The 57,671-nt window shown below is 65.4% G+C and carries 41 protein-coding genes (1 of these 41 only partly in view); 11 read left to right on the forward strand and 30 right to left on the reverse strand.

The features are described 5' to 3' along the window. Window positions 1-2,023: the 3' portion of an HlyD family efflux transporter periplasmic adaptor subunit gene (locus G559_RS0108985; RefSeq protein ID WP_028627903.1), read on the forward strand. 74 nt of this gene lie to the left of the window's left edge; only the last 2,023 of its 2,097 coding nucleotides appear in the window; its start codon lies beyond the left edge, outside the window; it ends in the stop codon at window positions 2,021-2,023. A 1-nt stretch (window position 2,024) separates the two neighbouring features. Here G559_RS0108985 and G559_RS0108990 read toward each other — a convergent pair whose 3' ends face one another. Then, window positions 2,025-3,044, reverse strand: coding sequence for an AraC family transcriptional regulator (locus tag G559_RS0108990; protein WP_028627904.1), 1,020 nt, complete (start codon window positions 3,042-3,044; stop codon window positions 2,025-2,027). A gap of 198 nt (window positions 3,045-3,242) precedes the next feature. On the opposite strand from G559_RS0108990, the gene G559_RS28735 reads away from it, so the two are divergent. From G559_RS28735 to G559_RS0109005, 3 genes are all read left to right on the forward strand, one after another. Continuing rightward, a complete protein-coding gene (locus G559_RS28735; RefSeq protein ID WP_051246515.1) occupies window positions 3,243-3,932 on the forward strand; it encodes a TetR/AcrR family transcriptional regulator in 690 nt (229 codons plus the stop codon). After that, window positions 3,904-5,676 (forward strand): acyl-CoA dehydrogenase C-terminal domain-containing protein, encoded by a 1,773-nt coding sequence (locus G559_RS0109000; protein WP_028627905.1) that lies wholly within the window; start codon window positions 3,904-3,906, stop codon window positions 5,674-5,676. Before G559_RS28735 ends, G559_RS0109000 begins: the two co-directional genes overlap by 29 nt. 87 nt (window positions 5,677-5,763) lie before the next feature. Then, window positions 5,764-6,942 carry an acetyl-CoA C-acetyltransferase gene (locus tag G559_RS0109005; protein ID WP_028627906.1) on the forward strand — a complete coding sequence of 393 codons (1,179 nt, stop codon included), beginning with the start codon at window positions 5,764-5,766 and terminating at the stop codon, window positions 6,940-6,942. 945 nt (window positions 6,943-7,887) lie between these two features. On the opposite strand, the gene G559_RS0109010 is transcribed toward G559_RS0109005, so the two are convergent. The 3 genes from G559_RS0109010 to G559_RS28740 all read right to left on the reverse strand — a co-directional run bounded on the left by G559_RS0109010 (window position 7,888) and on the right by G559_RS28740 (window position 11,137). Beyond that, a complete protein-coding gene (locus G559_RS0109010) occupies window positions 7,888-9,264 on the reverse strand; it encodes an NHL repeat-containing protein (protein WP_155945692.1) in 1,377 nt (458 codons plus the stop codon). A 317-nt stretch (window positions 9,265-9,581) separates the two neighbouring features. Then, window positions 9,582-10,340, reverse strand: a complete 759-nt coding sequence (locus G559_RS0109015) for an SDR family NAD(P)-dependent oxidoreductase (protein WP_028627908.1) — start codon at window positions 10,338-10,340, stop codon at window positions 9,582-9,584. Window positions 10,341-10,357: 17 nt separating this feature from the next. Continuing rightward, on the reverse strand, window positions 10,358-11,137 hold the full coding sequence (locus G559_RS28740) for an SDR family NAD(P)-dependent oxidoreductase (RefSeq protein WP_036997243.1): 780 nt from the start codon (window positions 11,135-11,137) through the stop codon (window positions 10,358-10,360). A 95-nt stretch (window positions 11,138-11,232) separates the two neighbouring features. Here G559_RS28740 and G559_RS0109030 point away from each other — a divergent pair, with 95 nt between their 5' ends. Then, window positions 11,233-12,135, forward strand: a complete 903-nt coding sequence (locus G559_RS0109030; protein WP_028627909.1) for a LysR family transcriptional regulator — start codon at window positions 11,233-11,235, stop codon at window positions 12,133-12,135. Between the two features lie 19 nt (window positions 12,136-12,154). Here G559_RS0109030 and G559_RS28745 read toward each other — a convergent pair whose 3' ends face one another. The 3 genes from G559_RS28745 to G559_RS0109045 form a co-directional block, all read right to left on the reverse strand. After that, the gene (locus G559_RS28745) at window positions 12,155-13,684 is read right to left on the reverse strand and encodes a flavin-containing monooxygenase (protein ID WP_051246518.1); all 1,530 of its coding nucleotides are present in this window, start codon (window positions 13,682-13,684) and stop codon (window positions 12,155-12,157) included. A 150-nt stretch (window positions 13,685-13,834) separates the two neighbouring features. Then, the gene (locus tag G559_RS0109040; protein ID WP_028627910.1) at window positions 13,835-14,077 is read right to left on the reverse strand and encodes a hypothetical protein; all 243 of its coding nucleotides are present in this window, start codon (window positions 14,075-14,077) and stop codon (window positions 13,835-13,837) included. An 86-nt stretch (window positions 14,078-14,163) separates the two neighbouring features. Next, window positions 14,164-15,366 carry an NAD(P)/FAD-dependent oxidoreductase gene (locus G559_RS0109045; protein ID WP_028627911.1) on the reverse strand — a complete coding sequence of 401 codons (1,203 nt, stop codon included), beginning with the start codon at window positions 15,364-15,366 and terminating at the stop codon, window positions 14,164-14,166. Between the two features lie 329 nt (window positions 15,367-15,695). On the opposite strand from G559_RS0109045, the gene G559_RS0109050 reads away from it, so the two are divergent. Further along, window positions 15,696-16,229, forward strand: coding sequence for an RrF2 family transcriptional regulator (locus tag G559_RS0109050; RefSeq protein WP_028627912.1), 534 nt, complete (start codon window positions 15,696-15,698; stop codon window positions 16,227-16,229). A 231-nt stretch (window positions 16,230-16,460) separates the two neighbouring features. Here the strand turns inward: G559_RS0109050 and phnX are convergent, their stop codons facing one another. From phnX to phnD, 5 genes are all read right to left on the reverse strand, one after another. After that, a complete protein-coding gene (phnX, locus tag G559_RS0109055) occupies window positions 16,461-17,288 on the reverse strand; it encodes a phosphonoacetaldehyde hydrolase (RefSeq protein WP_028627913.1) in 828 nt (275 codons plus the stop codon). Between the two features lie 29 nt (window positions 17,289-17,317). Continuing rightward, a complete protein-coding gene (gene psrA, locus G559_RS0109060) occupies window positions 17,318-18,409 on the reverse strand; it encodes an iron-containing alcohol dehydrogenase PsrA (RefSeq protein ID WP_028627914.1) in 1,092 nt (363 codons plus the stop codon). Window positions 18,410-18,576: 167 nt separating this feature from the next. After that, entirely contained in the window at window positions 18,577-19,395 is an 819-nt protein-coding gene (phnE, locus tag G559_RS0109065) for a phosphonate ABC transporter, permease protein PhnE (RefSeq protein ID WP_028627915.1), read from the reverse strand. Between the two features lie 2 nt (window positions 19,396-19,397). Beyond that, a complete protein-coding gene (gene phnC / locus G559_RS0109070; protein ID WP_028627916.1) occupies window positions 19,398-20,195 on the reverse strand; it encodes a phosphonate ABC transporter ATP-binding protein in 798 nt (265 codons plus the stop codon). Then, complete coding sequence (gene phnD / locus G559_RS0109075) at window positions 20,192-21,061, reverse strand: phosphonate ABC transporter substrate-binding protein (protein ID WP_028627917.1); 870 nt, start codon at window positions 21,059-21,061, stop codon at window positions 20,192-20,194. The genes phnC and phnD overlap by 4 nt, the downstream gene beginning before the upstream one ends. 111 nt (window positions 21,062-21,172) lie before the next feature. Between phnD and G559_RS0109080 the strand changes: the two genes are divergently transcribed. Further along, window positions 21,173-22,051, forward strand: a complete 879-nt coding sequence (locus G559_RS0109080) for a LysR substrate-binding domain-containing protein (protein WP_028627918.1) — start codon at window positions 21,173-21,175, stop codon at window positions 22,049-22,051. A 311-nt stretch (window positions 22,052-22,362) separates the two neighbouring features. Here G559_RS0109080 and G559_RS0109085 read toward each other — a convergent pair whose 3' ends face one another. From G559_RS0109085 to G559_RS0109100, 4 genes are all read right to left on the reverse strand, one after another. Beyond that, window positions 22,363-23,751: an aspartate aminotransferase family protein gene (locus G559_RS0109085; protein WP_028627919.1), complete on the reverse strand. Its 1,389-nt coding sequence runs from the start codon at window positions 23,749-23,751 to the stop codon at window positions 22,363-22,365. 107 nt (window positions 23,752-23,858) lie between these two features. Beyond that, on the reverse strand, window positions 23,859-36,830 hold the full coding sequence (locus G559_RS0109090; RefSeq protein ID WP_028627920.1) for a non-ribosomal peptide synthase/polyketide synthase: 12,972 nt from the start codon (window positions 36,828-36,830) through the stop codon (window positions 23,859-23,861). Between the two features lie 57 nt (window positions 36,831-36,887). Next, entirely contained in the window at window positions 36,888-37,658 is a 771-nt protein-coding gene (locus G559_RS0109095; RefSeq protein WP_028627921.1) for a thioesterase II family protein, read from the reverse strand. A 10-nt stretch (window positions 37,659-37,668) separates the two neighbouring features. Continuing rightward, window positions 37,669-37,878, reverse strand: a complete 210-nt coding sequence (locus G559_RS0109100) for an MbtH family protein (RefSeq protein ID WP_028627922.1) — start codon at window positions 37,876-37,878, stop codon at window positions 37,669-37,671. Between the two features lie 334 nt (window positions 37,879-38,212). Here G559_RS0109100 and G559_RS0109105 point away from each other — a divergent pair, with 334 nt between their 5' ends. Continuing rightward, window positions 38,213-38,779, forward strand: coding sequence for an RNA polymerase factor sigma-70 (locus G559_RS0109105; protein WP_028627923.1), 567 nt, complete (start codon window positions 38,213-38,215; stop codon window positions 38,777-38,779). A 264-nt stretch (window positions 38,780-39,043) separates the two neighbouring features. On the opposite strand, the gene G559_RS0109110 is transcribed toward G559_RS0109105, so the two are convergent. Both G559_RS0109110 and G559_RS0109115 read right to left on the reverse strand, forming a co-directional pair. Beyond that, window positions 39,044-40,060 (reverse strand): GNAT family N-acetyltransferase, encoded by a 1,017-nt coding sequence (locus tag G559_RS0109110; RefSeq protein WP_028627924.1) that lies wholly within the window; start codon window positions 40,058-40,060, stop codon window positions 39,044-39,046. A 122-nt stretch (window positions 40,061-40,182) separates the two neighbouring features. Next, window positions 40,183-40,761, reverse strand: a complete 579-nt coding sequence (locus G559_RS0109115; RefSeq protein ID WP_028627925.1) for a CGNR zinc finger domain-containing protein — start codon at window positions 40,759-40,761, stop codon at window positions 40,183-40,185. Between the two features lie 176 nt (window positions 40,762-40,937). On the opposite strand from G559_RS0109115, the gene G559_RS0109120 reads away from it, so the two are divergent. From G559_RS0109120 to acuI, 3 genes are all read left to right on the forward strand, one after another. After that, the gene (locus G559_RS0109120) at window positions 40,938-41,825 is read left to right on the forward strand and encodes an alpha/beta fold hydrolase (protein WP_028627926.1); all 888 of its coding nucleotides are present in this window, start codon (window positions 40,938-40,940) and stop codon (window positions 41,823-41,825) included. Window positions 41,826-42,029: 204 nt separating this feature from the next. Further along, a complete protein-coding gene (acuR, locus tag G559_RS0109125; protein ID WP_028627927.1) occupies window positions 42,030-42,662 on the forward strand; it encodes an acrylate utilization transcriptional regulator AcuR in 633 nt (210 codons plus the stop codon). Between the two features lie 64 nt (window positions 42,663-42,726). Continuing rightward, complete coding sequence (gene acuI, locus G559_RS0109130; RefSeq protein WP_028627928.1) at window positions 42,727-43,710, forward strand: acrylyl-CoA reductase (NADPH); 984 nt, start codon at window positions 42,727-42,729, stop codon at window positions 43,708-43,710. A gap of 16 nt (window positions 43,711-43,726) precedes the next feature. Here acuI and G559_RS0109135 read toward each other — a convergent pair whose 3' ends face one another. From G559_RS0109135 to G559_RS0109190, 12 genes are all read right to left on the reverse strand, one after another. Continuing rightward, on the reverse strand, window positions 43,727-44,593 hold the full coding sequence (locus tag G559_RS0109135) for a methyl-accepting chemotaxis protein (RefSeq protein WP_028627929.1): 867 nt from the start codon (window positions 44,591-44,593) through the stop codon (window positions 43,727-43,729). 67 nt (window positions 44,594-44,660) lie between these two features. Next, window positions 44,661-45,920, reverse strand: coding sequence for an OprD family porin (locus G559_RS0109140; protein ID WP_028627930.1), 1,260 nt, complete (start codon window positions 45,918-45,920; stop codon window positions 44,661-44,663). A 129-nt stretch (window positions 45,921-46,049) separates the two neighbouring features. After that, window positions 46,050-47,264 (reverse strand): benzoate/H(+) symporter BenE family transporter, encoded by a 1,215-nt coding sequence (locus G559_RS0109145; protein WP_028627931.1) that lies wholly within the window; start codon window positions 47,262-47,264, stop codon window positions 46,050-46,052. Between the two features lie 37 nt (window positions 47,265-47,301). Further along, window positions 47,302-48,633 carry an MFS transporter gene (locus G559_RS0109150; protein WP_028627932.1) on the reverse strand — a complete coding sequence of 444 codons (1,332 nt, stop codon included), beginning with the start codon at window positions 48,631-48,633 and terminating at the stop codon, window positions 47,302-47,304. A gap of 103 nt (window positions 48,634-48,736) precedes the next feature. Next, window positions 48,737-49,513 carry a 1,6-dihydroxycyclohexa-2,4-diene-1-carboxylate dehydrogenase gene (locus tag G559_RS0109155; protein WP_028627933.1) on the reverse strand — a complete coding sequence of 259 codons (777 nt, stop codon included), beginning with the start codon at window positions 49,511-49,513 and terminating at the stop codon, window positions 48,737-48,739. Window positions 49,514-49,638: 125 nt separating this feature from the next. Continuing rightward, on the reverse strand, window positions 49,639-50,652 hold the full coding sequence (benC, locus tag G559_RS0109160; protein ID WP_028627934.1) for a benzoate 1,2-dioxygenase electron transfer component BenC: 1,014 nt from the start codon (window positions 50,650-50,652) through the stop codon (window positions 49,639-49,641). A gap of 10 nt (window positions 50,653-50,662) precedes the next feature. Next, on the reverse strand, window positions 50,663-51,151 hold the full coding sequence (benB, locus tag G559_RS0109165) for a benzoate 1,2-dioxygenase small subunit (protein WP_028627935.1): 489 nt from the start codon (window positions 51,149-51,151) through the stop codon (window positions 50,663-50,665). After that, the gene (gene benA, locus G559_RS0109170; protein WP_028627936.1) at window positions 51,148-52,506 is read right to left on the reverse strand and encodes a benzoate 1,2-dioxygenase large subunit; all 1,359 of its coding nucleotides are present in this window, start codon (window positions 52,504-52,506) and stop codon (window positions 51,148-51,150) included. Before benA ends, benB begins: the two co-directional genes overlap by 4 nt. 191 nt (window positions 52,507-52,697) lie before the next feature. Beyond that, window positions 52,698-53,657, reverse strand: a complete 960-nt coding sequence (locus G559_RS0109175; protein WP_028627937.1) for an AraC family transcriptional regulator — start codon at window positions 53,655-53,657, stop codon at window positions 52,698-52,700. 142 nt (window positions 53,658-53,799) lie between these two features. Next, complete coding sequence (locus G559_RS0109180; RefSeq protein ID WP_028627938.1) at window positions 53,800-55,149, reverse strand: MFS transporter; 1,350 nt, start codon at window positions 55,147-55,149, stop codon at window positions 53,800-53,802. A 367-nt stretch (window positions 55,150-55,516) separates the two neighbouring features. Next, window positions 55,517-56,359 carry an IclR family transcriptional regulator domain-containing protein gene (locus G559_RS0109185; protein WP_028627939.1) on the reverse strand — a complete coding sequence of 281 codons (843 nt, stop codon included), beginning with the start codon at window positions 56,357-56,359 and terminating at the stop codon, window positions 55,517-55,519. 339 nt (window positions 56,360-56,698) lie between these two features. Further along, a complete protein-coding gene (locus G559_RS0109190) occupies window positions 56,699-57,331 on the reverse strand; it encodes a malonic semialdehyde reductase (RefSeq protein ID WP_028627940.1) in 633 nt (210 codons plus the stop codon). Window positions 57,332-57,671 lie beyond the last annotated feature (340 nt).

Raw genomic sequence — 57,671 nt, forward strand, 5'->3', positions numbered from 1 at the left:
TGACGGCGAACCGGCCTGGGTGATCCAGGACACGGTGGTCAACCGCTTCTACCGAATCGGCTGGCTGGAGTTCGAATGCCTGCTGCGCTGGGAGCGCACGCCGGCGAGGATCTGCCGGGACATCGAGGCGCACACGCCGCTGCGTCCGGATGTGGAGCAGGTGCTGGAGTTCCGCCAGTTCCTCGAACAGCACCAGTTGCTGCGCCCGACGCCCGACGCCGCCGCACGCATGGCCCGGCGCAGCGAAGGCAATGCCTGGCTGGACTGGCGCTGGTGGCTGCACCACTACCTGTTCTTCCGCGTACCGCTGCTGCGCCCGCAGAACGCTCTGCAACGCCTGGCCAGACACCTGGACTGGCTCTTCCAGCCGCTGACCGGCACGCTGGTGGTGGTGCTCGGCGTGCTCGGCGTCTTGCTGGTGCTGCAGCAGTGGGACAGCTTCACCGCCGCGGTGGTGGAGTCCTTCTCCGCGTCCGGGCTGGTGAGCTTCGCCCTGGCGCTGATCCTGGCCAAGACGCTCCACGAGCTGGGTCACGCCCTGGTGGCAACGCGTCTGGGGCTGCGGGTGGGACACATGGGGATAGCCTTCGTGGTGCTCTGGCCGATGCTCTACACCGACACCGGCGAGAGCTGGAAACTGCGCAGCTCGAAGCAGCGCCTGGCGATCGCGTCCGCCGGCATCCTCACCGAGCTGGGCCTGGCGGGCCTGGCCACCCTGGGCTGGGCGCTGTCGGACCCGGGGGCGTTGCGCAATGCCCTGCTCTATCTGGCGACCACCAGTTGGGTACTGTCCCTGGCCCTGAACGCCAGCCCGTTCATGCGCTTCGATGGCTACTTCATCCTGTCGGACCTGCTGGACTTCCCGAACCTCCACGAACGTTCCTCGGCCCTGGCGCGGGTGACGCTGCGACGGGTTCTCCTGGGCCTGGACGAGGAATGGCCGGAAGCCTTCAGCCCCGGCAAGCGGCGTGCCCTCGTCGCCTTCGCCATGGTCACCTGGGTCTACCGCCTGGTGCTGTTCCTCGGCATCGCGGTGGCGGTCTACCTGCTCTTTTTCAAACTGCTCGGGATCGTGCTGTTCGTGGTGGAAATCTGCTGGTTCATCCTCATGCCGGTCTTTCGCGAACTGAAGCACTGGTGGGCCCATCGCGCGGGCATCCCTGCCAGCCGCCGACGCTTCTGGTGGGGGCTGCTGGCGGTGTTCCTGCTCCTGCTCGCGGTGCCCTGGCGCAGCCAGATCCACGCCGTTGGTGTGGCGCGTGCCGAACACCAGTTGCGCGTCTTCGCGCCCTACCCGGCTCGCCTGCAAACCATCCACCCGGCTGGCGACGTGCAGGCCGGTGCCACCCTGGTGACGCTCGACGAACCCAATATCGCCTCGCGGGTGTCCAGCAGCGAGGCCAGCGTGAAGAGCTACGAAGCGCGGCTTGGCGGCCTGATCGCCGACCCCAGCGGGGCCGACCAGGCCCTGGCCACACGCCAGCGCCTGAGTGTGCAGTTCGAGGAAGCCCGCGCCGCTCGTTCGGAAATCGCCCGGCTCCAGCTCCAGGCCCCCTTCGCCGGCCGCTGGCTGGACCTCGACCCCGACTGGCAGCCGGGGCAGTGGGTGCATAGCCGCGAAGCCATCGGCATGCTGGTGGACCCACGCAGCTGGCAGGTGGATGCCTACGTCGACCAGGACGACGTGCAACGGTTGATGCAGGGCGGTGCGGTACGCTTCTACCCCGAAGGCCGCGCGGAGCCGATCGCCGGCAAGGTGGTGGCCATCGGCAGCACCCGCGTCAGCCAGCTCGAACACCCCATGCTCGCCTCCCGCTTCGGCGGCCCGCTTACGGTAGCCAGCCAGGGCCAGGAATTGGTGCCGAACCCGCCGCTGTTCCACGTGCTGGTGCAACTGGCCGACGCCCCGCCGACCCTGCGCGAAACCCGTGGCCACCTGCAGATCGAAGGCGGCCGCCGCAGCCTGCTGGTCGAGGGGCTGACCCATGTGGCTGCAGTCGCCCTCAGGGAAAGTGGTTTTTGAATCAGGGCTCGACTTTCTGTCGGGCACGCTTCCTGAACTGCCCGGGGCTCTCGCCGGTCCAGCTACGAAAGGCCCGATGGAACGCGCTGGGCTCCTGGAACCCGCTCATGATGGCGATTTCGCTGATGCTGAAGCGGTCGCCCTTGAGCAGCTCGAAGGCCACCGAGCGGCGCACCTCGTGCTTGATCTCCTGATAGCTGAATCCCTCACGCTCCAGTTGGCGGCGGAAGCTGGTGGCATTCATTCCCAGTTCCTCGGCCAGGGCGACCAGGGTCGGCGGGATGAAATCCTCCTGCTGCCGCAGGCGCCGGAACACCCGCGCAGCCAGGCTCTCGTCGTTGCGTATGCGCACCACCAGCCATTGCGGCGAGGTGCGCAGGAAGTGCTTCAGCGCGGGCAGGTCCTGCACCACGGGAAGCGCCAGGTAGCCGGCATCGAACACCACTTCGGTGCGATCGGCGTCGAACTCCAGCAACGGCCCCCACAGCAGCGGATCGGAACCGTGGGAAGGACGCGGATGGCCGAATCGGGTCCGGTCCAGGGGAATGCGCCGGCCAACGAGCCAGCAAAGCACCCCCAGAACGATATTGAGGAAGATCTCTTCCGCGCTGCCCCTGATGGCCTGATTGGCCATCGATGTCTGCAGGCTGATCACTGCCTGGCCGTTGCGCACCTCAAGGCTGGCGCGGATGTCATGAATGAACAGCCCGAGGTACCTCAGGTATTGCGACAGCGCCTTGCCCAGGGTCGGCTCCTGGATGAGGCCCCGACAGATCAGGGCGAAGCTGCCGCGCGGCAAGCCATGGGAATCGAACCCGAAGAACTCGTCGTTCAACTCCCGGACCATGGCCAGCCAGAAACTGTGGACGGCCGTGGCAGGCAGGCGGGCGTCCGGCAGCTCCAGCGATTGGGCGTCGATGCCCGCCTCTTCGAGTATCGCCCGCTTGCGCTCAGGCGCGTCCTCCAGCTTGTGCAGTGCTGCCTGGACGAGATACGCCGCCACCGAATCCTGTTCCCGCATGCTGCCTCTCAATGCTCCGCATAGTTCCGGCGGAAAGTCCGCCCATGATAGTTGAGCCTGACGTCCGCCAGACAGCACGCCTGTGGCAAAAACTACCACGCCGAGCTGCGCAGTTTGGGCATAGGCCAGCGCCCTCCCCGCGCCTAGACTCGAAACCCTGATTGGAAGGTGGGCATCAGCGCCCATGCAGGAGGTAAGGTGGGTTTCACACAGTCCGCGAGTCACGATGCCATGCCGGATGTCCGTCGCGACAACTCGTCAGCGTCGCGTTTCGAGCGAAATCGTGAAAAAGCCCTGGAGCTCTTCGCCTGCAAGGGTTTTGGCCAGGTCAGCCTGCGTGAACTGGCAACCCACCTCGGGCTCGCCGCCGGCTCCCTGTATCACCACTGCAGCAGCAAGGAAGAACTCCTGTTCGAGTTCATCGAGGAGTACTACGAAGGGCTGCTCGCGGTTTCGTCCCGGTCGAACCCGCGCAAGCCTTGCATCGAGCGGCTGCATGAACTGGTCACCGCACTGATCGAACTGCACAGGGCCCGTCCGCTGCACTTTCGCCTCGCCATGCAGGAGCGGCATTGCCTGACGCCTGCCCACCAGCTGCGCATCGACGAGCTGGAACTGCGCTGCCAGGAATACTGGCTGCGCGACGTCGGCCTGGCCGCCGAGCCGTCCTCGGCTCGGCGCAAGGCGGCCGGCGATGCGCTCTCGGGTATCTTCCAGCAAATACCCAACTGGCTGGAGCACTCCGGACTTCCCGATGCCGAGCGCTCAGCATTCCTGGAAAGCCTGATCCTCGGCGCCGTGTCCCAGTTGATCAGTTTCCTCAAATCCTCTTCACCCGTGCCAAAGCAAGGTAACTCCCATGCCCCAGTATTGCGCTCCGCTTCGTGATCTGCGCTTCGTCCTGCACGAAGTCTTCGATGCCCCGTCCATCTGGGCTCGCCTGCCCGCCCTGGCCGAGCGGGTCGACGCCGATACCGCCGACGCCATCCTGGAAGAAGCCGCCAAGGTCACCGGGCAGCTCATCGCCCCGCTAAACCGCAGCGGCGACGAGGAAGGCGCGCAATGGCAGGACGGCGTGGTCACCACCCCGGCCGGCTTCAAACAGGCCTACGCCACCTACATCGAAGGTGGCTGGGTAGGCCTCTCCGGCAACCCGGACTATGCCGGCATGGGCATGCCCAAGATGCTCGCCGTGCAGTTCGAAGAGATGCTCTACGCCGCCAATGCCAGCTTCGCCCTGTACTCCGCCCTCTCCTCGGGCGCCTGCCTGGCCATCGACGCCCACGCCAGCGAAGAGCTGAAATCCACCTACCTGCCACCCCTGTACGAGGGCCGCTGGGCCGGTTCCATGTGCCTGACCGAGCCCCACGCCGGCACCGACCTGGGGATCATCCGTACCAAGGCCGAACCCCAGGCCGATGGCAGCTACAGCATTTCCGGCACCAAGATCTTCATCACCGGCGGCGAGCAGGACCTGACCGAGAACATCATCCACCTGGTGCTGGCGAAACTGCCGGACGCCCCGGCCGGGCCCAAGGGTATCTCCCTGTTCCTGGTGCCCAAGGTCATGGTCAATGCCGACGGTTCCCTCGGCGCGCAGAACGCGGTTTCCTGCGGCTCCATCGAACACAAGATGGGCATCAAGGCCTCGGCCACCTGCGTGATGAACTTCGACGGCGCCACCGGCTACCTGATTGGCGAGGCCAATAAAGGTCTGGCGGCCATGTTCACGATGATGAACTACGAGCGCCTGTCCATCGGTATCCAGGGCATCGGTTGCGCCGACGCCTCCTACCAGAACGCCGTCGCCTACGCCCGCGAGCGCATCCAGAGCCGCGCACCTACTGGCGCAGTGGCCAAGGACAAGGCGGCTGACCCGATCATCGTGCACCCCGACGTGCGCCGCATGCTGCTGACCATGAAAGCCATGACCGAGGGTGGTCGCGCCTTCGCCTGCTACGTCGGCCAGCAACTGGACCTGGCCAAGTACGCCGACGACGCGGACGAACGCCAGCGCGCCGAAGCCCTGGTGGCATTGCTTACGCCCGTCGCCAAGGCCTTCTTCACCGACACCGGACTGGACAGCTGCGTGCTCGGCCAGCAGGTCTTCGGTGGCCATGGCTACATCCGCGAATGGGGCCAGGAGCAACTGGTGCGCGACGTGCGCATCGCGCAGATCTACGAAGGCACCAACGGCATCCAGGCCCTGGACCTGCTGGGCCGCAAGGTCGTCGCCAATGGCGGCGCCGCGGTGCGCCTGTTCTGTGCCGAGGTGCGCAGCTTTGCCGGCCAGCCCGGCGCGCCCTATTCCGGCGAACTGCTGGAAGCCCTGCAGCGCCTGGAGGGCACCAGTGAGTGGCTGCTCGACCAGGCCGCCCGCAACCCCAATGAAGTCGGCGCTGCCTCGGTCGAATACCTGCAGCTTTTCGGCCATGTGGCCTACGCCTGGCTCTGGGCGCGGATGGCCCAGGTAGCCCAGGCGCGCCGCGAGGAAGACGAAGGCTTCTACGCCGCCAAACTGGCCACCGCCGAGTTCTACTTCCGCCGCCTGCTGCCACGCACCCTGGGCCTGGAAGCCAGCATTCGCGGCGGCAGCGAGCCACTCTTCGGCCTCACCGCCGAGCAGTTCTGACCCTTTAGCGTGTCGCGCGGCCCAGCCGTACTCGGGCCGCGCCTTTTTAATTTCGTCGTTCCGGCGCCTTTCTCAGGAGATTCAAGCATGCAAGACGTCGTTATCGTCGCCGCTACCCGCACCGCCATCGGCAGCTTCCAGGGTGCCCTGGCGAACATTCCCGCCCATGAACTGGGCGCTGCCGTGATCCGCCAGCTGCTGACCCAGACGGGCCTCAAGGGCGATCAGGTGGATGAAGTGATCCTCGGCCAGGTCCTCACCGCAGGCAGCGGCCAGAACCCGGCGCGCCAGGCCGCCATCCTCGCCGGCCTGCCCCATGAAGTGCCGGCCATGACCCTGAACAAGCTGTGCGGCTCCGGCCTCAAGGCCCTGCACCTGGGGGTGCAGGCCATCCGCTGCGGCGACGCCGAGGTGATCATCGCCGGTGGCCAGGAGAACATGAGCCTGGCGCCCTACATCCTCCCGGCAGCCCGCACCGGCATGCGCATGGGCCATGCCAAGGCGCTGGACACCATGATCCACGACGGCCTGACCGACGCCTTCAACGTTTACCACATGGGCGTGACTGCCGAGAACCTGGTGGAAAAATACGGCCTCACCCGCGACCAGCAGGACGCCTTTGCCGCCGCCTCCCAGCAAAAGGCTGTCGCCGCCATCGAAGCCGGGCGCTTCACCGACGAGATCACCCCGATCCTGATCCCGCAGCGCAAGGGCGACCCCATCGCCTTCGCCACCGATGAAGGCCCGCGCGCCGGTACCACTGCCGAGTCCCTCGCCAAGCTCAAGCCGGCCTTCAAGAAAGACGGCAGCGTCACCGCGGGCAATGCCTCCACCATCAACGACGGCGCTGCCGCCGTGGTCCTGATGAGCGCGGCCAAGGCCCAAGCCCTGGGCCTGCCGGTGCTGGCACGCATCACGGGCTACGCCAATGCCGGCGTCGACCCGGCGATCATGGGCATCGGCCCGGTTTCTGCCACCCGCCGCTGCCTGGAAAAGGCCGGCTGGAGCCTCGAAGACCTCGACCTGATCGAAGCCAACGAAGCCTTCGCCGCCCAGGCCCTGTCGGTCAGCCAGGAACTGGGCTGGGACATGGCCAAGGTCAACGTCAACGGCGGCGCCATCGCCCTGGGCCACCCCATCGGCGCTTCCGGCTGCCGCGTACTGGTGAGCCTGCTGCACGAAATGATCAAGCGCGATGCGAAGAAGGGCCTGGCGACCCTGTGCATCGGCGGCGGCATGGGTGTGGCGCTGGCTGTCGAGCGCTAAGGCACCCGGTAAGGGGCAGCGCTTTGCTGGCCCTCGGCGTCGATATCCAGAAGCGATGACTCCTTCATCCACGTTCGTAGAACGTGGACTTACTTTTGGCTCCTTATAAGGGGACGTCTCGGGGGCGGCTGGCCAATCGTAGCTCAGGTGAAATCCAAGAGCGGCGGAGTTGGACTTTCCCTGGTGCTCATCCGGGCTACTGACGTGTAGGAGCGAGCTTGCTCGCGAAACGGTCGCGGTAGGGATGGCAGTTACCCGCCACCCCCCGCACAGATCCGTACGTGCGGAACTACCGCATACGGCTCCTGCCTTGGGTATGTGACGCGAAGCGATCATCAGGGTACGGGTGTGCATTCTTTGGGCTGGGTATGTAGTGATCTGTGCGCAGCCCGAAACGAGACCATTACAGCCGATTTCGCTGGCTGCGTCGTCCGAGAGCCTGGCGCCAGTACCGGCAGATAGCCTTCCTGAATCCACTAGGTTTTGTACGAAAAGTCGTCGAGCGAAGGTCAGGCAAAGCGAAATCGGCCGAAGAAGCGCAGTTTACGTGCTGTAAATGAGCATTCTGAGGTCGATTTCAACGCAGCATCACGGTGCAGCATGCATGACTCGGGGTCGGGTTGATTCGCCATTTCTTACCAGTATCGAACTTTCATCGACTATCCTCCGCCAGCTTTAACTGGCGCACTAAGCGTCCAACCAAGTCACCTTCCGAACTCCAGCATTAAGGGCGATGGTGTCCGCGTACTTTTAAGCGGACGCGATAGCCCTTATCGCCGGGACGGGCAGCAAGGTGGCCGGCTCTGATCCCGTCAGCCTCGACGAGTTGACCACGCGCATCGAATCGGCCATCAAACCGGTGCCGGGCGTCTCGTCGGCATTGGGCCGAGCGATTGACCGGTGGGCGCTACGTCCGCGCGCACCGTTCTGGCGAGGCTGACTGCGTTACGGCAGCGTGAGCGATATGAGTGCCGACTCGAAGTTTCCGCTGTAGGTCGTGCTGCCGGCCGGTACGGACGCCCCGTGTGGCGGAATCGAAACCGTGCCTGCCGGATCCACGAGCGCTCCCGCAGGGGTCGCGACGGTGAATTTCGGCGCGGACAGTTTCAGCGACGCCGCCAGCAGCGAATACGGCGGGCCCTGGCTCGTCGTCGCCGCAAGCCGCACCGTGTTGTCGGCCGCAGCCGCGACCCCACCGCCGGTCTCGAAGCCGGTGCCACCCCAGGTTGCTGCATCCGTCACCTTCTTGCCCGTCGATTCCAGGCGCGCGACGAATGCATCCTGGAAGCCGACGCCCAACACCGTCGTCGTGCCGGCGAGAAGAACCGAGCCGTCGGGCGCCACCGCGATGCCTTCACCGGTGTCGCCGCCCTTGGTGCAGCATTCCTTGCCGAACAACAAGCTGCCATCGGACCCGATCTTCAGGACCAACGCGGCGATGCCGACGATGCCGCCCTTCGCCGCCTGGATGGCGCCAGCGGTGTATATGGACCCATCCGCGGCGGCGGCCATTCCGCCGCGCGCATCCACGACCTCGCCTGCCCCGTACGTCCGTGCCCAGACCAGGTCGCCAGCTGGCGTCAGCTTCAGCACCATGACATCGAACTGGGAGAGATCGTTTCCCCGCAGTTTCGAACTGGCCGCGTAGATGCTGCCGTCTGGCGAGACAGCCATCGCCTCGAAGCCAGCGGCATTGTCCCAGAGCCGTTGCCAGACAAGAGTGCCCGTCGGATCGAACTTCAGGACGAACACCCCGGCGGAGCTCGGGCCGAAGCTGGTTGTCCGGCCCGCGACGTAGACGGAGCCGTCGCTGTGCGTCGCCACCGCGCCGGCACTATCGGACTGGGTACCGCCCCAGGCCCGCACCCAGAGCAGGTTGCCGTTCGGATCGAATTTCAGCAGCACGGCGTCTCCGCCACCGTCTGCGGTGATGCCGGCCACATAAACTGATCCGTCGGCAGCGACCGCCACTGACGCATCCGTCACCCCGACGATGGTCGGGCCGTTCCAGATCCGCTGCCAGACAACCGCTCCATTCGAGAGCTTGACGATGAACATTCGCGTCGCGGGCTGGCCGAACTGGTCGAAGGCAAAGCTATCCGTCGAGCCGACGAGGTACGCGCTGCCGTCGGCGGCCGTGGCGACAGCAGTTGCGACTTCGGCTCCAGTCCCACCCCATGTTGTCTCGGTGAGCAAGACCTGCCCGTGTGCCGGCCTTTCTGCAAGTACCAGCAGGACCAAAACCAAGCTTGCAAACAGCGCCTTCCCGACCGCGATTCCATTCCGTCGTGCTGGCGAGGGACGAACGCAGATATGCGTCATGGCGTTTCTCCTGTCAGGAGCGAAAAGGACCTGGACGGCGCTGATGGGATATAGCCGAACCGCTCGAAGCGTGTCGTCGGCCACCAGCTGCACGCCACGACAGCGCAGTACGAGCAGCACGAAGGTTTCCAGGTTGCCAACTCTCAATTATAAAACAGCGCGCAAAACCTTCCAGAAATCCGGGGTAATAAGCGTCCAATAGTTTCCCACCTGGGTGTGCAACCATCCCGTCTTTTGGCCGGAGAATCTGGGGGGGGTATCGATGGGCATAGTTGGCGAAATCCGGCGGCCACGTCAGTGCATTGACCCGCAACCCATCAATTGCCTGCCGAAACGCCCCGATCGATGGCCATATCCGCTCCGGTGATCGAGCGTGCCGCGGGCTGGCAGAGGAAATACGTCAGCTCAGCGACCTCCTGGGGCTGGATGAAACAGGCTCGATCACCCTGCGGATACTTCGCCAGCAACTCGCGGTAGTACCCCTCGGGATCGCCCTGGCCGTAGTGCTCGGCCTGGAACTTCAGCATCGGCGTTTCGATATCGCCCGGCGACACTGCATTACAGCGCACACCGAATGGCGCCAGGTCCAGTGCCAGGGTCTTGGTCAGCAAGGTCACCCCGCCCTTGCTGGCGCAGTAGGCTGCCGCGTTGCGGTTGCCCTGGCGGCCGGCGTCGCTGGAGATGTTGACGATGGAACCTTGGCTTTCCTTGAGTGACGGGATGGCCGCCGCGCACATGAAGAAGGTGGCCTTCAGGTTCACGTCGAGGACCAGATCGAAATCCTCCTCGCTGAAACGATCCACTGGCCCTTCGCGCCAGACACCGGCCGCGTTGACCAGGGCATCCAGCCGACCGAAGGCCGACAGCGTTGCGGCAACGGCGTCCGTACAGGTCGACGGTCGGCGGATATCGCCGGCGAAGGTGCCGCAGGCAGGGAACTGTGCCTGCAATCGGGCCAGGCCCTGTGCATCCAGGTCGGTGGCGAAAACCTGCCAGCCGCCTTCGATGAATCGCTGTACCAGTGCCCGGCCGACTCCGCCAGCGGCGCCCGTGATCAGTACGACTTGAGTGCTCATGCTGGTTTTTCTCCCGCTCACGGCGCCTTGTTTTCGATCAGGCAGTTGCCACCATCCACCACCAGCAGCTCTCCGGTGATGTAGCTGGCTTCCGGTGATGCGAGAAAGGCCACCGCCGCCGCCACTTCATCCGGGCGCCCCGCCCTGCCGATGGGCACATAGCTCGCGGCGTGCGTTTCTGCTTCCGTGCTGGAGCCAGTGCCGATCCAGCCCGGTGCCACGCTGTTGACCGTGATGCCCTGGCGGGCCACTTCCAGCGCCAGGCCCATGTTCAGGCCCACCATCCCGGCCTTGGCCGCGCTGTAGGCCGCTTCGCCGGGATTGCTGCCACGGGTGCCGGTGGTCGAACTGATGTTCACGATGCGTCCGTAACCCCGCGCCTGCATGCCCGGCAGCACGGCGCGGGTCAGCAGGAACGCCGTGGTCAGGTTGCGGGTGATAGAGAGGTTCCAGGTGTCGAGGTCCATGCTGGCGACCTCGGCGAAGGGTTCGGGGCTGCCCTGCATGGCCATGCCGGCGTTGTTCACCAGGATGTCGACGCGCCCCCAGAGGGACTCGGCCCAGGTCGCGAGGTCGCGCACCTGCTGCTCGTCGGTCAGGTCGGCCGCCCTCCCCTCGGCCTCGAAGCCCTCCGCGCGCAGTTCCGCCACCCGCTGGGCGATTCGGGCGCTGCTCGCGGTGACGATCAATTTCGCCCCGGCGGCCCCAAGCCGGCGGGCTATCGCCATGCCGATGCCCAGTTCGCTGCCCGCGCCGCTGACCAGCGCCACCTGCCCCTGCCAACCTGTGTTGTTCATTTCACGCTCCTGACCGTTGATGTCGATGGAGTAGAAATTAGGTGTTCAGACCTGATAGAAAAAGACAACAGTTATCAGGAAAACTGACAACCACCATGGCTTTCACCAGCGAATCGCTCAAAGTATTCCTCGCCGTCCTCGAAGCAGGCTCTTTCTCCGCCGCGGCCCGCAAGCTTGGCCGCGTGCCCTCCGCCGTCAGCATGGCGGTATCCCAGCTGGAGGCCGAACTGGATCTGGAACTGTTCGACCGTTCCACCCGCAAGGCCCTTCCCACAGCGGCCGCTCGCGCGCTCGAGCCCCAGGCCCGGCAGGTGGCCAGCCAGTTGAACCTGCTGGATGCCCACGCGCTGCAATTGCATCAAGGTCTGGAAACGCGCCTGGTAGTGGCCATGGCACCGGAACTGCAAACCGGAGCCTGGAGCCGCCCCCTGACAGCCCTGTCCCGTGAGTTTCCGACGCTGCAGATCGAGGTGCGCTCCGCCTCGCAATCGGAGGCCGTGCGCATGCTGCATGAGGGCAGCGTGCAACTGGCGCTGGTCTTCGAGCGTCCGGGGATCGATGAACGCGAGGCCTTTCTCGAAGCCGGCAGCCAGTTACTGGTCGCGGTTGCCGCTCCCGGGTATCCAACCGCCACTGAGGGCATGCCGCTGGGCGAAGCGGAGATGGCCACTATCCGCCAGATCATCGTCGCCTCCGGCGAGCCCACGGCCTCCGACCCGCAGATCGTGCTGTCGCACCGGGTCTGGCTCACCGACAGTTACCTGGCCACCCTCGACCTGGTGCAGGCGGGCCTGGGCTGGGCCTACCTGCCACAGCCCCTGATCCAGCCGCTGGTTGCCTCCGGTGCACTGGCCGAAGTCCGCTTCGACAACATGGCCAGCCAGATGCGCCTGTGGGTCGACATCGTCTGGATCAAGAACCGCCCCTTGGGCCTAGGCGCCACGCGCTACCTGGAACTGATGCGCGAGCAACTCAAGCGCGAGCCCGGAAGGGCCTAGCGACGACGCAAGCACCCTGCTATTTCGAGGCCGCGCTTTCACCGCTCGACGCGACCCCGGCAACGGCCTGCTCGGCCGGCGCGGCGGAGAACGTCAGGCAGGCATCGGCCACCGGCCCCTTGCGCAGCAGCTTCACGTCCTTGAAGTAGTCCATGGACATCACCCAGGGCATGCCCGGCCCCTGCCGTGGCAGGTTGGCCAGCACGCGCTGCACATAGCCGGCGCCAAAATCCAGTAGCGGCCGGGTCGGCATGCCCGCTGGCGCCTTGGGTTCGCACACGGTATGGCCGTGGTCATCCATGTAACCCAGCAGACGGCAGAAGTGCTCGCACAGGAGGCTCACCTTGAGCGTCCAGGAGGCGTTGGTGTAGCCCACCGCGAAAGCGAAGTTGGGGATGCCGGACAGCATCATGCCCTTGTAGGCCACCGTCTCGTTCCAGGCGATTGGCTGGCCATCGCGGGACAGCTGCACACCACCGAACACCTGCACGTTGAGCCCGGTGGCGGTGATCACGATGTCCGCCTCCAGCACCACGCCGGACTTCAGGCGCACGCCCTGCTCGGTGAAGCGGTCGATCTGGTCGGTGACGATGGACGCCTTGCCGCTGCCCAGCGCCCGGAACAGGTCGCTGTCCGGCACCACGCACAGACGCTGGTCCCAGGGGTTGTAGGGTGGGTTGAAATGCACGTCTACCGGATAGTCCTTGGGCAGCGCGCGCGCGTTGACGAAGCGAATGATGCGCCGTGCCGCGTTGGGAAAGCGCTGGCAGAACCGCCACAAGGCCAGCGCGACCCTGGCGTTCTTGTAGCGCACGATGGAATAGGCGGTCTGCTCCGGCAGCAGCTTGCGCAGCAGCAGCGCAATCGGGTCCTTCGCCGGCAGCGGGATCACATAGCTCGGGGTGCGCTGCAGCATGGTCACGTGGGCGGCCTTGTCGGCCATGGCCGGTACCAGGGTCACGGCTGTGGCGCCACTGCCGATCACCAGCACCCGTTTGCCGGCGTAATCCAGGCTTTCCGGCCACCGCTGCGGATGAATCACCTGCCCCTGGAAGCGCTCGATACCGTCGAAGGCCGGGGAGAACCCCTGGTCATAGCGGTAGTAGCCGCCAGCCGAGAACAGCCAGCGGCAGCGCTGGATGCTGCGCTGACCGGTGGCGGCGTCTTCCACCTGCACTTCCCACCACCCGCATTCGCTGCGCCAGTCCGCCGCAATCACGCGCTGGCCGTAACGGATATGCCGGTCGATCTGGTGCTCGGTCACGGTTTCGCGCAGGTAACTCATGATCGCGCTGGCGTCGGCTATCGCCTTCTCGTCCTTCCAGGGCTTGAACTCGAAGCCGAAGGTGTAGAGGTCGGAGTCGGAGCGGATGCCCGGATAGCGGAACAGGTCCCAGGTGCCACCCAGGTCGTTGCGGGCCTCGAGCACCTGGAAGCGCTTGGACGGCTGGTACCGCTTCAGGTAACAGGCGGCGCCGATGCCGGACAGACCGGCACCGACGATCAACACGTCGAGGATGTCCTGCGAGGGGGTCGATTGCGCGGTCACGGCGATTCCTTGTGCTTGTTGTCAGGACCATGCGTGGCAAAGCCATGCTAGAGGCTAGAGCTGGACTATGGTTCCAACAAGCTCCGCTTCGCACTATCCAAAAGCATGGAATCGCGGTGATGGTCGCCCTCCTGGTATTGCGGTATCCGGTCAGGCGACGATGTCAGGCGCGTCGAAATCCAGTGCCACCAACCAATCGCTCATCATTATTGCGTCGAACATTCGCTCCGCCGACGCGGTGCATGCCCCCGCCACCAGTTGCAGTTGCCAGCAGCGCCCGTCTGGCGAACGGGCTTTCAGGGTCCAGCAATCCTGCGATAACCAGCGTGCGAGCAGCTGTTCGATTGATGCTGCGGCCAGCGGTCGGGTGGTGATCATCACCGTCAGGCCCATGGCAACCTCCGGAAGAAAAAGGAGAATCTGATGCCGCGCCGTCGGGAGACGGCGCGGCACAGGCAGTTGGATCGGACTTGCGGGTATCAGGCCACAACCGGGATCAGCGGGTCGGCGGCGGCCAGTGCGGTGGCGCGATCAGCCGCCGGCGGATAGATCCACACGCTGTTGATCTGCTGCTTGAGGGACTTGCCTTCGGCCTTCTCTAACTTGATCTGGCGGTCCCAGCCTTCGGTGAACACCGCACCCCAGGCGCCCAGGTCCAGGCAGGTGACGTACTTGGGCTGGCTGTAGGGGATCGGCGCCACCCCCAGCAGGCTTGCTGCCGCGTTGTTGCCTGCCGAGCGGCCCAGGGCGATGGCGTGCTGGCAGGACATGAGTGCGTAGTTGCCCTGGTCATCGCAAGCGGCCCGGGCCACGTCACCGGTGGCGAACAGACCGTCCTGCCCTGGCACCTGCAGGTTCGCGTCGACGTGCAGACGGCCCTGGCCATCGCGCTCGGCGGCAACCTGCTCGGTCAGCGAGCTGGCGCGTACGCCCACGGTCCACACCACGGTAGCCGCCTCGATGCGCTCACCACTGGCCAGCGTTACGCCACCGGCGTCCACCGACGCCACTGCGCTGTTCAGACGCCACTCCACACCGAGTTGCTCGGAGGCTTCGATGATCGCGCCACGAGGGCCATCACCCAGCGCAGCACCGATCTCGCTGCCACGGTCGACGACGATCACTCGTACATCGGCGTTCTCACCCAGTGCAGCACGCAGGCGGGCTGGCATTTCGGCTGCAGTCTCGATCCCCGTGAAGCCACCACCGGCCACGACCACGGTATTGCGACTGACCGAAGCCGGACGCTCCGCCAGGGACTGGATGTGTTGCTCCAGACGCACGGCTTCTTCGAGCTGGTCGACGTCGAAAGCGTGTTCGACACCGGCCAGCGCCGGGCGTACCACCTGGCTGCCGGTAGCCAGGACCAGACGGTCATAGTCCAGCTCAGCGAACTGACCAGCAGTGGTGCGATAACCGACGCGCTTGCCCTCGGTGTCGATGCGCTCGGCAAAGCCCTGGACGAAGGTCACACCCACCGCGTCGAACAGCTCGCCCAGCGGCGCCACCATCTTGTGTACCTCAGGCTCGTAGAAGCGCGGACGGACGCGCAGTTCGGCCTGGGGCGCGAGCACTACCACTTCGACGTCATCGCGGCCGTGCTGGTCCAGCAGGCGAGTTGCGCTCAGAGCGCTCCACATACCGCCGAAGCCGGCGCCGACGATCAGAATGCGTTGTTTCATGTGTATCTCCAGAAGGCGAAAAGTGAGGTTTCTCCGGGCAGATGCGCCCGACATCTTCATGCCGGGCTGTGAGGTCATCGCCCCGAACCACACCGGCTAACTGCGACTCTATTTGTCGCAGTTAATTTCGGCAAGCGTTTTTTCTTGCTCGCTGCGCCGCTCGTCGCCATCATCACCTTCAAGTCGCAACAAATCTGGGTAATGCGCCCTGCATAGCTTAGTATTCGAGGCGTCGGCGTAATCCTGGAGCCTCTATGCAGGGCGCCAATCATTGCGGTACGTGCGAAAAACCGCCCCATTAAAGGCGATAAAACGAGTCGGAGTTAAAGATGGCGTTGTATAGCGCGGGCGTGGAGTACGGCATTCACTGCCTCCTCTACCTGGCAGACGAGAAAGGCAACGGCCGCGAAGCGAGCGTGCGTGCCCTTGCCGAACTTCAGGGCGTGCCCCCGGAATTGCTGGCCAAGGTATTCACCCGCCTGGCCAAGGCCGGCCTGGTGGCTGCTACCGAAGGCGTGCGCGGCGGCTTCCGCCTGGCGCGGCCGGCCGACGAGATCACCGTGCTGGACATCGTCCGCGCCATCGATGGCGACAAGCAGATTTTCGAGTGCCGTGGCGTGCGCGAGCGTTGCGCGATCTTCGGGAGTGGATGCCCGGCACCGAACTGGGCGGTTGCCGACCCCTGCTCCATCCACGCCGTGATGCTGCAGGCACAGAAGCGCATGGAAGAAGCCCTGGCCCAGCAGACCGTACTGGACCTGGTGCGCCGCGTCGCTCGCAAGGCCCCGCCCGAGTTCGGCGAGCAAGTACTGCGCTGGATGAACGAGCGCCACGACGGCAAGGTGGAAGTCGGCCCGCTCTGAGTCCGCCCGACGGCGGTGATCCCCGTGCGCAGGACCAGATCGTAGGATGGGTAGAGGAACGAAACCCATCGCTTGGGTACGGACACCGCTGCACTGGGCTTCAACCAACGTGGCCCGCCCTCTACGGGAGGCCTGCGGCCTCCTTGGCGAATGAATTCGCCCCCACAGGTCGGCGCCCATTTTTCATTGCGGGTGCGGGCATCCTTGCCCGCCGGCTGGCGCCGCTTCCGATCAGCAGGACTGGGGCATCTCGCCGCGGGCCAGGCGCTGGTTGATGTCGTCGATCACTGCCGGCAGGTCGGCGATGGTGTCGATCAGGTAGTGCGGACGGGAGCCTTCGAACAGTTGGCCAATGCGGGCGCGTTCCTGGTCCAGCTTGTCCGCTGGCAAGGCCTTGAATTGCTCATAGGTCAGGCCGAGGGCGTTGCCCGAACAGGTCAGGGCCACGGTCCACATGCCGGCGCTGCGGCCTTCGAGGATACCCGGCCAGGTGTCGTCGATCTTCACGCAGGCGGCGACGTCGTCGACGCCCAGGGCGATCACGTTGGCCAGGGCCTGGGCCGGGTGCGGGCGGCCGTTGGGCACTTCGTCGGTGGCGACCACATGGTCGGCGACGTAGCCGTTCTGGCGCGCCAGCTCCACCACCTTGCTCATGACCACGGCCGGGTAGCCGGAGCAGGAGCCGATCTTCAGGCCCTTCTCACGCAGGGTGGCGATGGCGTCGAGGGCACCGGGGATCAGTGCCGAGTGCAGGGCGATTTTCTCGATCTGCAGCGGCATGAAGCGCTCGTAGATAGCGGTGACGTCGTCGTCCGTGGGCAGGCGGCCGAAGGCGGCACGGTAGCGCTCGCCGATCGCCGGGATGTCGCAGAGGGTGCGGATGTGGTCCCACTTGCCCATGCCCATCGGGCCGCGGGCTTCTTCCAGGGAAACAGCGACGCCGAACTCGGCGAAGGCCTCGACGAAGATCTGGGTCGGCGCGAAGGAACCGAAGTCGACGACGGTACCGGCCCAGTCGAGGATCGCGGCTTTGAGTTGGGTGGGTTGCTGGTAGTGCATGGTCAGTCTCCGGGTAGTGAACGACAGGATCAGTCGGCGCTGGATCCAATGAAGTTGCGGCCACGGGCACCTCGCGCAGCGGTTTCGAGAATGCTCCGGGATTGCTCAGGCGAAAGGCCGTAATCGCCAAACTCGGTCTTCACGTCGAGACTGTGGAGAAACGCCCGCAGGCGCGCCTGAGCCTTGTGCAGATCAGGGCCGAACATCCCTTGCAGGGTGCGATCACGCGCTTCGTCGCGCCCCCACGCCAGTCCCAGCACCAATGGCAGGGTGAAGGAGCAGGCAATGCCATGGGGCAGCCCGTAGCGCAGGGTCATCTCGTAGGAAATGGAATGCGCCAGCGCCGTCTTGGTGTTGGAGAACGCCATGCCGGCCTTGAGCGCAGCCAGCGCCATGCGCGAGCGCAGTTCCTTGTTGCCGGGATCGAGGCGCAACTGTGGCAGGCAATCGAGAATGCCCTCGATGGCGGAGACAGCGTAGGTGTCGGAGATCGGATTGGCGTTGTGGTTCCAGATCGATTCCAGGGCGTGGGACAGCGCATCCAGGCCGGTGGAAACGGTGACGCCGGCCGGCACTGTCATCATCAGCTCCGGGTCGACGATGGCCACCTTGGGCCAAGTGCAGTCCAGGTGCAGGGAGTATTTCTTCTGGTTGGCGACATCCCAGAGGGTCGCCCAAGGCGTCACTTCGCTGCCGGTGCCGGCGGTGGTGGGCACCGCGATCAGCGCCTTGGCCCGAGCCGGCACAAAGGCCTGGCCCGTCGCGAGCAGGGTCAGCAGTTCATCGAAGCTGCCGGATGCGGTGCCGACAATCAGTGCCTTGGCGGTGTCGATGGCACTACCGCCGCCGACGGCGATCACGGTCTGGCAGTCACCCGCCTCGCGCCAGAATCGCTCGTAGGTGTCGCGCAACTGTGCGACGTCCGGGTTGGGCTGGACGTCTTCAACCACATGTACCAGGCGTTCGCCCAGCAGCACGTTCAGGCGATCCAGCAAGCCAAGTGCGCGGGCCTCGGGGAAGATCACCAGGGCGACCTTCTGGTTTTCGGTGAGGGACGCAAGCTGGCGAAGGCTGCCACAGCCGAAGCGTGTATCGACTGGATTGTGAAAACGGGCAGTCATGACGGCTCCTCTGTTCTTGTTGTCGGAAGGTGGGCACCTAGTCAGTGGCCATCGACAACGGCTCAAGTCGATTGTTTGCAGGTCTGCATCGGTACAACCGATACAGGCGCGCAGGCCGCGGCCCGCCGCGCCGGCGTCGAGCCGGGCAGCGGCCTGCGAGGATCAGATCAGTGGGAGGCGCCGCGCTGGATGGCGTTGCGCAGGCGGCTGGAAGCCGTGTCGGCGATGATCACCATCAGGGTGATGACGATGATGCAGGTGGCGGTTTCGGGGTACTTGAACAGCTTCAGGCTGCTGACCAGCTCAAAGCCCAGCCCGCCAGCGCCGACCATGCCGAGCACGGTGGCCGAACGCAGGTTGACCTCGAAGCGGTAGAGCACCACCGCGATCCAGGCGGTAATCACCTGCGGCAGCACACCGAAGACGATCACCTGCAAGGGCCTTGCGCCAGTCGCCTGAAGCGCTTCGATGGGCCCCTGGTCGATCTCCTCGATGCTCTCGGCGAAGAACTTGCCCAGCATGCCCACGCCGTGCAGCGCCAGGGCCAGCACGCCGGGGAACGGCCCCAGCCCCACCGCGGAAACGAACACCAGAGCGAGAATCAGCTCGTTGATGCTGCGGGTCAGGTTCAGGAACTGACGGGTAGCGCCGTAGAGCAGCCGGTTGCGAGTCAGGTTGCGGGCCGCCAGGAACGACAGCGGAACGGCCGCCAAGACGCCGAGCAGCGTGCCCCAGATGGCGATCTGCACGGTTTCCAGTGCGGGCGCGACGAGCCTGGGCAGGATGCTGAAGTCCGGCGGTACGGTGCGGCTGAGGAAGTCGCCGATCTGCGGCAGGCCTGCCGCCAGTTCGCCCAGGCTGAGCTGCGCGCCCTGGGCGCTCCAGTGCAGGATCAGCACCACAGCGAGCACCATGGCACCCGTGCCCAGCCAGCCGCGCTGGCCTTGCGGCAGGTCTACCGTCCAGATGAAATTGCGCGGTTGCATGGTCAGCCCTCCAGTCCCGTGGCGAAGTGCATCGGCACCCGACCGGCCGGACGCAAGTCCTCTGGCTCAGGCGCCTGGCCCGGGTAGATGCGTTGCAGGTCGGCGTCGGTCAGATCCCCACCCGCGCCGTCGAACACCATCCGGCCGTGGGCCAGACCGACGATGCGGTCGCCGAACTCGCGGGCGTAGTCCACCTGGTGCAGGTTGCAGACCACGGTGATACCCAGCTCGCGGGTGGCGTCGCGCAGGTACTGCAGCACCAGGCGCGCAGTCTTGGGATCGAGGCTGGCCACTGGCTCGTCGGCCAGGATCACCTTCGGCCGTTGCGCCAGGGCGCGGGCGATTCCCACCCGCTGCATCTGTCCGCCCGACAGCGAATCGGTCCGTTCATGGGCCTTGTGCGCCAGTTCCACGCGTTCCAGGCACGCCATGGCGAGGGCCACGTCTTCGCGGCGAAACAACTGCAGCACCGAGGTCAGGGTAGAGACCGCGCCAAGGCGACCGGTCAGTACGTTCTTCAGCACCGACAGGCGCGGCACCACATTGTGGTGCTGGAAGATCATCGCCACCTGACGACGCAGCTCGCGGGTGTCGCGGCAGGCCATCGCGTCGATGCCGGCCACTTCGAGACTGCCGGAATCGGCCTGCGCCAAGCGGTTCATGCAACGGAGCAAGGTCGACTTGCCGGCGCCCGACTGCCCGAGCACCACCACGAACTCGCCCGCCCCTATGTCGAGGTCGATGCCACGCAGCACGGCATTGCTGCCGTACTGCTTGGCCAGTTGGCGGACGCTGATCATTTCATGCTCCGCAGATCGAGATCGAGCACCTTGGCGGTGTCGCGGACCACGTCGTAGGCCGAGTCATTGGTGGGCTGGAAGCCGTCCAGCAGGCCCTGGTCGCCCCAGGGTACGTCCTTGATCGCCGCCAGGGCGCTGGCGACCTTCTGCTTCAGCGCCGGATCCATGTCCTTGCGCCAGACCATGGGCGACTCGGGAATCGGACGGGAGGTCCAGACCACCTGGAAGTCCTCCTGCTTCACCAGCCCCTTGGATACGGCATTGGCGAGAATGCGGTCGGCCACGGCGGCGGCGTCCACTTTGCGATTCTCCACCGCGAGGATGCTGGCGTCGTGGGAGCCAGAGAAAATCACCCGCGAGAACAGCTTGTCCGGCTGGTAACCGGCTTGCTCCAGGCCCGCTTTGGGGAACAGGTGGCCAGAAGCCGAGCTGGGATCGACGAAGGCGAAGGTATGGTCCTTGAGGTCGGATAGCTGGCGGATGCCGCTGTCCTTGCGCGCCAGGATCAGGCTCTTGTAAGCGCTCTGGCCGGTCTTCTTGGTCACTGCCACCGAGAAGGCTTCGACATCGGCGACCGTGGTCGCCAGCACGTAGGAGAACGGGCCGAGGTAGGCCACGTCCAGCTTGCCGGCGCGCAGTGCTTCGATGATGCCGTTGTAGTCAGTGGCGACGAAGGGCTCCACCGGCATGCCGAGCTGTTTCTCCAGGCTGTCGAGCACCTGTTTGCTGGTTTCGATCATGGCCTGGGAATCCTCGGAGGGAATCAGGCCAATGGTCAGTTTGTCAGCGGCTTGTGCCTGGCCAGCGGCGATCAGGGGAAGGATGGCGATACCGGCGACGCGGAGGAACTTGGCGAACGTGTGCATGGTATTCCCAGCGGTTGTGGTTGGAATGTGCACAGGCTAGGAACGTCACGTGACAGTCATACGATCAATTCAATATGGGTTCTGCCAACCAAGTATTGATGGAGTCTATGGATGTCCAGCGCCAAGTTGCGGGCCTTCCTGGCCGTCGCCCGGCACGGAAGCTTCAGCGCCGGAGCGCGTGCCCTGGGGCTCAGCCAGCCCACCCTCACGACCCAGGTGCAGAGCCTGGAGCGCCAGCACAATGTCGAGTTGTTCTATCGCCGCGGCCGTCGGATAGAGCTGTCCGAGGTGGGGCAGCAACTACTGCCCATCGCCCAGCGCCTGGCCGCCCTGGAGCTGGAGGCGCACAACCTGCTGCGGGACTCCGGAAGGCTCGACAGCGGCCAGCTCAAGCTGGGCGCCGTGGGGCCCTTCCATGTGATCGAGATGGTGGACAGCTACCGCCAGCGTCACCCTCGCATCGATGTCTCGATCCGCGTGGGCAACTCGGCCCAGGTGCTGGCGGACCTGGAGCAATACGTCACCGACATCGCCGTGCTGGCCGGCCTGCACGACGACCCGAGCCTGTGCGCCGTGCGCTACGCGCGCCACGCGATCATCCTCTTCGCCCGCAATGACCATCCCCTCGCCCGGCGCGGCACCATTGCCCTGGAAGAACTGGAAGGTCAGCGCCTCCTGCAACGCGAGCCCGGCTCGACCACCCGTTCGGCACTTGAAGGGGCACTTGGCGAAGCAGGCGTCACCCCGCGTATCGCCATGGAGATCGGCAGCCGCGAGGCCCTGCGGGAAGCCGTGATGCGCGGGATAGGCCTGGGGGCGGTATCCGAAGCGGAGTTCATCCCGGACCCGCGCATCCAGCCGATTCGCATCGACGGCAACCCGGTGCACACCGAAACCTACCTCTACTGCCTGGCGGAGCGGCGTGGCAGCCGGTTGATCTCGTCCTTCTTCGATGCGGCCCTGGAGTCTAGGGTGAATGTCCAAGCCTAGGGATGGGGCTTGGGATACCCCTCACCAGCGCTGCCCTGGATCAAAGACCGCCACGACGGCAAGGTGGAACTCGGCCCGCTCTGAGGCCATCCGACGGCAGTAATCCCTGTAGGGGCGATTTCAATGGCTATGTCTGCACTACGTGTTGTAGGCAGTTGCATTGCCCGTAGGAGCTGGCTTGCCAGCGAATGGCAGCGTTTCGCTGGCAAGCCAGCTCCTACAAGGCTCTTGGCCCGATGGTGAATTTCTCGCAACAGCTAACGCAGACATAGCCAATGAATTCGCCCCCACAAAAGAGGCGCCCCCGCGAGTTACAGGCGTTGCACCGCCGCCTTCAGCGCGCTGGCAAAGCGTTCGGCCACTTCGTCCACCTGCTGGGCGGTGATGATCAGCGGTGGCAGGAAGCGCACCACACAGCCGTGGCGGCCGCCGAGTTCGAGGATCAGGCCACGCTTGAGGCACTCGTTCTGGATGAACGAGGCCAGTTTGCCGAACGCCGGCGGGTGGCCGAGGTGGTCGGTGTTGCCGGCCGGGTCGACCACTTCCACGCCGAGCATCAGGCCGCGGCCACGAATGTCACCCAGCTGCGGGTAGTCGGACTGCAGGTTTTTCAGGTGGCCGCGCAGGCGCTGGCCCATGGCTTCGGCGTGGGCCGGGATGTTTTCCCGGTCGAGGTAGCGGATCACCGCCGAGCCTGCAGCCATGGCCATCTGGTTGCCACGGAAGGTGCCGGCGTGGGCGCCCGGTTGCCACTGATCCAGCCAGTCCTGATAGACCATCACCGACAAAGGCAGGCTGCCGCCGATGGCCTTGGACAGCACCACCACGTCGGGGACGATGCTGGCGTGTTCGAAGGCGAACATCTTGCCGGTGCGGGCGAAGCCGCTCTGGATTTCGTCGATGATCAGGGCGATGCCGAGGCGCGCGGTGAGTTCACGCAGGCCGCGCAGCCAGGCGTCCTGGGCCGGGATAACGCCGCCCTCCCCTTGTACCGCCTCGACGATGATCGCCGCTGGCGGCAGCACACCGCCTTCCGGGTCGGTCAGCAGGTTCTCGATGTAGCGCAGGTTGACCTCAACGCCCGCCGCGCCACCCAGGCCGAAGGGGCAGCGGTAGTCATAGGGGAACGGCAGGAACTGCACGTTGTTGTTGAGCAGCGCGCCGAGGGCCTTCTTCGGCCCCAGGTTGCCCATCAGGCTCAGGGCACCCTGGCTCATGCCGTGGTAGCCGCCCTGGAAGGCCAGTACGGTGCTGCGGCCGGTGGCGGTGCGTACCAGTTTCAGCGCGGCTTCCACGGCATCGGTACCGGTGGGGCCGCAGAACTGGATTTTCGCCTTCTGGGCGAAGTTCGTCGGCAGCACGGCAAACAGGTCCTGGACGAAGGCGTCCTTCACCGGGGTGGTGAGGTCCAGGGTGTGCAGCGGCAGTTCGTCCGCCAGCACCTTCTGGATGGCTTCCACCACCACCGGGTGGTTATGACCGAGGGCCAGGGTGCCGGCGCCGGCCAGGCAGTCGATGAAAGTACGGCCTTCGACGTCTTCGACATGGATGCCACGGGCACGCTTGAGGGCCAGGGGAATGCGTCGTGGGTAGCTGCGGGCGTTGGATTCCTGCTGCTTCTGGCGTTGCAGCAGCAGGTTTTCCTCGAAGCTGTAGAGGGCTTCGGTTTCGGTGATCAGTTGCTCTGCGGTGGCTTGCATTGTCGATACCCTTGACTCGTGTTGTTTCGATGCGCCGCCGAACTTGTGGTCCGGCGGCGATTGTTTTTCCCCTCACCCCAACCCTCTCCCGCAAGCGGGAGAGGGGGTCAAAGGGCTTCCAGACTCGCCATCAGGTCATCCAGCCGGCTGGCCTTCTGTTCACTGATGGCGCTGTCTTCCAGCGACTCGATGTAGTGCGCCAGCTCCTCGACCGTGGCGCACTCGAACATGGCCCTCAGCGGCACGTTGCGTTGCAGGGTCTTCTGCACGCGGGAGGCGATCTGCGTGGCCAGCAGCGAGTGCCCGCCCAATTCGAAGAAGTTGTCGGTGACCCCGACCCGCTCCACCTTGAGCACCTCGCCCCAGATGCCGGCGAGGGTGCTTTCCAGTTCGCTGCGCGGGGCCTGGAAGGCGCCCTGGGCCTGGCCGATATCCAGTGCCGGGAGGGCCTTGCGGTCGAGCTTGCCGTTGGCGTTGTGCGGCAGCTCGGACAGGTGCAGCCAGTGCAGCGGCACCATGTACTCGGGCAGCGTGGCCTTGAGCGCTTGCTTGACCCGCTCGCGCAGCGCGGCCACGTCCACCTGCGGATCGACCGGCACCAGGTAGCCCACCAGTTGCTTGCCGGTGGCGCCCTCCTGCACCGCTACCGCGCCGTCGCGAACCTCGGGGTGTGTATGCAGCCGCGCCTCAATTTCACCGAGCTCGATACGGAAGCCCCGAATCTTCACCTGGTGATCCACGCGGCCGACGTACTCCAGCACGCCATCGAAGCGGCGCCGCGCCAGGTCACCGGTGCGGTACAGACGCATCCCCGCTTCACCGAACGGATCAGGCAGGAACACCAGGGCGCTGCGAGCCGGGTCACCCACATAGCCACGACCGACGCCCGTGCCGGCAACGCAGAGCTCGCCCACCGCACCCATGGCCACCGGTTGCAGCTCGGCGTCCAGCAGGTAGAGGCGGTTGTTGTCCGTGGGCGTGCCGATGGGCAGGTAGGCACCTTCGGTGGAGGCCGGGTCGACGCGGAACAACGCCACGTCGTCCGAGCACTCCGCCGGACCGTAGGCGTTCACCAGGCCGATGGCCGGGTAGCGTTGCAGCCACTGGCGCGCGAGTTCCGGCGGCATGGCTTCGCCGGTGGGCAGCATCCAGCGCAGGCCGGCAAGGTCCATGGCATCGGAGGCGAGCATGCCCTGGATCAGCGACGGCACGCTCTCCAGGACAGTGATGCCGCGTTCGCGCACATGGGTCAGCAGCGCCAGCGGATCGTGGGCGATGGCGTTGGGCACGATGTCCACCTGGGCGCCACAGAGCGGCGCGGTGAGGAACTGCCACACGGAGATATCGAAACTCTGCGACGCCGTCTGGGCGATCACGTCCGCTTCGCTCAGCGACAGGTACGGCACCTTGCTCAACTGATTGTTGAGCATGCCGGCCTGCTCGACCATCACGCCCTTCGGCTGCCCGGTGGAGCCGGAGGTGAAGATGATGTACGCGAGGTTGCCTGGGCCGCTGTAGATGCCGAGGTCCTGCTCATCGCCCTCGCCCGACTGCAGCGCTTCCCACACCAGCAAACGCGGACGGTGGGCGCAGTTGAGTTCATCCAGCAGCGCGCGGGCCTGGGCCTCGAAGGCACGGGAGCAGACCAGCGCCGGGGCGCGGCTGCGTTCCAGGATATCGACCAGACGCTGTGCCGGATGCGCAGGGTCCAGCGGCAGGTAGCCACCGCCGGCCTTGAAGGCGCCGATCATCATGCCGAGCAGTTCCAGGCTGCGATCGCCCAGCAGTGCCACTGGCTGGTCGAGACGCACCCCGGCCGCCACCAGGGCGTGGCCCAGGCGGTTGGCGCGGCAGTTCAGTTCCCCGTAGTTCCAGGCCTCGCCCTGGCAGGTGGCAACGGTCTTGTGCGGGTGCTCCGCCACCTTCGCCTCGAACAGGCGCACATAGCCCTGGTCCAGCGGGTAGGCGCGTTCGGTGCGGTTGCAGTCTTCGAGCAGGAAGCCTCGCTCCTCCTCACCCAGCAGCGGCAGTTCGGAGAAGTCGCTACCGATGTAGTCGCCCAGGGCCAGCAGCAAGCGCTTGAAGTCGGCCAGCAGCCTGTCGATGGTCGCTTCCTCGAAGAAACGCTGGTCGTAGGAGAGGTGCAGGCTGAGGTCGTCGCCCGGGTAGCAGACCACCGTGAGCGGGAAGTTGGTGTGGGTACGGCCGGACTCCGAGCTGGCGGACAGGCTCTGGGCACGGTCCAGCACCGAGACTTCCACCGGTGCGTTCTCGAACACGAAGAGGCTGTCGAACAGCGGCTGGCCCTTGGGCAGCTCGCTGCATTCCTGCACCTTCACCAGCGGCAGGTATTCGTACTCGCGCAGCGCCAGGTTGTGTTCCAGCAGCGATTGCAGCCAGTCGCGCACGCTGCATCGCTCGCCCACGGCTGGCATCGGCACCCGCAGCGGGATGCTGTTGATGAACAGGCCGACGGTGCGCTGCATTTCCGGCATACCCACCGGGCGCCCGGCCACGGTGACGCCGAACAGCACGTCGCGCTCCCCACCGTAGCGGCGCAGCACCAGGGCCCAGGCCGCCTGGGCGAAGGTGTTGATGGTGAGCTGGTGACGCTGGGCCAGCTCGCGCAGGCGTGCACCCTCTTCCACCTTCAGGCGGATGATGCGGTCGCCCACCCGCATGGCGCCGTTGTCACGCAGGAACGGTCGGTCGCTGGGGATGTAGCTGGGCCGCTCGAAGCCGCGCAGGTTGTCACGCCAGAAGTCGGCGGCGGCCTGGACGTCCTGCTGTTGCAGCCAGCCGATGTAGTCACGGTAGCGCGGTGGCGTTGGCAACTGCGCTTCGCGGCCCTCGCCCAGCGCACCGTAGATTTCCAGGAAGTCGCCCATCAGCAGCGAGCGGCACCAGGCATCGATGAGGATGTGGTGGTTGCTCATGATGAACCAGTGGCGCTCGGCACCCAGGCGGATCAGGCGCAGGCGGAACGGTGCCACCTCCAGCAGATTGAAGCCGGCTTCGCGCTCGGCCTTGAGCAGGTCGCGCAGACGTTGCTCATGATCGTCTTCCGCTTCGGCGCTCCAATCCAGCAGCTCGATGGCAGTGGTGCTGCGGCGATGGATGATCTGCTGCATGTTCTCGCCGCTGTTCCACCAGAACGAGGCACGCAAGGCTTCGTGCCGGTCGACCACGGCGTGCCAGGCGGCGGCGAAGCGCTCGAAGTCGATACCGCTGTTGATGGTGTAGCGGTCCTGCATAAAGTAGATGCCCGAACCCGGCTCCAGCAGGGTGTGCAGCAACAGGCCTTGCTGCATGGGCGTCAACGGGTAGATGTCGGCGATCTCGCTGGGGGCCAGAGTCAGGCCGTCCAACTGATCCTGGGAGAGCCTGGCCAGCGGGAAGTCGGACGGCGTGATGCCAGCGACGCCCTCTTCCAGGCAATGGTGCAGCAGCCCTTCCAGCTCGGCCTGGTAGTCCGCCGCCAGGCGCTCGACGGTGGCCGGGGCGAATACCTGCTCGCTGAAGGTCCAGCGCAGCTGCAACTCGCCGCCGTATACCTGGCCGTCGATGCTCAGCCAGTTCGGCAGTGGCGCGTCCACGTCATGCTGGGCACCGGCCGGCTCTTCCAGTGGGCGGAACAGCGCATCGGCACCGAAGCTCTGGTCGAACTGACCCAGGTAGTTGAAAGTGACCCGCGCCTGCGGCAGGGCTTGCAGCGCCTGGCGCAAGGGGGCATCGGCCAGGTAGCGCAGCACGCCGTAGCCGAGCCCTTTGTGCGGCACCGCGCGCAGTTGCTCCTTGATCGCCTTGATCGACTCGCCCAGGCCATCAGCCATAGTCAGGCGCAGCGGGTAGGCGCTGGTGAACCAGCCGACGCTGCGAGTCAGATCGATCTCGTCGAACAGCGCTTCGCGGCCATGACCTTCCAGTTGTACCAGCGCCGAATCGCTGCCGGTCCAGCGGCAGAGCACACGCGCCAGGGCGGTCAGTAGCAGGTCATTGACCTGGGTGCGATAGGCCGCCGGTGCCTGTTGCAGCAGCGCACGGGTGCGATTCGCGTCCAGCCTCGCGGTTACACTGCGGACATGCCGCTCGGTGTTTTCTCCCTGGGGGTTGTCACGCGGCGGTTCAACATCGGCACCCTGCAGGTGCGCCTGCCACCAGGCCTGTTCCTCACGCAGGGACTCGCTGCTGGCGTAGGCCGCCAGGCGCCGGCTCCAGTCGCCCAGGGCGCTGGTCTTGGCGGGCAGGCTCGGTTCGCGATCTTCCGCCAGTTGCCGGTAGAGGCTCTGCAGGTCTTCCAGCAGCACGCGCCAGGACACCCCATCCACCACCAGGTGGTGGATGGCCAGTAGCAGGCGTTGCTGATCGTCCGGCCCTTCCGCCAGCACGGCTCGCAGCAGCGGGCCGTGAGTGATATCCAGACTGCGCTGAGCGCTTTCGAACAGCGCCTGGCGTTCAGCCCCGTCCGCTACCCGGCTGTGCCAGAGAAGCCCTTGCCCTTTTTGCGGAGCGCGGTACTCGGCGCTCCAGGCACCCTCGGTACGGCGGAAGGACAGGCGCAAGGCATCGTGCTGTTCCAGCAGGCACTCCAGCGCGCGTTCCAGCAGCGCCGGGTCGAGCGCCATGCCGGGCTCCAGCAGCAGCGCCTGGTTCCAGTGGTCCAGTCCGCTGTCACGCCCGTCGAAGAACCAGTGATGGATCGGCGTCAGCCCGGCCGGACCGCTCAGCGGGCCCTGCTCGATGGCGGCCACGTCCTTGCGCGGTCCGTCCTGGGCGGCTTCGGCCAGGCTCTGCACGGTCTGGAAGCGGAACAGGTCCTTGGGTGTGAAATGGATGCCCTGTTGCCGCGCGCGGCTGACCACCTGGATGGAGAGGATGGAGTCGCCACCCAGTTCGAAGAAGTTGTCGTGAATGCCCACCTGGGACAGGTTCAACACCTCGCGCCAGATCTCTGCCAGTTGCTGTTCACGCGGGTTGCGCGGCGCGGCGTAGGCCTGGCGGCCATGCTCCGGGTCCGGCGCCGGCAGGGCCTTGCGGTCCAGCTTGCCGTTGGCGGTCAGCGGCATGCGCTCCAGCAGCACCACGTGCGCGGGCACCATGTAGTCGGGCAGCAGCGCCTTGAGTTGGGTCTTGAGCTGTTCGCGGTACGCGGCCTGCCGTTGGGCGTCTGCGCGGGTGAGGCTCACCTCCTCCGACAGCACGTAGCCCACCAGTTGCTTGCCGCCACTGGCGTCCAGCGCCAGAACCACGGCCTCGCGTACACCCGGCAGGGCTTGCAGGCGGGCTTCGATCTCGCCAAGTTCGATGCGGAAGCCGCGAATCTTCACCTGATGGTCGATACGGCCGACGTATTCGATCAGGCCGTCGTTGCGCTGGCGCACCAGGTCGCCGGTGCGGTACATACGACCGCCCTGGCCCCCGAACGGGTCGGCGACGAAGCGTTCGGCAGTCAGGCCGGCACGCTGGTGGTAACCACGGGCGAGGCCTTCGCCACCTACATAGAGCTCACCGGTGGCACCCGGCGGCACCAGGTTGAGGTCGGCATCCAGCACGTAGAGCGCGCGCGCGCCCACCACCTTGCCAATGGGCACGCTGCTGGCGCCCGCCTCCAGTTGTTCCGGCGCCAGGCTGGCCAGGGGCATGACCACGGTTTCGGTGGGGCCGTAGGCGTTGAAGAAGGCTTCCGGGGAGAAGGCCGCACGAATGCCGTGCAGGTACTCCGGGGTAAGCGCCTCGCCACCGGTGATGCACAGCCGCACCGGCAGGCGCTCGCCACGACCGCCCAGCCACTGCGCCAACTGGCAGCCGTAGCTCGGGGTGAAACCGAGGATGGTCACACGCTCGTCGCGGATCAGCGCGCAGATCTCTTCCGCGCCCCATTGGCCCTGGGCGCGCAACACCACCCGCGCGCCGCATACCAGCGGCGCCAGCAGGCGTTCGCTGGCAGCGTCGAAGTTGATGGAATAGAAGTGCAGCTCGCAGTCATCGCGGCGCATGCCGAAGTCGGCGACCACGGCCTGCAGGTGCATGGCGATGGCCCCCTGATCCACACCGACGCCCTTGGGCTGGCCGGTGGAGCCGGAGGTGTAGATGACGTAGGCCAGATTCTCCGGGCCGCTGCGCAGCGGCAGGTTGTCAGGGGCGTAACCCGCCAGGGCGGCGCTGTCACGCTCCACGCACCAGCCGCGAACGCCTTCGGGCAGTTCGCCCAGGGCATCCAGCAGGCCGGCCTGGCCCAGCAACAGGGCGATGCCGCTGTCTTCCACCATGTAGCGCAGGCGGTCCAGCGGGTATTCCGGGTCCAGCGGCACATAGGCGCCGCCGGCCTTGAGGATGGCCAAGAGGCCAACGACCATTTCCAGCGAACGCTCCAGGGCCAGGCCCACCCGCACTTCCGGGCCCACGCCCAGTTCCGCCAGGCGTCGAGCCAGCTGGTTGGCGCGGGCATTGAGTTCCGCGTAGCTGAGGTGCTGGCCGGCGAAGGTCAGCGCCGGCGCGTCAGGAGTGGCCGCGACCTGGCGCTCGAACAGTTGCTGCACAGTCGTATTCAGCGGGTAGGCATCCGCCCCCTGACGGTGAGCGGCGACCAGCGCGGCATGTTCTTGCTCAGTGAACAGCGGCAACTCGGACAGTCGCGCATCCGGCGTCTCGATCATCGCCCGCAGCAGGTGTTGCCAATGCTCGGCCATGCGCGCGATGCGCGGGCGGTCGAACAGGTCGCAGCTGTAGGTCAGGCAGCAACCCAGGCGTTCGTCGAGGTCGGTGACCTCCAGGTTCAGGTCGAACTTGGTGGCGCGGGCGTCGTTGGCGATGTACTCCAGCTTCAGCCCGGCCACTTCGCGGGTCTGCTGGAATTCCCAGCGCTGCACGTTGCACATCACCTGGAACAGGGGGTTGTAGGCGGCGCTGCGCTGGGGTTGCAGGGCTTCTACCAGATGATCGAACGGCAGGTCCTGGTGGGACTGGGCGTCGATGGCCACCTGGCGCACCTGCTCCAGCAATTCACGCGCGCTCATCCGGCCCTCGGGCTGCACGCGCAGCACCTGGGTGTTGAGGAAGGCGCCGATCAGCCCCTCGCTTTCCGGGCGGATGCGGTTGGCCACCGGTGCGCCGATGCGCAGGTCATCCTGGCCGCTGTAGCGATACAGCAGCACGCCCAGTGCGGCGGTCATGGTCATGAACATGGTCAGGCCATGCTCGGCGTTGAAGGCGCGCACGCGCGCAGCCAGGCGGTCGTCCAGGTCGAAGCGGAACAGGTCGCCGGCATGGCTCTGCACCGGCGGGCGCGGACGGTCGCCGGGGATTTCCAGCAGCGGCTGTTCGCCCCCCAGCTGGGCTTTCCAGTAGTCCAGCTGGCGTTGCATCTCGCCGCCTTCCAGCCACTGGCGGTGCCACTGGCTGTAGTCCAGGTACTGCACCGGCAGGGGTGCCAGCTCCGCTTCGCGGCCTTCGAGTTCGGCGGCGTAGAGTTCGGCCAGTTCACGGGCGAAGATGTCCATCGCCCAGCCTTCGGTGACGATGTGGTGCAGGGTCACGACCAGGTAATGCAGCTCGGCCTCGGCCTTGACGAGGCACACCCGCAGCAGCGGACCCCGCTCCAGGTCGAACGGCTGGTGTGCCTCGGCATCGGTGAAGGCCTCCAGACGCGGCTGGAACTCATCGACCGGTAATGCCGAGAAATCCTCGCGGCGAATGCGCAAGCCACAGTCCTCGGACACCTGCTGCACCGGCACCCCGCCTTCGCTGGGGAAGGTGGTGCGCAGGGTCTCGTGGCGTTTCACCAGGGCCTGCAGCGCGGCTTCGAAACGGTCGGCCTCCAGCCGGCCGCTCATGCGCGCCACGCCGCCGACGTTGTAGGCCGGGCTGTCCGGTTCCATTTGCCAGAGGAACCACATGCGCTGCTGGGAGTAGGACAGCGGCAGCGGCTGGCTGCGGTCGACACGGGTAATGGCGCCCTGGCTGTCACGCAGGCCGGCGGCCAGGGCCGCTTCCACACGGGTGGCGAAAGCGGACAGGCGGCTGGCGTCGAACAGCGCTCGCAACGGGAGTTCGATATCGAAGGCCTGACGGCTGCGGGACACGATCTGGGTAGCCAGCAGGGAGTGGCCGCCCAGTTCGAAGAAGTCGTCGTCCAGGCCGACGTTCCCGATGCCCAGCACGTTGCACCAGATGGCAGCCAGGCGCTGCTCGACCGCGGTCTGCGGCGCCACATGCTCGCGCTGGCGCCACTGGGGTTCGGGCAGGGCCTTGCGCTCCAGCTTGCCGGCCGGGGACAGCGGCATGGCATCCAGGCGCAGCAGGTGCGCCGGCACCATGTAGTCCGGCAGGGTTTGCTGCAAGGCGTCCTTGAGGCCCGCCAGCAGGTGCGCCTGGTCCTCGGTATCGGCGACCACGTAGCCCACCAATTGCGGTCCGGCCTGACTGTCTCGAAGGACCACAACCGCCTGGCGTACGCCGGGCTGGGCCAGCAGGCAGGCTTCGATTTCTTCCAGTTCGATACGGAAACCACGCAGCTTGACCTGCTGGTCGACGCGGCCGAGGTACTCCAGCACGCCGTCGGCGCGCCAGCGCGCCAGGTCGCCGGTGCGATAGAGGCGCGAACCGCTGCCGTCCGGGTTGGGCACGAAGCGCTCGGCGCTGAGGCCGGCGCGGCCGAGGTAACCACGGGCCAGCCCCGCCCCACCGATGCACAGCTCACCGGCAACACCCGGCGCGGTGGGCGCCAGGTTGTCGTCCAGCACCAGGCACTGCACATTGCCCAGCGGACGACCGATGGGCACCGGAGCGCCCTCGCCCGCCTGGCAGTGCCAGTGGGTGACGTTGATGGTGGTTTCGCTGGGGCCGTAGCGGTTGTGCAACTGCACGGCCGGCAGTTGCTCGAACACACGGTCGCGAAGCTCCGCCGACAGCGCCTCGCCACCGGAGAACAGCAGGCGCAGGCTGGCGCATTGGGCCAGTTGCGGTTCGTCCACGAAGAGTTGCAGCAGCGCCGGGACGAAATGCAGCACGGTCACGCCGTGCTCACATACCAACTGGACGATGCGCGCCGGGTCGCGGTGTTCGCCAGGCGCGGCCAGCACCAGGCGGCTGCCGCAGAGCAGCGGCAGGAAGCATTCCCAGACGGACACGTCGAAGCTCACCGGCGCCTTCTGCATGAACACGTCATTCGTGCCGAAGCCGTAGGTGTCACGCATCCACAGCAGGCGCTCGGAAAGCGCCGCATGGGTCACGCCGACGCCCTTGGGCTTGCCGGTGGAGCCGGAGGTGTAGATCACATAGGCGAGGTTCTCGCCGTGCAGGTGCAGCGCAGGGGCGGTGTCTGACCAGTGGCCCTCATCGGCAACGTCCAGGTCCAGGCGCCGGACGTTGTCCGGCAGCTCCACCACGTCCAGGTGGCTCTGGGTCAGCAGCAGCTGGACTCCGCTGTCGGCGACCATAAAGGCCAGGCGCTCGCGGGGGTAGTCCGGGTCCAGCGGGATATAGGCGCCGCCCGCCTTGAGGATCGCCAGCAGGCCCACCAGCAGTTCCGGCGAGCGTTCGGCGCAGATGCCAACCCGCACTTCTGGCGCGACGCCCAGGGCGCGCAGGCGGTTGGCCAGGCGATTGGCACGGGCATTCACTTCACCCAGCGACAGGGCGGGGTTACCCAGCAACAGCGGGCGTTCGCCGCCAGCGGCGACCTGCTCGTCGATCAGTTCCGGCAACCAGCGCCGGGCACGTTCACCGGGTGCGCTGCCCCAGAGGGCGAGCCGCGCGCGCTCGGTATCACCCAGCAGTTGCACGTCGCCAATGGCCAGCTCGGGACGTTCCGCGACCTGCCAGAGCAGGCGCTGGAAGTGGGTGGCCAGACGGGCGATGGTGGCTTCGTCGAACAGCTCAAGGGCGTAGTCGAACGACAAGCTGATGCGCCCGCGCTCGTCTTCTTCGCTCTGCAGTTGCAGCTCGAACTTGGCCTCGAGGCTGTTCCAGGGAAGCTCCTCGGCGGACAGGCCGGGCAGGCGTTGCAGCGCACGGTGATCACGCTGCTGGTGGTTGAACAGCACCTGGAACAGGCCACCCTGGGCGCGGGCCTCCGGGAAGGCTTCCAGCAACTGCTCGAAGGGCAGCGCCTGGTGCCCCTGGGCGCCGAGAACGCGCTGACGGGCCTGGGCCAGCAGCGCATCGAACGGCATGCGGCCGTCCAGTTCACCGCGCAGCACCAGGGTATTGATGAAGAAGCCGATCAGGCCCTGGCTTTCCAGGCGCGAGCGGTTGGCACTGGGTACGCCGAGGCGGATGTCCTTCTGCCCGCTGTAGCGGTGCAGCAGCGCTTGCCAACCCGCCAGCAAGAGCATGAACAGGCTCGCGTCGTGGTCGCGAGCGACCTGGTTCAGGCGCTCGGCCAGGGCCTTGTCGAGGCGAATGCTGTAGCGCCCGGCGCGGTAACGGGCATCCGGCGAGCGCGCCCGGTCGGTGGGCAACAGCAACAGCGGCTGCTCCTCGCCCAGTTGGGCCTTCCACCAGTCGAACTGGCGCTCGCCCTCGCCTGCCGCCAGCCACTGGTTCTGCCAGGCGGCGAAGTCGGCGTACTGCAGCGGCAGCGGTTCCAGCGTCGCGTGGTGGCCGAGGCCAAGGGCGCTGTAGAGCCGGGAAAATTCGTCCAACAGCAGGTTCAGGGACCAGCCGTCGGCAATGATGTGATGCAGCGTCACCAGCAGCAGGTGATCGCGCGCGTCGATGCGCACCAGGCTGACGCGCAGCAGCGGGCCGTTTTCCAGGTCGAAGGGCGTCAGCGCTTCGGACTCACGAATGGTCTGGGCGCGGGCTTCGGCATCGGGCTGGTCTTCGAGGTCGATCAGGCGCAGCTGGAAGCCACCAGCCGGGTGGATGCGCTGCACGGGCTGACCATCCAGCTCATGGAAGGTGGTGCGCAGGGATTCGTGGCGTTCCACCAGCAGTTGGAAGCTCTTCTTCAGTGCGACGTTATCCAGGCTACCGCGCAGGCGCAGCGCACCGGGAATGTTGTAGGCGGCGCTGTGCGGGTCCAGCTGCCAGAGGAACCAGAGGCGGTTCTGGGCGGCGGATTGCGCCAGTGGCTGGCTGCGGTCAAGACGCGCGATTGCCCCTTGCGCCTGTCCTCCCTCCGCTGCGAGACGCTCCACCCGGTTGGAGAACTCACCCAGGGTGGGCGCTTCAAAGAGGTGGCGCATTTCCACGGCAACACCCAACTCTTCCCGCAGGCGAGCCATGACCTGCACGGCGCGAATGGAGTTGCCGCCCAGGGCGAAGAAGTTGTCAGTAGAGCTCAGCTCCGCCACCTCCAGTTGCTCACGCCAGAGCCTGGCCACCAGGCCGTCGGCGGCCGGTGCGGGTTCATCACCCGGCTGGCGGATCGCTTCGCCCTCGCGGAACAGCGCGTAGTGATCGAGGCTGCCGTCGGCCAGTTGGCTGCGGCAGGCGGAACGCTGCAACTTGCCGCTGGAGGTCTTGGGCAGCGCGCCGGGGTTGAGCAGCACGACAACGGCCGGGCTTTCCTGATGGGCTTCGGCCACGGCCTGGCGGATCATCTTTACCAGCACATCCGGCGGCACCATCTTCTGTACGCGACGACCGATCTCGGCGGCGATGCCGATACCCTCATTGCCCTGGTGCTGTACGGCAAAGGCGGCGACGCGGCCCTTGCGCACCACCTCGACTTCGGTCTCGACGGTGCGCTCGATGTCTTGCGGATAGAGGTTGTGGCCGCGGACGATGAGCATGTCCTTCAGCCGGCCGGTGACGTGCAGCTCGCCTTCCAGCAGGAAGCCCAGGTCGCCGGTGCGCAGCCAGGTGCGGCCGTCACGTTCGACGAAGGTGCGCGCGCTGGCTTCCGGGTTGTTCCAATAGCCCAGGGCGACGCTGGCGCCGCTCACCCAGATCTCGCCGACCTGGCCTTCACCCAAGGTGACGCCATCCAGCGGGTCCACCAGCTTGAGTTCGTGTTCCGGCTGCGGGTAACCGCAGCTGATGGCCGTAGCGCCCACACCGGTCTCGGCGCGGTTGGCGGCCAGGGCGTCGGCGTCCAGCTTACGGACATTGATGCCCTGGCCACGGCGGGCGCCGGTGACGAAGAGCGTGGCTTCCGCCAGGCCGTAGCAGGCGAACCAGGCCGCCGTGTCAAAGCTGCACGGGCTGAATTTCGCCGCGAACGCGTCCAGGCTGTCCTTGCGGATGGGTTCGGAACCGGAGAACGCCAGGCGCCAGCCGGACAGATCGAGACGCGCCAGGGCCGATTCGCTGATGCGTTCGCAGCACAGGCGATAGGCAAAGTCAGGGCCACCGCTGACGGTACCGCCGAAGCGGCTGATCGCGTCCAGCCAGCGCACCGGGCGTTCGAGGAAATACTGCGGCGACATCAGCACCACCGGCACGCCGCTCCAGATGCCCTGCAGTAGGCCACCGATCAGGCCCATGTCGTGGTAGAGCGGCAACCAGCTGACGATCACATCGTCATCGCAGATGCCGAAGCCCTGGCGGATCAGCTTCTCGTTGGCCACCAGGTTGCCATGACTCACCTGCACGCCCTTGGGCAGCGAGGTGGAACCGGAGGTGTATTGCAGGAAGGCGATGTCGGTATCGGCCAGTTCAACGCCCTGGAAGGCATCGGCCAACGACGCGTCCAGGCGGTCGACGCAGAGCAGGCTGCCGGACTCCTCGCCCAGCGCGGCCTGCAACTGGGCCTCCAGGTCGGTGGAGGTCAGCACCAGGCGTGGCTCGGCATCATCGAGGATGGAGTGCAGGCGCTGCAGGTGGTGTTGGCGGTTGGATTCCGGCGGGTAGGCCGGCACGGCGATTACACCAGCGTAGAGACAGGCGAAGAAGCTGGCGACGTAGTCCGGACCACTGTTGAACAACAGCACGGCGCGATCACCGGCCACGGCGCGCTGCTGCAGGGCTGCCGCAACACGGCGGGCACACTGGTCCAGTTGGCGGTAGTCGAGCACTTCGCCCGTACCCTGGTCCTCGGTGAGGAAACGCAGGGCCATACGTTCCGGCTCCGCCGCAGCGCGACGCTGCAACGCCTCCACCAGGGTGCCTGGGAGATCGAACACTTCCGTCATTTTTCTTTCCTGCCTGAATACGGCTTGCAATCGGTTTGATCGGGGAGTGCGGGCGGCTCAGCCACCTGCCTGGGAAATCCTGTCCGCCGGGCGGACGTCCGGGGTCCAGCCCCAGCTGGAGCGATAGCGCAGATGCCGCCCCAGGTGCGCCTTGAGGGTGCGCAGCACCCGCGCCTCGTTGTCGTGGATGAAGAAGTGATGCCCCGCGTGCATGTCGAGGGAGAAGCTGGAGGCGGTTTCTTCCTGCCAGGCCAGCAGGTCGTCGACGCTGATGCTGTCGCGGCGGCCGCCGAATACGTGGAGCGGAATCGAGAGCGGCGACCTCGGGCTGTAGCGGTAGTGACCGCACAGCAGAAAGTCGGCACGCAGTACCGGCAGCAGCAGGTCGAGCAATTCTCGATTGGCCAACACCGCCTCGGGCGTGCCACTGAGGCTGCGCAGCTTGGCGATCAGCTCGGCATCGCTCTTGGCGGCGGCGAACTCGGAAAAATCGCGCCGCGCCGGCGCAGCGCTTCCCGATACGAACAAGGCCACCGGCCGGGGCATGTCCAGCTCGCGAAGGGCATGGGCCATCTCGAAGGCCAGCAAGCCACCCAGGCTATGGCCGAACAGCGCATAAGGCTGCTGCGCCTCACCACGGATTTCGTTGGCCAGCCCGCGCGCCAACGCCAGGACATCGGTCGCGAAGGGCTCGCCGTGGCGCGCACCGCGGCCCGGCAGCTCCACCGGGCGAATGGCCAGCCACTGCGGCACCTTGCGGCGCCAGCGGGCGTAAGCCATGGCGCTGGCGCCGGAGTACGGCATGCAGAACAGACGCAGTGCGACCATGTCCGCCCCCTCAGGCCGTCACGCCTTCCATCTGCTGGCGCAGGCTCAGCGGACGCATATCGGTCCAGACCTGCTCGATGTACTCGAGGCATTCCTTCTTCAGGCCGCTCTTGCCGGCCGCGCGCCAGCCGGCGGGGATGGCCTTGTACTCCGGCCAGATGGAGTACTGCTCTTCGTGGTTCACCACCACCTGGAATATCACGTCGTCACGATCGAACACGGTGTCGCTCTCCTCTGTAGAAACCTGTCTGGAGCAGCTGTCTCCAGCGCTTTCACTGAGAAGAACGGATGAGGATGAGAAGAAATTACTTCGGAATGTTGCTCTCGCCCCTACGGCATGTGTTGCGCTTTCATCGCCTGAATCGGCAAATTCACTCACCTGTCAAGAAAGATTCGTATTCCCAACACGACAATGCCAAGCACGAAAGATTCCGGCACAATTCTCAACAATGATAACGATTCTTATTTGACACTGTGTGTCGTTAGCACTAGTTTTGTGCCCCGCCTCACCCCCAACCAGAAAGCAATACCAAGAAAGCGCACAGGTGAATCCAATGCCAGAACAAGGACCTGTTGACTGCCTTGCCGCCGGTCATCCCCACTCCCCTTCGTTGCAGGCCTTCATCGATCACAGATCCATGATGGTGAAGATCGCCGCACGTATCACCGGCTGTCACTACCGCGCCGAAGACGTGGTGCAGGACGCCTTTTTCAGGCTGCAGTCTGCCCCGCTGCTCAAGCTGTCCTTCAAGGCCCAGCTCAGCTACATGTTCCAGACCGTGCGTAACCTGGCCATCGACCACTACCGCAAGCAAGCCCTGGAACTGCGCCACTCCAGCAGCGAAGAAGAGGGCCTGAACGTGGAACAGCACGCCAGCGCATCCCCCGAAGCCCTGCACCTGCACCAGGAAACCCTGGAGAGGGTCGCCAACGCCCTCGGCCAGCTCCCCGAACGCACCCGTTACGCCTTCGAGATGTACCGCATCCACGGCAAGCCGCAGAAGGAAATTGCCGTGGAACTCGGGGTCTCCCCTACCTTGGTCAACTTCATGATTCGCGACGCCCTGATCCATTGCCGCAAATCCATTGGCGCCGAGCGCGAGCTACGCAAGAGCGCGTAACGCCCACGCCGAACTGTTTCCTGTCGGGACGAATTCATTGGCTATGTCTGCATTGCGTGTTGCAAGCACCTGCAGGGCTCTTGGCCCAATGGTAAATCTCTCGCAACAGCTAACGCCGACATAGGCAACTCATTCGCCAAGGGCAGCGAAGCTGCCCAACTGACAGGGCCGAAAGGCGAACCTGCGGTCCGCTTGGCGATTGAAATCGCCCCTGCAGCGCCACTCCGCCACAACAGCTGACCCCAGGTTCTCGGGGCCAGACGCTCAGCACAATTCACAACGATCGAAGAACCACTCGCGTTCGAGCACCATCAGCGCCGCGCGCTTGTGGGGGAAGTTGAATTCCTTCTCGCGATAGAAGCCTTGCGCCTGCATGTGGGCGATCATCCGCGCGTTGTCGGCGCGGGGTTCGGCCACCACCTTGCGGGTGCGGTTGTCGTCGAGGAACAGGTAGTGGGCCAGGGCGGACAACCAACTCGCCACCTTGTGCGGACCACGGTGCTTTTCCTCACCTACGAGCATGTGGATGCCCCGGTCGTAGTCGTCCACGGTATAGAACGGCGCAATGCGATCTTCCTTGGCCCAGTAGGCTTCGAAGTAAGCGAAGGGTTCGTCATCGAAGCAGCCGATCAGGGTCAGGGTGTGCGGATCATCCGCCAGCTTCTGCAGGTACTCGCGGTGCTGCTCCAGGCTGCCGCCCTCCTGCCAGAACGCCAGCACGCGGGGGCTGTTCTGCCAACGATTGAAGCGCTCCAAGTCCAGTTCGATATCCAGGGTGCGCAGAGAGATCCAACTGCCCAGGCGCGCATCGAAACGGCGATAGACCTCACCGCTGGCCTTGGGCGCCCGCAGTGGATGGCGACGGCCATTGGCGTTCATCACCATCTGCTGCGGGTAGCCAATGCCCGGGGCACCTCGCAACCAGGGATCGGGCAATTGCCAGAACAGGCCTCGCTCGGCATGCAGCAGGCCGGCATCGGCGGGAATCAGCAGGCCACTGCGCAGGGCGCTGTCCGCTGTAACGTCCAAGCGCCAGGCCAGCCGCTGGTGCTCGGGCGAGCGTGCGAAGTGCCAGTAGCAGAAGGCCTGGATGGCAGCCAGGGCCTCACCGGCTGCGACTTCCTGCAACTGGAACAAAGGCAGCCCGCCCTCCTCGCCGACAGCGACCTGCGCCAGGGACTGGCTGCCGCGCAACAAGCGCAAGCGGCGTGAACTCGCTTCGATGCTGAGGTGCTCGCCGCCTGGCAGCGGCAATCGATGAAGACCTTCGGGATGATTCATGGGGTTCTCTCGCTACGACTGGGTCCGATACCCAGTGAACGTAGCGAGGGGGCAGGAAATTAGGTTCATCCCCAGCACATAGGGAATGCGCCCGCGCTGGACCTGAGCGCAGTCCCCTCCCCTTACGCCTGCTTGCGCTTGCGGAACTCGGCCACCTTATGCCGGTTCCCGCACAGCGCCATGCTGCACCAGCGGCGACGGTGGGACTTGGTGCGGTCGTAGAACCAGAGCACGCAGTCGGGGTGTTCACAGACCCGCACCAGGTTGAAATCGCCTGCCACCAGCAGCTCCGCCGCCGCTTCCGCCAGCGGCGCCAGGTACTGCTCGGCGGTGCCTGCCGCCCGCACCGTTTCCACACGAGGCTCACCATCGGCGGGCCAATCCAGACGCAGATGGCTGGGCCCGGCGAGGAAACGGTTGAGCACCTCGGGATTCCCCCTACCGCCTGACTTGCGCCGCTCCACCAGCTCGCGCACGGCTTCGCGCAGGGCCAATGCGGCCTGCAGCAACTCGCCCTTGGCGACGCGCGCTTGCGGCAGGTTCCAACCGGTGCGGGCCAGCCATGCCTGGACGTCCGCATCGCTGTGCCAGAACTCGTACGGAGCGCCATCCACCACCGCCAGGGTGTTGAGCAGGTCGAGCACCGGGTGGTCGGCCAGTACGAAGGGTTCGAGAGGGGCTGGGGACGCGACGGTGGTCATGGCGACACTCCGGTCAGTGAATGCTGGAAGTGTAACCCTATAAACACAACATGAACAGTTACGACGAATGGCATATGTAACCCACATTCTTTTAGTTGACAGGTTACTTAGCCGGCTCATACTGCGCCACAGAGTAACCGCAATTAACAGTTTTATAAGTTACGGAGTGCCACGCCATGACCTCGCCCCTCGTTCATATCTCGGTTCGCCACCAATTCGTCGAAGCCGACGGCGTTCGTGTGTTCTACCGCGAAGCTGGCGATCCCGCCGCCCCAACCCTGCTGCTGGTTCACGGCTACCCCAGTTCATCCCACCAGTTCCGCGACCTGATCCCGCTGCTGGCTGACAGATTCCACATCATCGCGCCGGACCTGCCCGGCTTCGGTTTTACCGAGGTGCCGGAAGAGCGCGCCTACCGCTACAGCTTCGATGCCCTGGCCACCACCCTTGGCGCCTTCGTCGACGAGCTGGGACTGAAGCGCTACGCCCTCTACGTATTCGACTACGGCGCGCCCACCGGCCTGCGCCTGGCCCTGGCCCACCCCGAGCGGGTCACCGGCCTGGTGTCGCAGAACGGCAACGCCTACCTGGAGGGTCTGGGTGATGCCTGGGAGCCGATCCGTGCCTACTGGGCAGAGCCGAGCAACGCGGAACGCCGCCAGGTGGTTCACGATGCCGTGCTCAACCTGGACGGCACCCGCTGGCAATACGTGCATGGTGTGAAGGACATCGCGCTGGTCGCCCCGGAAGCCTATTACCTCGACGCCCTGCTGCTGGAGCGCCCGGGCAACAAGGACATCCAGCTCGACCTGTTCCTCGACTATGCCAACAACCTGAAGCTTTACCCGGCGTTCCAGGCATTTTTCCGCGATACGCGGTTGCCGTCCCTGGTGATCTGGGGCGAACACGATCCCTTCTTCATCCCGCCGGGCGCCGAAGCCTTCAAGCGTGACAATCCCAATGCGGTGGTGGAGCTGCTGGATACCGGGCACTTCGCGCTGGAAACCCATGTCGGTTATATCGCCCAGCGGATTCGGGAGGTGTTGGGCGATATTCCGGCTTGATGGGCTGAGCGTCTTGCAGGGGTGATTTCATTCGCTATGTCTGCCTTGGCTGTTGCGAGAGATTCACCATTGGGCGAAGAGCCCTGTAGGAGCTGGCTTGCCAGCGAAACGGGGCCATTCGCTACGGGCAGTGCAGCTGCTTGCAACACGTTATGCAGTCGCCACGCTTGATCTTCTAGACGATCAGTCTAATATCCCGTCCCCATGACCGACCTGCATCCCAAACCCCGCCGTGGCCGCCCGCCCAAGGTCGACCGTGACTTCTCTGACACCCGCGCCGCGCTGATCCGCTGTGGCATGGAGATCCTTACCGAGCAGGGTTTCATGTCCACCGGCATCGACGCGGTGCTCAAGCGTGTGGGCGTGCCGAAGGGCTCCTTCTATCACTACTTCGACAGCAAGGAAGCCTTCGGGCAGGCGGTGCTGGAGAGCTATGCCGGCTACTTCGCCCACAAGCTCGACCGATACCTGCTGCAAGAAGACGTGCCCCCGCTGCAACGCCTCTGCAACTTCGTCGAAGACGCCAAGGCCGGCATGCTCCGCCACGCGTTCTGCCGAGGTTGCCTGGTGGGCAACCTGGGTCAGGAAGTGGCCATCCTGCCAGAAGGTTTCCGCCTGGAACTGGAGGCCATCCTCTGCAGTTGGCAGGACCGTCTGGCCCAATGCCTGCGCGAAGCCTGTGCAGCCGGTGAGTTGTCGGCGAAAGCGGACTGCGAAGGGCTTGCGGCGTTCTTCTGGATTGGCTGGGAAGGCGCCGTGTTGCGTGCCCGGCTGACGCGAGACAACGTTCCACTGGATGTTTTCTTCAAAGGATTCTTGGCCGGACTGCCGCGCTAGCCCGAAAGGGCGCGCGGTTTTTCGGGCCTATTTATAGACGACTGGTCTAATTGGAGGTGTGAGCATGTTCAACGCAATCCTGATCGAGAAGGACGAGGCCGGTTACCGCGCCCGCAGTACCCAACTGGATGAAGCGCAGCTGCCGGAGGGTGATGTCACCGTTCGCGTGGCCTACAGCACCCTCAACTACAAGGACGGGCTGGCCATTACCGGCAAGAGCCCGGTCGTGCGCCAGTTCCCCATGGTGCCGGGCATCGACCTGGCCGGCACCGTCGAAGCCAGCAGCAACCCGGACTACAAGGTCGGCGACGCGGTACTGCTCAATGGCTGGGGCGTGGGCGAAACCCATTGGGGCGGACTGGCGCAGAAGGCGCGCTTGAACGGCGACTGGCTGATCCCGCTGCCCAGCGCCTTCACCCCGCGCCAGGCCATGGCCATCGGCACTGCCGGCTACACCGCCATGCTGTGCCTGCTGGCACTGGAGCGCCACGGCCTGAAACCCGGCCAGGGCGACGTGCTGGTCACCGGCGCCAACGGTGGCGTCGGCAGTTTCGCCATCGCCCTGCTCGCCCGCCTGGGCTACCGGGTCGTCGCGGCCACCGGTCGTACCCATGAGGTGGATTACCTGAAGGGCCTGGGTGCCGCCGAGATCATCGACCGCGCTGAACTCTCCGAGCCGGGCCGCCCGCTGGGCAAGGAACGCTGGGTCGCCGCCATCGACTCGGTGGGCAGCCACACCCTGGCGAATGTCTGTGCCGGCTTGCGAGCCGACGGCGCCGTGGCCGCCTGTGGCCTGGCCCAGGGGATGGACTTTCCCTCCAGCGTGGCGCCCTTCATCCTCCGTGGCGTGAGCCTGCTGGGCATCAACAGCGTCACCCGCCCGCGCGCCGAGCGGATCGAAGCCTGGGATCGCCTGGCACGGGACCTGGATCTCGCCCAACTGGACGCCATCACCCACGAAATCGGCCTGGGCGATGCCATTGCCGTAGCCGGCGACCTGCTGGCCGGCAAGGTGCGCGGTCGCGTGGTGGTGAACGTCGACGCGTGACCGGGAAAGGCACCTGTCAGGTGCCTTCCTCCAGCAATCCGACCATCCGTTGCGCCAGCCCTCGCTGCCCCGCGAGGCGCTGGACGATCCGCTCGACGATTTCCACCCGCGCCGCTGCACCGGCGCGCATCTCCCCCATGGCCTGCAGGGCGGCGGCGGACTTCTCCAGGCCGGCGCGGGTAGAACCGCTGACGTGTTCCATCCCCTCCCTCGCATCGACCGCGGCCTTCTGCAGGCCCTCAGCGATCAGGCGGATCTGCCCGCTGGATTCATTGGCCCGCAGCGAGAGATTGCGTACCTCGTCCGCCACCACGGCAAAGCCGCGCCCGTGAGCACCGGCCCGGGCCGCCTCGATGGCGGCATTCAGGGCCAGCAGGTTGGTCTGTTTTGCGATGTCCTGGATGCTGCCGACGATGGCGCCGATGCGCATGGACTGGCTACCCAGCTCGTTGAACACCTGGCCGATGTGGGCCATGTAGGCATCCAGCTCGCCGATGGCCCCGGCGGTGGCCTGCATGCTCTCGGCACCCAGCTGGACCTTCTCGCCGGCGGCACGGGCCAGCGAGTTGGCGTACTGCATGTCCGCTTCGCACTGGAGGATGGCGTCGAGCAGTTCGCTCAATGGCAGTTGCAGGTGGTTATGCGAAACAGGTCGCACCGGCTCCGGTGCCGCTGTCGCATGCACCTGAACGACCGGTTCGCTGACCGGTACCTCTACGCGTACTTCCACCGTTTCAGGTTGCTGGAAGTGATACAGCAGGCCACTGGCAACGATGCCGATCAGCGCCAGGGCCAATAGCCATCCATTGCTCATGTGAAAAGCGATCAAGGCAATCAGGCCGCCACTGCCAAGCAACACTGCGGCCAGGGTTCTGCGGGACATGGATGAAGGCTCCTTCTACATCGCGGGTAAAGCAGGCCGTGCCCATGAAAGGCCACGGCGCTCGGTCTTAGAACAGTGTCCAGGTGTAGGACAGGATCAGCCGGTTCTCGTCGATGTCGGTGCGGTAGTTGGAGCGCGCCATCACGTTGCGCACCCGCACGCCGAGGCCCTTGAGGGCGCCGCTCTGGAAGGCGTAGCTGATGTCCAGGTCGCGCTCCCGGTCCTTGCCCTCGAAGCCCTGGCCGGTATCCACGTTGTCGCCGGTGATGTAGCGGGTGCTGGCCACCAGGCCGGGGATGCCGAGGGCGGCGAAGTCGTAGTCGTAGCGCACCTGCCAGGAACGTTCGTCGGCGAAGGCGAACTCGTAGGTGGGCACTTCGTTACCCAGCGGGCTGACGTTGGCGAATACGCGCGGGAAGGCGCTGTCGCCATACATCGCCTGGTAGCCGACATAGAAGGTATGGCCGCCACGCTTGGCCGACAGCAGGGAGAAGAAAGCCTGGTTGTCGATGTCGCCGATGAGCTTCTTGCCGTCTTCGCTGGAGTCGAAATAGCCGACGTTGGCGCCCAGTATCCAATTGCCCACCGGTTCGCTGTGCTTGAGGCCGAAGAAGCGCTGGTCGTAGATGTCTTCCAGCTGCGCATACCAGGCGCTGAGCGTGGTGCGGTTGGCATTGAAGGCGTAATCGGCGCCCGCGTAGTTGAAGGCGTCGCTGGAGGCCTGGCGCTGCGGCAAGTGGCCAAGCATGGCCTGCAGCTTGTCGTCGCCGGCCTCGTTGCGCAGGCTGGTGCTGGTGAGGTGGCCGCCCTGCACGGTCAGCCCGGCGATTTCGTTGGAGGTGATGCTGGCGCCCTGGTAGCTCGGCGGCAGCAAACGGATATCGCTGAACACCAGCACCGGCAGGTTGGGTTGCAGCTCCCCTACTTTCAGCTCGGTCTTGGAGAAGCGCATCTTGCCTGCCACGCCGAGGCGGCTGTAATCATCGGCGGCCTTGCCGTCCTCCTGGACGGGCAGCAGGCCGGTATTGACCCGGTCAGGGCTGCTGTCGAGCTTGATGCCGAGGGTGCCGATGGCGTCGATGCCGAAACCCACCTGCCCCGGCGTGTAGCCGGACTTGAAATTGAGGATGAAGCCCTGGGCCCATTCCTCGGCCTTGGACTGCTGGTTCGGTCCGACGATGTCGGAATAATCACGGCTGAAGTAGTAGTTGCGCGCCTGCAGGGTCGCTGTCGAATCCTCGATGAAGCCGGACTCGGCGGCCTGGGCGAAACCGGCGCTGACGCCGGCGGAAAGCAGTACACACAGTTTGCTTTTGTTGTGGGTCATGTCGTCACTCTTGTTTTTATGGGGACAAAACTCCCCCGCCGGCCCTCTGTCGGGGCCATGCACGCAGGTCGGGGAAGGTGTGGTGATGGCTGCGGACAGCTCCCGCAGAAGCTCCATCACCGGGTCAGGTCAGGGATTGGGTTCGAGCACTTCCTCCCGTTCCGGTGAAGCCTTGGGCACACGGCGCGCCGTCAGCAGCAGGTGGGCGACGATGCCGAAGATCAGCCCCCAGAACGCAGCCGACAGCCCGAGGAAGGACATACCCGACGCCGTAACCAGGAAGGTGATCAGCGCGGCCTCGCGGTCTTCGGGCACAGCCATGGAACCGGCCAGCGCACCGGCGATGGCGCCGAACAGCGCGAGCCCTGCCAGTGCCGCGATCAGTTCCTTGGGCAGTGCGGTGAAGATCGATACCAGGGTCGCACCGAAGATGCCCAGCAACAGGTAGAACACCCCGCCCACCACGCCGGAGACGTAGCGTTTCGCCGGGTCTTCATGGGCCTCGCGACCGGTGCAGATTGCCGCGGTAATGGCCGCCAGGGTCAGGCCGTGGCAGCCGAACGGGGCTAGCAGCAGGCTGCCCAGGCCGCTGGCGGAAATGATCGGGCTGGCCGGTGTCCGGTAGCCGGCGTTGCGCAGTACCGCGACGCCGGGGACGAACTGCCCGGTCAGGGCCACCATCACCAGCGGCAGGGCAATGTTGAACAGACCGTGCCAGGTGAACACCGGCGTGACCCATTCCGGCGTGGCGAAGCCGATCACCAGGGCCGAGGTGTTGAGCTGGCCGCTGCCGGCGGCGATGCCGCAGCCCACCAGCAGCACGGCCATCACCGCGTATCGCGGGGACAGTCGCCGCACCACCAGGTAGGTGAGGAACATCGCCATCACCATCGCCGGTTCGTCCTTGAGGGAGGTGAACAGGCGGGTGCCGAAGCTGAACAGGATGCCCGCCAGCATCGCCGCCGAAATGGCCCCCGGCAGCTTGCCGACGATGCGGTCGAAGGCGCCGGACAGCCCCACCAGCAGGATGATGGCGTTGGCCATGACATAAGCGCCTACCGCCTCTTGCGCGCTGATGCCCGGCAGCATGGACACCAGCAACGCGGAACCGGGCGCCGACCAGGCGATGATCACCGGCACCTTGAAGCGCAGGCTGAGGACGATCCCCAGCACCCCGCTGCCGATGGAGATCGCCCATACCCAGGACGACAGCAGTTCGGCCGGCATGCCGCCGCTCTCCGCCGCCTGGAACACGATGACCAGGGGGCCGGCGTAGGAAATCATGGTGGCGATGAATCCCGCCACCACGGCGGACAATGAACAGTCCTTGAACAAGGTGCGCATGCTGCCTCCCGGCCAGTGTTGCGACTCGTGGTCAGGCTTAACCCTGTGCAGCAGTTGCCAGCGGTGCAACCCGGGTTTGCTGCAGATGGACGAAGCACATGGCCAGGGCCGCGATGGCGCCGGGGATGGCGAAGGCCATGAAGTTCAGTTGCAGCGGCAGGTTGATGCCCAGCAGCGCACCGCCCAGCAGCGGGCCGACGATGGCGCCGTTGCGGCCGACGCCAGAGGCCCAGCCGAGTCCCGTGGAGCGGATCGCCAGGCCATAGAACTGCGCGGCGGTCGCGTACAGCAGGATCTGCGTGCCGATGGTGGTGGCGCCGGCAATGCCGATCAGCAGGTAGAGCACCGGGGTCGGGCTCTTGAAGCCCAGCAGACTGATGGACACCGCCGCGACGATGAAGAAGGCCGCAACCACCTTCGGCAGGTTGAAGCGGTCGCCGAGGAAGCCGCCGGCGATGGCGCCGAACATGCCGCCGAAGTTCAGGGCCAGCAGGAAGGACAGGCTCGAGCCCAGGCTGTAGCCGGCGTTGGCCATCAGCTTCGGCAGCCAGGAGCTCAGGGCGTAAACCATCAGCAGGCAGCAGAAGAACGCGACCCAGATCATCAGGGTGCGCAGGCCGCGTCCCTCGCGGAACAGTTCCAGTACCGGGGCGCCCTGGGTCTTGGTTTCGGTCAGTTCCAGGAGGTCGTCGTCACGCAGTTCACGCTCGGGGGCAATCCGCTTGAGGATGGCGCGGGCCTGCTCGGTCCGGCCCTGGCGCAGCAGGAAGCCGACGGACTCCGGCAGGTACCAGAGGATCAGCGGCAGCATCAGCAGCGGCACGGCGGCGGCGAAGAACATGGCCTCCCAGCCGAAGCGCGGCAGCATGTAGATACCCACGCCCGCGGACAGCATGCCGCCCAGGGAGTAGCCGCTGAACATGATGGCGACCAGGGTGCTGCGCAGTTTCTTCGGCGCGTACTCGTTCATCAGCGCCACCACGTTGGGCATCAGTCCGCCGATGCCCAGGCCCGCCATGAAGCGGCAGATACCGAACTCGGTCGGGGTACTGGTGAAGCCATTGAGCACGGTGAAACCGGAGAAGAGCACGAAGCAGATGGCGATGCCCTTCTTGCGGCCGATCTTGTCGGCCAGGGGCCCGAAGAACAGCGCGCCGAACATCATCCCGAACAGCGCATAGCTGCCCAGGGCGCCGGCTTCCAGCGGGGTCAGGCCCCACTCTTTCATCAGTACCGGCAGGACCACGCCGTAGATGAACAGGTCGTAGCCGTCGAAGATGAGCAGCAGGGCGCACCAGCACATCACCATCCAGTGGAAGGGCGTGAAGCGCGCGTTGTCGATGATCTCGTGTACGTCGAGTTTTCGCATGGCATCTGTCTCTTTTGTTTTTGTTGTGTAGAAACCGCAGGGACGGGCGCGTGACGGTGCCCGGACGGTCATTCCTCGCTATCAACCCATCACCACGGTGTTCTTAGCCCAGGTCACCTCCACCCACCGGCAAGGTCACACCGGTGATGTAGGAGGCATCGTCGGAGGCCAGGAAGAGGATCGCGCCGGCCTGTTCGTCGATGGTGCCGTAGCGTTTCATCAGGCTGCTGTCGACCGTCTGGTCGACGATCTGCTGGTACCAGACTTTCTCCTGCGCGTTCTGCTCGGCGCTGTTGCGCGGAATGCGGCGCGGCGGCGCTTCGGTACCGCCTGGCGCGGTGGCGTTGACGCGAATGCCGCGTTCGGCGTTCTCGAAGGCCAGGCAGGCGGTCAGCGCATTCACCCCACCTTTCGCCGCGCCGTAGGGCACGCGGTTCACGCCACGGGTGGCGATGGAGGACACGTTGACGATGGCACCCGCGCCCTGCTCCAGCATGTAGGGCAGCGCAGCGTGGCAGCACCAGAGTGTCGGGAACAGCGAGCGACGCACTTCAGCCTCGATCTCGTGCTGCTGGTAATGCTCGTAGGGCTTGGCCCAGATGGTCCCGCCCACATTGTTGATGAGGATGTCCAGCCGGCCGAAGCGTTCTACCGCGCAAGCAGCCACGCGATGGCATTCGGCGAATTGTTCGAGGTCGGCGGTCAGGGCGAGTACGTCGACGCCCGGCCCCAGCTCGTCCAGCAGTTCGAACACCAGCTCGGAGCGGTCCACAGCAACCACCCGTGCCCCCTCCTCCACCAGCCGCTCGACAACGCGGCGACCGATGCCCTGCGCTGCGCCGGTGACCAGCGCGACCTTGTCCTGGAATCTCTTGTTCATGGCAATGCACCCCAATGTAGTGAGCCCCCTCTCCCTTCAGGGAGAGGGTTGGGGAGAGGGTGGATTCTGTGCGACAGCCCTGCCCTCTCCCCCGGCCCCTCTCCCACAAGTGGGAGAGGGGTGAATTACGCAGCGCTGGCGGCGAACTTCTCGTAGTAGAAGTTCGCAGGCGCAATGCCCTGTTCGCGGATGTACTGGCTGACCGCCTCGACCATGGGCGGCGGGCCGCACAGGTAGACATCGACGTCGCCGTCGTTGAGGTGCTTGGGCGCGATGTGCTGGGTCACGTAGCCCTTCTGCGGGTAGCTGCTTTCCGGGTTGGCCACGCAGGCGCTGAAGGTGAAGTTGGGGATGCGCGCGGCGAAGGCTTCCAGCTTGTCCATTTCCACCAGATCGAAGTCGTGGGTCACGCCGTAGATCAGGTGCAGCGGGTGCTCGCTGCCCTCTTCCGCGATCTTTTCCAGCATGGCGGTGAAGGGCGCCAGGCCCGTGCCGCCAGCCAGCAGCAGCAGCGGACGGCGGATATCCCGCAGGTAGAAGCTGCCCAGGGGCCCGGCCAGGGACAGGCTGTCGCCGGCCTTGGCCAGGCCGGTGAGGAAGCTGCTCATCAGGCCGCCCGGTACGTTGCGGATCAGGAAGCTGACTTCGCCGTCCTTCTGCAGGGAGCTGAAGGAATAGGCACGGGTCTGCTCACTGCCCGGCACCTTGAGGTTCACGTACTGGCCCGGCAGGAAGGCCAGCTTGCTCAGGGACTCACCCTTGATGGACAGCGCGATGGTGCTGTCGGACAGCTGGCGAACCGCGCTGATGCTCGCCTCGAAGCTGGCCTGCTGGGTCTTGCAGACGTCGGAGGACGCCGGCACGCGCACCACGCAGTCGCTCTCGGCGCGCATCTGGCAGGTGAGCACGTAGCCCTGGGCGGCTTCGTCTTCGCTCAGTGCGTCTTCGATGTAGTCCTGGCCCATGTCGTAGCGGCCGGCTTCGGCGAAGCACTTGCAGGTGCCGCAGGCGCCGTCACGGCAGTCCAGCGGGATGTTGATGCCCTGGCGATAGGCCGCATCGGCCACGGTTTCGCTGGGGGTGGCGTCGATGAAACGGGTGACGCCGTCTTCGAAAGTCAGTGCAATTTTATGGGACATGGCAGGCACCCTAGATGTGGTAGACGTCGATGACTTGACGCACGTAATCGTTTTTCAGGACCACCTTCTTCGCCTTGATCTGCGGGCTCTCGCCGCGCACGTCGAGGGTGTAGAAGCTGGTGCCGAAGTAGCTGTCCACGGTCTTGTAGCGGTAGCTCAGGGTGTGCCAGTTGAAGCGCACCTGGCACTGCCCGTCAGCCACGTCGAGGATCTCGATGTTGCTGATGTTGTGGGAGGTGCGGGTGTCCGGCATGGTCGCGCTGGAACGGTCGGTCTTGATGCGGAAGACGCGGTCTTCCAGGCCGCCACGGTTGCCGTACCAGATCAGCGAGATTTCGGTCTGCGGATCTTCGGTCAGCTCGTCGCGGTCGTCCCAGGACGGCATCCAGAAGGTCGCGTCGGCGGCGTACAGCTCCAGCCAGTTGTCCCAGTCCTTGTCGTCGAGGTAGCGCGCTTCGCGGTAGAGGAAGTCGCGCACGGCGTCGTAAGAGATGCTCATTGCACGGCCTCCACGGGGATCAGTTGCTGCTCGGCCGCGGCGGCCTTGAGCATGGTTTCCTGCCAGTACTTGTGTTGCAGCACGAACAGGCCTTCGTCCTCGGTGCGTACGCCGGAGAGCAGCGGATGCAGGTCGATTTCCTGGGCGGCGGCGTCAGCGCCTTCGACCCAGTGCTCGGCGCCGCGGGACATGTCGTTCCAGCCACGGTTGCCCTGGTAGCCCAGCTGGCAGGAGCGGAACTCTTCCAGGTCATCCGGGGTGGCCATGCCGCTGACGTTGAAGAAATCTTCGTACTGGCGGATGCGCTTGGCACGCGCCTCTGCACTCTCGCCCTTGGGCGCGATGCAGTAGATGGTGATTTCGGTCTGGTTGACGGAGATCGGCCGGGCGATACGGATCTGCGAGCTGAACTGGTCCATCAGGTAGACGTTCGGGTACAGGCAGAGGTTGCGCGAGTTCTCGATCATCCAGTCGGCGCGGGCCTTGCCGAAGTCCTGGGCCAGTTCATCGCGGCGCTCGTAGAGCGGGCGGTCTTCCGGGTTGGCCCAGCGGGTCCAGAGCAGCAGGTGACCGTGATCGAAGGAGTAGAAACCGCCGCCGTTCTTGGCCCAGCTGCCGGCGCTCATGGTCTTGATCTCTTCGCCGGCCTCGCGCTGCTTGCGCTGGTTCTGGGTGGCGGCGTAGTTCCAGTGCACGGAGCTCACGTGGTAGCCGTCGGCGCCGTTCTCGGCGGTCAGCTTCCAGTTGCCCTCGTAGATATAGCTGCTCGATCCGCGCAGGACTTCCAGGCCCTCAGGGGACTGGTCGACGATCATGTCGATGATCTTGGCGGACTCGCCCAGGTGCTCGACCAGGGGTTTCACGTCGGCATTCAGGCTACCGAAGAGGAAGCCGCGATAGGACTCGAAGCGAGCCACTTTCGTCAGGTCATGGGAGCCTTCGCAGTTGAAGCTGGACGGGTAGCCGGCTTCAGCCGGGTCCTTCACCTTCAGCAGTTTGCCGGAGTTGTTGAAGGTCCAGCCGTGGAAGGGGCAGGTATAGGAGGAGCGGTTTCCGCTCTTGTGCCGGCAGAGCTGCGCGCCGCGATGGCTGCAGGCATTGAGGAAGGCGTTGAGCTCACCGTCCTTGTTGCGCGCGATGAAGATCGGCTGGCGCCCCATGGTCAGGGTGAGGTAGTCGTTCTTCTCGGGAATCTGGCTCTCGTGGGCGAGATACAGCCAGTTGCCTTCGAAGATGTGTTTCATCTCCAGATCGAACAGACGCGGGTCAGTGAACATCTCCCGCTTGCAGCGGTAGATGCCCTTCTCCTTGTCTTCCTCAAGCAGGGAATGCAGAAAATCGAATCCCAGGGACATGGCCAGGGCCTCCGTTGTTATTGTTCAGGCCAGGTCAGGTTAGGGATGCGGAGAAATCGGCAATATCCGCTTTTTGCAGATCGCTATCCGTTTTGTGCAGAGCGGTGGTGGTTGTCAGCAAAACCGGATAGGGGCAACGGTTGTAGGGGCGAATGCATTCGCCCCTACAGTCAGAGAGCGAGGGATTGGCGTTACAACCCGCGGCGTTTCAGGGTGTCCGAAGGCAGTTCGCCGAACTGGCTCTTGTAGCTCTCGGAGAAGCGCCCCAGGTGCAGGAAGCCGTAGTCCAGGGCCAGCTCGGTGACGTTACGCACGTTGCAGCTCGGGTCGGCCAGGCAGGCGCGGATGCGCTCCAGCTTCTTCTGGCGGATGTAGTGCTTGGGCGTGGTGCCCAGATGGCGCTCGAACAGCGCGTAGAGGGAGCGCAGGCTCATGCTGGCCTGGCGGGCGAGGAATTCGCTGCTGATGTCCTGCTTCAGGTTGTGCTCGATGTAGACCAGGATGCGATCGAACGAAGCTTCCTGGCAGCCCAGGCTCTCGCGGCTGACGTTGGTCTTCATCAGGCTGAGCATCTTGCTCGCAACGATCTGCGCGTAATGCTCCTGCACCCGCGGCAGCACGTCACTGGCCTCGGCTTCCTGGCAGACGATCGCCAGCAGGTTGACGAACCCCTCCAGCTCGTCGAGCCGGTAGTTGTTCTGCAGGAAGCGCACACCGGCGCTGGGCCGGTGCCAGCGCTGCTCGTCACAGATGGATTCGAGCAGCGTGGTCGGCATTTTCAGGATGAACTTTTCGCAGTCGTCCGAGTAGGTCAGGTCCACCGGGTCGTCGGGGTTGATCAGCAGCAGCTCGCCGGGAGCCAGGTAATGCTCCCGCTTGTGGCCGCGCCAGAGGCAGTGTCCGCTGAGGAGAATCTGCAGGTGGTAGATGGTTTCCAGCGCGGGCGAGGTGACGCGGACGGCGCCGCCGTAGCTGATGCGGCAGAGGTCGAGGTTGGCGAACTTGCGGTGGTTGAGGCTGGCTTCGGGGTGGCCGGCGGCGGGCAACCGAATGCAGTGCGAACCGACGTGCTGGTTCACATATCCGGACACTGCGTAGGGGTCCGCACGCTCGAACACCCTACTGCGCTCACTCAGCAGGCGACTATCCATACCAGGCACTCTTGTCGTTGTTATATGCCGCGGGCGTCATGCCATCGCTGGTAAGCACCCGCGGACCGATACCGCGATTCTATGTGAGCCTTTTCCTACACGCCTCAAGTGGAGATAAACGGTTACGAATGCGCCGGCGGAATCAGGTCGCGTCGGCGTGGCTGACAAGCCCCTTGATCACCACGGCGGCCGTGGCAATGGCGGCCGGTACGACCAATGCCGTCAGCACTTGCTCGAAGTTCCAGCCCAGGCCCAACAGGGTCGCGCCGATCCAGGCACCGAGGATGGCGCCGAAGCGGCCGATGCCGAGCATCCAGGAAACGCCCGTTGCGCGGCCCTGGGTCGGGTAGAAGCGCGCCGCCAGGGACGGCATGGCCGATTGCGCGCCGTTGACACACATGCCGGCCAGCAGGACCAAGGTTGCCAGCAGGGTCACTTCACCGAGGCTCTGGCCGACGAAATAAGCGAAGACGCCGGCCATCAGGTAGAACACGCCAATGACCTTGTGCGGGTTGAAGCGGTCCATGGCCCAGCCCACACCGACGGCGCTGAGCACACCACCGAACTGGAACAGCGCACCAATGAAGGCGGCCTGTTCCATGCTGGCGCCACTGTCGCGCATCAGGGTGGGCAGCCAGCTGGTGAGCAGGTAGACGATCACCAGTCCCATGAAATAGGTGAGCCAGAGCAGCAAGGTTCCGGCGCTGTAGGTACCGGAGAAGATCACCTTGAAGACGTTGCGGCTCTGCACGGTCTTCTGTTCCGGCACGCTGAAGCCCCGGGCCACGGCTACCTCACCGGGCGCGATGGGCGCGAGCGCCTTGCGGACTTTTTCATCGCCCTTGTTGCGCACCACGAGGAAACGCGCCGATTCGGGCAGCCACAGCAACAGCACCACGGCCAGGATCAGCGGCAGGATGCCGCCGAGCAGCAGCAGGCTTTGCCAGCCGTAGGCCGGGATCATCGAGGCGGACACGAAGCCGCCGGACGCCATGCCGAGGTTGAAGCCGCAGAACATGCTGGTCACCAGCAGCGACTTGAGGCGTTCCGGGGTGTACTCCGAGAGCAGCGTGGTGGCGTTGGGCATGGCAGCGCCCAGGCCCAGGCCAGTCAGGAAACGAAGGATCAGCAGTTGTTCGAGGTTGGCGCTGAAGGCGGAAATCAGGCTGAACAGCCCGAACAGGAATACCGCCGTCACCAACACCACCTTGCGACCGAAACGGTCGGCCATGGGACCGGAGCCAAGCGCCCCGAACACCATGCCGATCAGCGCGGCGCTCATCACCGGGCCGAGGCTGGCGCGGTCGATGCCCCAGTCCTGGGTCAGCGCCGGGGCGATGAAGCCCATGGCGGCGGTATCCAGGCCGTCGAGGAAAACGATGAGGAAACACAACAGCACAACGCGCCATTGATAGGCGGATAGCGGCTGGGCGTTGATGAAGGATTGAACGTCGAGGGTGCCCGTGGCGGGCAGATGGGCTGGGCTGGTCATGCAAGGATTCCTGCGATGGCCCTCCACCGCATGCGGGCCGTTCTATGCGGCCTCTGACGGGGAAGACTCGGACTGGACAGGAATGAGGGTGTGTCCGGCAGTACAGGCCTTCACCGGAACGAACTCTCATTGTTGTTATCGGCCGCGCTGGCTGGTGGCGCGGCTGTGCAGACCTTACGAAGAGTCGCCGGGCGGTTCAATTCGATAATCGGCAAAGCGTTCGATAGTCGAACGCTTTGCCGGACGATGCTCTCGCAGGGGCGAATTCAGTCGCCAAGCAGGCCGAAGGTCTGCCCTCGGAACAGGGGGGCCGCTTTGCAGCCCTTGGCGATTGAAATCGCCCCTACAGTCGAGTTCGCCGGTCGGTTCAATGAAACAACCGCGTGCTCAGTTCCTTGCTCGCCTCCAGCAGCGCAGGCAGGTAGCGGGTTTCCAGCTCCTGGCGGCTGACGCGGCCGACATGGGTGCCGACGTTCAACGCGGCCAGCACCTGGCCGGCGGAATCACGGACCGGTACCGCCACCGAGCGCAGGCCCATCTCCAGCTCCTGGTCGATGATCACCCAGCCCTGGCGGCGGATTTCCGCGATGCTGGCGCGCAGGCCATCGACGGTGTGCACAGTGCGGCTGGTCTTCACCTGCAGGTCGGCATGTTCGAGGTAGTCGTCCAGCGCGGCATCGTCCAGCGCTGCCAGGAGAATCCGGCCCATGGAGGTGCAATAGGCCGGCAGGCGGCTGCCAACGCTGAGGTCCACCGAGATCAGCCGGTTGGGCGTTGCGGAGCGAGCGATGTAGAGGATCTCCTCGCCTTCCAGGGTGGCCATGGAGCAGGCTTCGTGGAGTTGGTCGCTGAGGCGGTCGAGGATCGGCTGGGCGGTGACCGCCAGCGGCGTCGAGGACAGGTAGGCGTGGCCCAGGGTCAGCACCTTGGGCAGCAGCGAGTAGGTGCGCCCGTCGGTGGTGACATAGCCCAGCTTCATCAGGGTGTGCAGGCAGCGGCGCACGGCAGCACGGGGAATCTCGGTGCGGTGGCTGATCTGGGCGATGGTCAGGTGGCGCTTGCGCTCCTGGAACGCATGAATCACCGCCAGGCCGCGGGCCAGCGAGGTCATGAAGTTGGGGTCACCGGTGAAGGCTTCGATCCGCTTGGCCGGCGAGGCGATGATCGGCGGGGCCAAGGGAGGCAGCGGGGCGCGCAGTTCTTCAGTCATTCTTGTTGTCCTTGGTGGATCGCGGTCAGGGCAAGTCCGGCCGATTATCGAACCAAAGTTCGATAATCGCAATTGACCTGATTGCCTTCGACTCTTACTTTTGCCGCTGCCAACCGGCGCCCCGGTTTGATCAGGTACCTCGGCGCCCGGCAACGGCTTCGCTCAAGAGGCGCAGCCGCAATCCCCCCCCCAGCGCGGCAAACGTCAACACCCTGGCGTGCCATGTGGGGGCGAATTCATTCGCCAAGGACAGCACAGCTGCCCCTTCAAGTCCGAAGGGCAGACCTGTGGTCTGCCTAGCGATTGAAATCGCCCCCACAATTCCTCGGGCTCCATTCCCTACAACAGCTTGCACGCCTCGTCGAAATCCAGGCGTGGCGCACGGGCGTGCAGTTTCGATGGATCGCCATAACCCAGGTTGCAGAGGAAACTCGATTTCACCTGGCTGTCCGGGAAGTGCTCCAGCTGGAAGGCGTTGGCGTGGCCATCCGCCGGAAAGAACTCATGGTCCACCATGGCATTGTCGAATCCCGACATGGGCCCGCAGTCCAGCCCGAGGGCCCGGGCCGCGATGATGAAATAGGCCCCTTGCAGCGAGCTGTTGCGCCGCGCGGTGAGCCCCGCCAGCTCCGGTGTATCGGCGAACCAGGCACGTGCATCGGTGTGCGGGAAGAGCTTGGGCAGTTGCTCGTAGAACTTCAGGTCATAGGCAATGATGGCGGTAACCGGCGCCGCCATGGTCTTGTCCACGTTGCCCGGCGCCAGGGCCGGCAGCAGGCGGCGTTTGGCCTCGGGCGTACGCAGGAAGAGGATGCGCGCCGGGCAGCAGTTTGCGCTGGTGGGACCCCATTTCATCAGGTCGTAGAGCTGACGCAGGATGTCGTCGCTCACGGGTTTGTCCTGCCAGGCACTGTAGGTCCGTGCCTGGCGAAACAGCAGGTCCAGGCCTTCCTCGCTCAGTTGCTTGCTCATCGCCGCCTCCTCTGATCAGGGTGACCGCACGCGTGTGCGGAAGACCTAGTGAGGATAGTCAGTGCCGAGCACCACTTGTGGGGGCGAATTCATTGGCTATGTCTGCGTTAGCTGTTGCGACGTTGAGAGAAGCGCTCTAGCGCAGGCCTTTTAGGCTTCCGCGCCAGCCTGACAAAACCCTCATCCGAACGCGGCCCGCCCCAGCCCCTCTCCCAGAGGTAGAGGGGTGACTCGCGCCGGCGAGGTACAAACCATCCTGAAGCCCACATGGGCCTGAAACCGGGCTGACGAGGTGGGGCGGCGACTGCGCCCCTTCAGGAGGCCGAGCGGAATCGTTGTG

It is taken from the genome of Metapseudomonas resinovorans DSM 21078 (assembly GCF_000423545.1).
Classification (GTDB): Bacteria; Pseudomonadota; Gammaproteobacteria; order Pseudomonadales; family Pseudomonadaceae; genus Metapseudomonas; species Metapseudomonas resinovorans.

What these genes read in the sequence shown, in the direction of transcription:
- G559_RS0108990 (WP_028627904.1), bottom strand. Translation starts at nt 3,044, where the DNA reads ATGCGGGAACAGGATTCGGTGGCGGCGTATCTCGTCCAGGCAGCACTG.
- G559_RS0109000 (WP_028627905.1), top strand. Translation starts at nt 3,904, where the DNA reads ATGCCCCAGTATTGCGCTCCGCTTCGTGATCTGCGCTTCGTCCTGCAC.
- G559_RS0109005 (WP_028627906.1), top strand. Translation starts at nt 5,764, where the DNA reads ATGCAAGACGTCGTTATCGTCGCCGCTACCCGCACCGCCATCGGCAGC.
- G559_RS0109010 (WP_155945692.1), bottom strand. Translation starts at nt 9,264, where the DNA reads ATGACGCATATCTGCGTTCGTCCCTCGCCAGCACGACGGAATGGAATC.
- G559_RS0109015 (WP_028627908.1), bottom strand. Translation starts at nt 10,340, where the DNA reads ATGAGCACTCAAGTCGTACTGATCACGGGCGCCGCTGGCGGAGTCGGC.
- G559_RS28740 (WP_036997243.1), bottom strand. Translation starts at nt 11,137, where the DNA reads ATGAACAACACAGGTTGGCAGGGGCAGGTGGCGCTGGTCAGCGGCGCG.
- G559_RS0109030 (WP_028627909.1), top strand. Translation starts at nt 11,233, where the DNA reads ATGGCTTTCACCAGCGAATCGCTCAAAGTATTCCTCGCCGTCCTCGAA.
- G559_RS0109040 (WP_028627910.1), bottom strand. Translation starts at nt 14,077, where the DNA reads ATGGGCCTGACGGTGATGATCACCACCCGACCGCTGGCCGCAGCATCA.
- G559_RS0109045 (WP_028627911.1), bottom strand. Translation starts at nt 15,366, where the DNA reads ATGAAACAACGCATTCTGATCGTCGGCGCCGGCTTCGGCGGTATGTGG.
- G559_RS0109050 (WP_028627912.1), top strand. Translation starts at nt 15,696, where the DNA reads ATGGCGTTGTATAGCGCGGGCGTGGAGTACGGCATTCACTGCCTCCTC.
- phnX (WP_028627913.1), bottom strand. Translation starts at nt 17,288, where the DNA reads ATGCACTACCAGCAACCCACCCAACTCAAAGCCGCGATCCTCGACTGG.
- psrA (WP_028627914.1), bottom strand. Translation starts at nt 18,409, where the DNA reads ATGACTGCCCGTTTTCACAATCCAGTCGATACACGCTTCGGCTGTGGC.
- phnE (WP_028627915.1), bottom strand. Translation starts at nt 19,395, where the DNA reads ATGCAACCGCGCAATTTCATCTGGACGGTAGACCTGCCGCAAGGCCAG.
- phnC (WP_028627916.1), bottom strand. Translation starts at nt 20,195, where the DNA reads ATGATCAGCGTCCGCCAACTGGCCAAGCAGTACGGCAGCAATGCCGTG.
- phnD (WP_028627917.1), bottom strand. Translation starts at nt 21,061, where the DNA reads ATGCACACGTTCGCCAAGTTCCTCCGCGTCGCCGGTATCGCCATCCTT.
- G559_RS0109080 (WP_028627918.1), top strand. Translation starts at nt 21,173, where the DNA reads ATGTCCAGCGCCAAGTTGCGGGCCTTCCTGGCCGTCGCCCGGCACGGA.
- G559_RS0109085 (WP_028627919.1), bottom strand. Translation starts at nt 23,751, where the DNA reads ATGCAAGCCACCGCAGAGCAACTGATCACCGAAACCGAAGCCCTCTAC.
- G559_RS0109090 (WP_028627920.1), bottom strand. Translation starts at nt 36,830, where the DNA reads ATGACGGAAGTGTTCGATCTCCCAGGCACCCTGGTGGAGGCGTTGCAG.
- G559_RS0109095 (WP_028627921.1), bottom strand. Translation starts at nt 37,658, where the DNA reads ATGGTCGCACTGCGTCTGTTCTGCATGCCGTACTCCGGCGCCAGCGCC.
- G559_RS0109105 (WP_028627923.1), top strand. Translation starts at nt 38,213, where the DNA reads ATGCCAGAACAAGGACCTGTTGACTGCCTTGCCGCCGGTCATCCCCAC.
- G559_RS0109110 (WP_028627924.1), bottom strand. Translation starts at nt 40,060, where the DNA reads ATGAATCATCCCGAAGGTCTTCATCGATTGCCGCTGCCAGGCGGCGAG.
- G559_RS0109115 (WP_028627925.1), bottom strand. Translation starts at nt 40,761, where the DNA reads ATGACCACCGTCGCGTCCCCAGCCCCTCTCGAACCCTTCGTACTGGCC.
- G559_RS0109120 (WP_028627926.1), top strand. Translation starts at nt 40,938, where the DNA reads ATGACCTCGCCCCTCGTTCATATCTCGGTTCGCCACCAATTCGTCGAA.
- acuR (WP_028627927.1), top strand. Translation starts at nt 42,030, where the DNA reads ATGACCGACCTGCATCCCAAACCCCGCCGTGGCCGCCCGCCCAAGGTC.
- acuI (WP_028627928.1), top strand. Translation starts at nt 42,727, where the DNA reads ATGTTCAACGCAATCCTGATCGAGAAGGACGAGGCCGGTTACCGCGCC.
- G559_RS0109135 (WP_028627929.1), bottom strand. Translation starts at nt 44,593, where the DNA reads ATGTCCCGCAGAACCCTGGCCGCAGTGTTGCTTGGCAGTGGCGGCCTG.
- G559_RS0109140 (WP_028627930.1), bottom strand. Translation starts at nt 45,920, where the DNA reads ATGACCCACAACAAAAGCAAACTGTGTGTACTGCTTTCCGCCGGCGTC.
- G559_RS0109145 (WP_028627931.1), bottom strand. Translation starts at nt 47,264, where the DNA reads ATGCGCACCTTGTTCAAGGACTGTTCATTGTCCGCCGTGGTGGCGGGA.
- G559_RS0109150 (WP_028627932.1), bottom strand. Translation starts at nt 48,633, where the DNA reads ATGCGAAAACTCGACGTACACGAGATCATCGACAACGCGCGCTTCACG.
- G559_RS0109155 (WP_028627933.1), bottom strand. Translation starts at nt 49,513, where the DNA reads ATGAACAAGAGATTCCAGGACAAGGTCGCGCTGGTCACCGGCGCAGCG.
- benC (WP_028627934.1), bottom strand. Translation starts at nt 50,652, where the DNA reads ATGTCCCATAAAATTGCACTGACTTTCGAAGACGGCGTCACCCGTTTC.
- benB (WP_028627935.1), bottom strand. Translation starts at nt 51,151, where the DNA reads ATGAGCATCTCTTACGACGCCGTGCGCGACTTCCTCTACCGCGAAGCG.
- benA (WP_028627936.1), bottom strand. Translation starts at nt 52,506, where the DNA reads ATGTCCCTGGGATTCGATTTTCTGCATTCCCTGCTTGAGGAAGACAAG.
- G559_RS0109175 (WP_028627937.1), bottom strand. Translation starts at nt 53,657, where the DNA reads ATGGATAGTCGCCTGCTGAGTGAGCGCAGTAGGGTGTTCGAGCGTGCG.
- G559_RS0109180 (WP_028627938.1), bottom strand. Translation starts at nt 55,149, where the DNA reads ATGACCAGCCCAGCCCATCTGCCCGCCACGGGCACCCTCGACGTTCAA.
- G559_RS0109185 (WP_028627939.1), bottom strand. Translation starts at nt 56,359, where the DNA reads ATGACTGAAGAACTGCGCGCCCCGCTGCCTCCCTTGGCCCCGCCGATC.
- G559_RS0109190 (WP_028627940.1), bottom strand. Translation starts at nt 57,331, where the DNA reads ATGAGCAAGCAACTGAGCGAGGAAGGCCTGGACCTGCTGTTTCGCCAG.